The organism is Paraflavitalea devenefica (genome assembly GCF_011759375.1).
Classification (GTDB): domain Bacteria; phylum Bacteroidota; class Bacteroidia; order Chitinophagales; family Chitinophagaceae; genus Paraflavitalea; species Paraflavitalea devenefica.
This window is the reverse complement of record NZ_JAARML010000003.1, coordinates 692057-749727: the sequence shown is the minus strand read 5'-3', so window position 1 is coordinate 749727 and position 57671 is coordinate 692057. Positions and strand designations below refer to the sequence as shown.

Below are 57671 nucleotides of genomic sequence, written 5' to 3'. Positions count from 1 at the left end.
CTGACCCCAACGTTCCGGTTCGGGCATCAATGCCTTGCGGCCTTCAAAGAGTGTTTTGGCCTGCCCCATGAGCAGCTCCGGCGTATAATTAAACTTCTCCCTTTTCCTTTCTTTCGGCGTATCGGCAAAACCAATGGCCACCAGCTTCGAAACTACTTCCGGATGCAGGGCCGCCAGTTTATATCCGGTTGCTGCCCCATCACTGAAACCCAATACCATCACACTGTCTTTGGTAATGCTGCGGATCACTTTGTACGCATCTTCGGCCCTTTGCTGCCAGGAGAAAGGCGTATTGCCTATATACGATTTGCCGTGCCCACGGGTGGCAATGCAGATGACCTGGTTGGTTTGAGCCAGTTGGTAAATGAAGGATTCAAACTCATCTATATAGCCATATACCCCGCCATGCAATAACACAATGGGTTTGCCCTGGCCATATATTTCATAATACAATTGGGCATCACCTACATTAAAATACTTACCCACAGCAGCATTGTTGCCAAAAGGTACTTTGGCAGCCGGCGTAATGACCAGATTGGCAAAGCTGCCACGGGAGTTGCCCTGTACCCAAAAACCTATTTTGCCGGATGTATGCAGCGACAGGCTGTTGACTACGAGCGAGGGGGTTGGGTTGTTGTTGACGTATACTTTTATCTCCGGAGCGTTGATGGTGATTTTTACGTGAAACCATTGATCAGGATTAGGCGCCTGTATGACCCGGTTCTCATATTTGCCGGGATGTTCGTCCCTTAATTTGTTCCAGGGATAAGTAGGCAGCGACATGTACTGCACCGACCTGGACCGGCGCATGGTATCGGCATTGTAAAAATTGAATGGCCTGAAGTAGATGGTTTCAAAAGTCCGCTGGTCCTGCATGTTGAAAGCCAATCCTACAAAGTTGTCGCCCATTTTATTTTCCCCTTTCACATCAAATTCGATGGCACTAAGGCTCATTACTTCATTTTTTAATACCCATAACCCTATACTGTCGCTGGGCTTGAATCCCATGCTATCTTTGCTGATGAATTGCAGCTCCCTGTCATATATTTGCCAGAGGTTACGGTCACCAACATCTATTTTCCGTTGGCCTTGTACGTATAATGGGGAGCAGGCATAAACGACTAAGAGGGCGAAGAGCACGAAGCGAATTGTTTTTTGCATGGTATTCTTTTTCTGAAGTGTGATGATGGCTCAAATATGAATCAGGGAAACCTGATGAGCTGTTTCAAAGCCTGTTCAATCATGTTCATTTTTATTCACGAATTAAATAGCTCATTATCAGATGACAACAAATGATGAGCAAGTACATATCAAAGCTTGCCTGGAGGAGATAGAAGCCCAACTGAACTGGGGCAGCAGCGCCCGCTGGTCCAATTATGATTTCGAAAAGCTGGCCGACCTGATCGCTGCCAAAACCGGGGTGCAATTGAGCCTGTCCACGCTCAAAAGGATCTGGGGTAAAGTATCCTACAAAAATGCCCCCTCACTGACCACCTTACATACACTGGCACGTTTCCTGGGTTATGCAGACTGGCGGACTTACCAGCAACAATTCCGGGCGCCTGTTGCTGCACCTGTGGAAGCAGCCGGCCAACAGGTTGCCATTGCTCCTGCACCCGCTGAAAACGTCTCCTCTGCCGTCCCTGTTCAACGGCCTGGTTCGAAACGCAAGCGGATACTGTATATACTGACTGCTGCACTCGTGCTGCTGGTGCTCATTGGTTTCATGACTGTCCGGAGCAAAGTGAAACCAGCTGCTTCAAAATTTAGCTTTTCCCTCAATAAGGTTGTTTCAGAAGGCGTGCCCAATACAGTGGTATTTACCTACGATGCCACCGCGGCTGCTACCGATTCTGTTTATATTGTACAAACCTGGGATATCAGGCGCAAGACCCTGGTGCCAAAGAATAAACATGAACATTCGGCCATTTATTATTATCCCGGATTTTTCAGAACGCGGCTGATCGTGGATGGCGAAGTGGTACAGCGCCGTGACCTGCAGATCACTTCCGACGGCTGGCTTTGCCTGGCAGAAAATAATCCGGTCCCCTTGTATTTTAAGAGAACAGCATACATTAAAGAAGATCGTATAGAAGTAGACACAAACACTTTGCGTGCTTACCAGTTGTCGTTATACCCGCAGGCGCCGAAGATCCGTTTTTTTAATCAACGCGACCTGGGTTCCTTAGAGAGTGACCATTTCACATTTGAGACGAAACTGAAGAATGATTTTTCCGGGGGTAGCGGCGCCTGCCAGTTTGTAGAGGTGCTGATACAATGCAAAAATGATATTATTATCATCCCGCTGGCTGCTAAACCCTGTACGGGTGACCTGGTACTGTATGCCTGCGGTGCAAGAGCTGCCAGCCAGGATGCTGACCTCTCCCGCTTTGGCGCCGACCTGAGCCAGTGGACCACGCTACGGGTAGAAAGCCGCAACAAGCAAATGACATTCTTCGTCAATGGCGTACAGGCTTATTCCTTTACTATTCCCAATGAGTCTACCGGCATTGTTGGCCTGCAGTACCGCTTTTATGGCGTAGGAGCAGTGAAGGATACCTGGTTTAAAGGGGTGGATACGGTATATGATTTTACGCCCAACAAGGTTAACATTACAAACTAACCGCCACGGAAAACCAGGCGCTTCTTCCTACTCCATTAATACCTGAACCATGCGTTCGGTAATCTTCATTGAATAAGTTCTGCAGACCTATATTAAAATTCAGGTGTGCAAGCTGGTAGCCGGCATACAGGTTCAGGATATCCCAACCGGGTGTACCACCTTTGGGTATGCGATTATCATCCTTGTCACCCTGCGCCAGACGATCCTGTTTGGCGGCATAAAGCCATTCTGCAGTTGCAAACCACCTGTTTTTGTTATAGCGTGTCATTAGCTTCCCATTTACAGGAGGTATGCGCCGCAATGGTTCATGTTTAGTGAGGTTCTGCCCATAAGCGCCCGCTATATTGGCTGTAAACTGCCATCCTGTGAAGGGAGCAAAACCCAATTCTGCTTCGAGGCCTTTTACGTAAGCTTCCTCCACATTTTCTTTCCGGTATACAGGATATCCGTTCATTACCTGTCCCTCCGTTCTTACCCTGGTAATCAGGTTACTGATGTGCATATAATAAGCAGACAAACTACCCGACCATTTCCCGGCCTGCATTTTATACCCCAGCTCAATGTTACGCGATCTTTCAGGCTCCAGGTTAGAGGCCGGCACTTCATACCTGAAATCTACAATACCCAGGGTACCCATATCATCAATGTTGGGCGCACGATACCCGGTATTAAAGGTTACATAGAAGTGGTGCCTCTGCGACAGGTGGTACATAAGCGCCGCATTATACACAAAAGACGATGGCGTTATTTTAACCTTTCCAAGGGATGTATCTGAAATATTGATGGTAAAAGTATTAAAGCGCACACCCGTTTCCAGCAGCCATTTATTCAAGTTGATATGGTGCAATGAATACACGGAATAATTCCCATAGCGCGCATCATCGGGGTAAAGGCCTCTTGACCACACAGCAGCCTGGTTTTGTAAATTGATATCCTGCCTCGTACTGTTTACTTTGTCGAGGTACACTTCAACACCCGTATTGGCAGTCCATATCTTTGTGAACAAGGAACTGATATCTGCCGTTATGCCGATGGTATTGGTCTTGTCTTTTTCTTTACGCAGGCTGTTGCTGCCATTTTTCCGGCTGTTTCTGCCCTCCATGCTTTGTTGCCAGGAAGTTGTTAATTCTACCGCATGCAGCCATTTGCTGCGGGAAGTGTAATGCAGCCTCGCATAATTTAACAGACGCTGCTGAGGTTCAAATTCATTGACAGCAAAATTTTCCAGCTCCACTTTGTGGTAAACCGGCACATGCTGCTGCTGTAAAAACTGGCTGGCAAGCGTTACTGTAAGATCGGGTTGCAGTCTGAATTTCACCTTGGCATCAAAAGCATATTCTTTATACCCGGAAGGAGCTTGTTTGCCGGTGGTATCTCCACCTACCAGGTCGCCAAAATCGCGATAGGTAGCGCCCACCTGTACGGCCGCTTTTTCTCCCTGATAACCCGCTTCGGCCCTTGCCGTTTTTTCCATATTGTCCGTCATCATTTTCCCCAGCGCAGTAGCGGACCAGTAAGGCTTGCGGGCTGCCAATTCCGGATCTTTGGTAAATACCTGGATAACGCCGCCCAAAGCATCTGATCCATATTGAACAGCGCCTGTGCCCTTTACTACTTCCATTTTCTGCATGCTGTATGCATCAATGGTATTGAGGTATTGGTTAGGGCCATAGCGGAAGGTGGAATTATTCAACCGGATGCCATCCACGAGGATCAATACCTGGTTGCCCGTAAAACCCCTGATGAATGGCGAACCGCCACCATGATTTGTTTTTTGAATGAATACGCCGTTTACACCGGTAAGCGCTTCGGGGGCAGTACGCGGCTGGTAGTTTGTAAGTGACTGGCGCGATAATACCTGTGTGCTGTAAGGAACCAATAATTCCTTTTTCACGCTCCGCTGTGAGGTGATAATCACTTTTTCCAGCAAGGCGCTGCTGTCTTCCTGGCACAAGGCAACCAGCCCTGAAAGCAGTAATCCTGTTATAAAAATTGGTTGCTTCCCCATGACTGCGTTTACTTACGGCTTACTTTTTTTTCTTTTTCCTCTTCTTCTTCCTCTTCATCTTCTTTTGCAGTCTTCACAAATGAACTGCGGCGTGGCGCCGGCATCACACTCTCCTCGCCTTTTACAGCTTTCCAGATGATCTGACTGAACAACAGATCGGGTATCCTGTCTTCCTTCGTGAAATCCAATTGATCACTCAGGCGGGCAGTGGCATTATTGGCAGTATTCTTTTCATTGAGGTCTACATTGACCGGCACCGACCGGAAAGCCGTGTAGTCGGGTGTGGCCGTAAAGCTGCGCCACATGGGTGTAGCTGCTGCATCGTATTGGCTCATAGGCGGCAATCCGAGGATCAATTCCATAGTCCTGAGCATAGACGAAGTGGAATACATCGTGTGGTCTACAAAATTCCTTTTTACAAAAGGCCCTGCCACAAAAGCAATCGTACGGTGTGCGTCTACGTGATCAGGACCATTCTGCGCATCGTCTTCCACAATAAATACGGCCGACTCTTTCCAGATGGGGCTTTTAGACAGGTGCTCCAGGAATAAACCTACTGCCCAGTCATTATCGGCCACATGGGCAAAAGGACTAGGTCTGCCTGTTCGCAATCCTTCTGTATGGTTATTGCCAAAGCGCATGCTGTTGAACTGCGGCACTGCGCCGGCGGCAACGAGTGAATCAAACTCCCGGCGCCACTGGTAAAACCGGGTAGTATCTCTTACTGCCAAGTTATAATCGGTATAATAAGGACAAAAGTGTCCCTCCAATACAGGTATATTGGCTTTGCCATCATCGGCAAATTCACCATACGTACGGAAAGTGACACCTGCCCGCTGACAATAATCCCATATAAAGCCTCTTTTGGGGTTGGCAGCTTCCCGCTTCCCTTCACCGGGATATGTACCACCCCGGCCGCCATAACTGGTGGGCCAGTTCTTTTCGAGGAAGTCGGTAGCATGGGCTGAGGTACTCCAGTTATGGCCATCCGCACTTACTTCACCATCGGCATAAAAGTTATCGAGCAGCACAAATTCACCGGCCAGTTTGTGCTGGTTGGGCGTAATATGCTTTCCAAACAACAGCAGGCTGGTATCACCATTGCCGCCCGGCATATCGCTCAGCACCTGGTCGTATGTTCTGTTTTCCTTGATAATATAGAATACGTGTTTGATGGGTGAGGGATCGCCTACTTTCATAGGGATGGGATTCCCTTTTTCGCCCTGTGCTGTGAGCTCCCCTTCTTTTGAATAGGGCGTATTCCTGTACACTGCTTTTGAATATACTTCGAGGGCCGCTTCATTGGGTTCGGGAATAATGGAGAGCGTCCCTTTCATGAGGCCGCCAATATATTCCACTTCTTTGGCAGCCGTGCTATCGGCCTGGTGCCGGATCACTGATCCGCGCGGACGGATGGGGCTGGGCCCATTGGGATTGGCAAAGGAGGAGAAGCCTTTACCATTGGCCACAAATAGTTTTTTGCCTATCACTTTAATGTTGGTAGGATACCAGCCAACAGGAATAAACCCTTTGGAGCGTGTAGAGCCCGGCTCACTCACATCAAATACAGCGAGGCAATTGTTATCGGCATTAGCTACGTACAATGTTTTTTCATTGGCAGATAAAGCCAGCCCGTTGGAGGTAGTACCTGCAGGCGCTGCCGGATAAAGGGCAGCATTGAGTACTTCCAGTACCTTGCGCTGTTTGATATCAATTACCGACACGCTGTTGTCATTGGCATTGGCCACATACAGCCAGGTCCCTTTTTTGGTCAATAATAATTCGTTGGGATTATCGCCTACGGCAATCTCTGCCGTCATCTTTTGTTGTTTTGTATCCAATACCAGCACTTTATCGCCTCCCCACAGGGTAATGTAGAGTTCTTTTTTATCGGGTGATAATAAACAGGCGTAGGCTTCTTTACCCAGGTTAAGCTGCTGCACCACCTGTTTGGTAGCAAGGTTGATGATGTACAGCGCATTGTTTTCCTTGGTCACCACATACATCAGGCCGGCCGCATCATCTATCTCAATGCCCGCCGGGGATATTCTTACCGGCCAGGGCTTACCGAGTACAATGCTGTCCTGCAAAAGCAGCTTACCATTGCTAATGGCATATTTGAGGATACGGTTATCATTACCGCCCGATGCATACAGGAATTTTTCATCGGTACTGAATTTGAGACCGTACCAGGATTTGGGAATTACCACATTGTCGGCCACCTTTTCCTTCCTCACATCAATAAGCTGAATGCTTTGCACGCTTTGTCCGTTGTTGGTAACGGCCACCCATTTTTGTGAGCGGGAAAGCGCCAGGTTGAGGGGCAGGTCGCCCAGTGGCAGGGAAGTACCTGCGGGCAAAAGGTGCCAGCCATTGGGCAGGCGTACTCTTTTGCTGTTTAATGCGTTCTCAAGGTCAGTATTTTTTTGAGCGGCGGCCATCAGGGACAGAAAGCTGCAGAAACCCAACAGGAAGAGGTACTTCATAATGTGCAATTGATGCGGTAAAGATAGTTGAACACTGCTGCAAAAATCAAGTTTACAATTACTTAACCTGAGAGAGCAGTTAGCCTTTAGCTATTAGTTGTTTGCCAGGCAAAGGCGCTAACAGCTTATACCTGTTAGCTAAAACCTGTCGGTCCCACCACAGGCCAATATCCTTGCATAAAAAGCCAATCCACCATGCAAAAGGGAGATGTATTTTTTCGTACTTGTGCCATCAACAATTAAGATTGTTGCCATACTATGAAACAAATAAGCGCCTTACTATCCCTTTTGCTGCTGATGAGCGGAGGCAACCTGTTCGCCAAAACAATCCTTGTTAAATCACTGCCCGCCCTGCAAACAGCTATTGACCATGCCAAACCAGGCGACGTGATCATGGTAGCAGATGGCGTATATACCACTACTGCCAATATTACGATCCGCAACAGCGGAACGGCTTCCCAACCTATTACCATCATCGCACAAAAGACCGGCGCCGCCGAAGTTACAGGAGCAGGCGGCTTTGTGATAGAAGGCCCTTCCGCCTACATCGTGATACAGGGCTTTACTTTTACCCACGCTTCTGACAAAGCCGTCACACAGGCCGGCACCCGCTTTTGCCGGTGGACACGCAATGTTTTTCAAACCACCGGGGAAGGCAATTACCTCAGTCTGCTGGGCAGCGATCACCAGGTGGATTACAATACCTTCCGGCATAAGAATGCCCTGGGAAAATTCATTGGTATACGGGGAGAAGGCAACCAGATTGCTGAACGCCTTTGGATACACCACAATTATTTTTTCGATTTCAAACCGCAAAAAGGCAATGGCGCCGAAGCCCTGCAATTCGGTCTGAGCGGCTACAGCCTCTCTGCCAGTCATAGCCTGCTGGAATATAATCTCTTTGAACAATGTGCCGGAGAAAATGAGCTCATCTCTGTGAAAGCCTCTTTTGTAACGGTGCGCTACAATACCATCCGTGATTGCAAAGCCCAATTCACGTTGCGGCATGGCAATCACTGCGAGGTATACGGCAATTACTTTACCCTCACCCCAGGCCTCCGTATCTTCGGAGACGACCATATCATACACAGCAATTATTTTGAGAACTGTAAGCCCGCCATCAACATAGGTAATGGCGGTGCAGAAGTGGCAGATGGCGCCGACCTGCGCAGCCATGACCGACCCGACCGGATATTGATCGTGTTTAATACATTGGTCAATAACGAAGAGAACATTACCCGCACCGAACGTCCCAATGGCATCGGCTCTACTTTTATCACCATTGCTTATAATATCATCCAGGGTGGCGGCGAAGCCGTCAGCATTAAAGGGCCACTCTACGTCGGCCCGGTATGGAAAGGCAATATTATTTTTAATACCCGTGGTGCAGGCCAGTTGCCCGATTCCGCCTATATACAGGCTGACCCCTTATTGGTAAAAGATGCAGCCGGTGTTTATCACCTGCAAAAGGGAAGTCCGGCCATTGGCATAGCCAAGGACAACTACCGCGGCATTACCCGTGATAGGGATGGCCAGCTACGCAAAGCTCCGCTCGATGCAGGCGCCGATCAGTTTTCAGAACAACCGGTAAAAGTGCGGATGCTGTATCCTAAGGATGTGGGGTGTGATGCGCAATAGATAAAACACCCTTCGACAGGCTCAGGGTGACATTTTAACTCAACGATATTACATCAGTAAATTGTTAAATGAGAACTTTTAGTTCACTCGTTTAACCTTTTTACTATATTTGCATCGAAATACGAGCCTTCCTGTTTCATTGCTACGTATAAGAGTGACCTGCCGCATCAAAATGATCACCTGAAGCTCCTGTCTGATTATTTCCCATATGAATTTAATGAACTGATTGCCTGCTCTGATGAACAGGTTTTTTTATGCCTGCCAATGAATACCGTTGTGCAGCCCGGCTGTATTCAGCATAAATCAGTAATCTAAAAATACACTATGAAAAAGAAAGGATTTTTGATAGACATGGACGGCGTTATTTACAGAGGTTCCGAGCCCATACCCGGTGCAGTTGATTTTATCAATTCATTGCGCAAAAGAGGATACCCTTTTCTGTTCCTTACCAATAACAGCCAGCGCACCAACAGGGATGTATCATATAAGTTACGCAAGCTGGGATTTGAGGTAACTGATGAAGATATTTTTACGTGCGGCATGGCCACTGCCAGGTACCTGGCATCCCGCACACCTCACGGTACTGCCTACGTTATCGGTGAAGGCGGACTACTGGCGGAATTACACGATGCCGGATTTTCGATTGTGGATGATCACCCTGATTATGTTATTATTGGTGAAGGACGCACCATTATGCTTGAATCGGTAGATAAGGCCATTAATATGATCATGAATGGGGCCAAACTGATTGCCACGAATCTGGACCCCAATTGCCCCATAGGTAACGGTAAATACAGGGCTGGTTGTGGCGCTTTTGTGGCCATGCTTGAATTTGCGACCGGCAGACAGGCTTTCAGCGTAGGCAAACCGAGCCCTGTAATGATGCGGATGGCCAGGAAGCGGCTGGGTTTATCTACCGATGAAACGGTGATGATCGGAGATACGATGAGCACAGATATTCTGGGCGCCGGTTCTATGGGCTTTACTACGGTTCTGACATTATCCGGAGTGACGAAGGAAATCGATCTTGGCCAGTATGGTTATGCGCCGGATTTTATTGTTCCTTCTGTAAAGGACCTTCTTCATGATGATCTTTTTGAACAGATTTTGCAAAAGCAACGGGAATATGTTGAAGCGCTTGATTAATTCCGTCGATCATAAAAAAACCTCCCGGCATGCGGGAGGCTTTTTGTTTCTCTGTCTTTACAGACGTTCAGGCTATACTATCTTTTCTGCCGGACTTACCGGCTTAGTCTACAATTGTTTTTAACTGCACGTATTTCTGGAGGCTTTTAAGGTTATGTCCTTTTGCTTTCATGGATGCAATGAAGGCCGGTGTAGCCCCTGTGCTTTTGGCTGTTATGACCTCATTGATTGACACCTGCTCAAAGCCCAGGGCCGTATATTCTTTGATAAGTGCCGGTGTGATGTTCTGTGATTTGAGGGATACGGCCTGTCTCAGGCTGAAATCCTTATACCCCATTTCCAGGAAGCCCTTGACGAATTCAGGCGTTACGTCGAGAGACTTCAACGGAATCACCTGCCGGGGAGAAATATCTTTGTACCCGAGGGCTTCAAATGATTTTACATATTCGGGCGTAATCTGCTGTGATTTGATAGAGATAACATCGTTGGCCGAAAGGTTCTTAAACCCTGCTGCCTGCAGACTTTTGATATAATCTGCTGTGACGTTCTGTGATTTCAGGGAAATCAGCCTGTTGGGGGAGAGGTCGCCCAATCCGGATTCTTTCAGGGAACGGGCGTAGTCGGCATCTACTCCTAAAGATTTAAAGGCTATCACATTGCTGGCAGAAAGTTCTTTAAACCCTGCTGCCTGTAAGCTCTTGATATAATCGGCCGTAATGTGTTGCGATTTCAGGGCAATGAGCCGATTGGCCGACAGATCGCTCAACCCGGTCTCTTTGATGGAACGGGTGTATTCAGCATCTATATTCAAAGATTTAAACGCCACGATATTATTGGCCGACACCTCTACATCTGCGTTTGTGTTGACTTTTACGTTTACGTTCTTCTCACTATCAGCATTTGATTTATTCTCTTTGGAGGTGGAGGATGATTTTGCCGGTACGGCAGTAGAACTGCGTATGTCAGCAATATACTTTCCATCTATGCCCTGTGATTTGAAACTGATGAGCTGGTTGGCCGTTACATTCGGGTAACCGGCTTTGCGGATATCTGCTATGTAATCGCCATTAATACCAAGGGCTTTAAAGGGAATGAGGTTGCGCAGGGAAAGTTCTGCAATACCACTCTTCTTAATTGACTGGATGTAAGCTTCATCCACTTTCATAGCAGCAAGGGGAATCACATCATTCCGTTTCAGTTCTGTATAACCATTGGCCTTGAGCATTTTCACATAACCCTGGGTTACATTCACCAGGAAGAAGGTCATGATGTCTCTATCATGCCTGAGCTCAATGCCTTCCTTGCGTATGTTGTCGGCAAAGCTGGCATTGGGTGTAAATTTGTAACGGCCCATTCCCTGATCGCCTTCAAAGCGGCCGGAGAACTGCATGGAACCGGCTTCGCGGGTAACGGTGAACACACCGGCTTTGTCTTTCGGCAATTCTCCCAGTTCACTCAGGGTAAAGGTGGTGCTGTTGGTAGAGTGGTCATCGTCTTCGTTCCTAAACTGTATGGATACCTTGTCCTCTTTAATGGTAGCAAACCATACACCTTCGGTATCCATGTCCTCAGGCTGTATCCCATTCGTGTTGCCTTTCTTTTCCGTAACAGGCGTATGGGCATACACTACCGGCTTGTTCAGCAGGCATACGAGCAATACCAGCACCGGCAACAGGAAGCCGTACTTCCAGACGGTGTGTACATTTGATTTTTTGACGTTCATCATGGCTATTCTTTTTTTAAGGAGCGATTGATTATAATTCGTAGTAAGATGCAAAGGGAAATGCGGGGCCGATACCTTTAGCAGGCTCATCTGGTACGACTCTTTTTCTACCTGCTCATGATGGAGCAACTGATCATCGGTCAGGTATTCCAGGTTATTCTCCAGTTCCTTGCGGTATTGCCAGGCAAAGGGATTGAACCATTGGAAAATGATCACGATCTCGGCAATCAGCAGATCAAGGCTGTGCCGCTGTTCTATATGGGTTTTCTCGTGCAGCAGGATCTGGTTATACGTATCCCAATCATACTTTTCAGGATTGATAAAAATGCAGTTCCAGAAAGAGCAGGGCGCTTTATCGCCTGTTATCTCTACAATGCGGAAGCGGCCGTCCTGTATAAAGGGATTGGTATAGGCCCTGTACAATAAAGTGATCAGTTGTATCAGGAAATTGATACCGAAAATAATAACGCCTGCCCAGTACAACCTCCAGGCCCAGGTAGCAGCATCGTGCCCCGTAAAGGCCGGTGCATGATGGGCGGGCGTTGTAGCAGTGGTAGTGGCAGGCGCTGCAGTGGCAGGTTGCTCCGGTACAAAATTGGTTGCCTCATCGCCCGCTGGTGGTAATTCTTCCTGCCCCGTGGTGATAATAGTTGCCTGGCGGAATGACCATTGCTGCGGCACTTCAATAAGCGGCAGACTGAAAGAAAGCGCCAGACATGCCAGCAATACCCAACGGTTCGTGCGGAAGAACGTTTCTTTTTGCAGGAGCAGCTTATAAAAGATAAGGCATCCCGCCAGGATAAGACCCACATGGGCGATATAAGGCATCATTGTTTCTTTGTTTTAATGATGTGCAATATTTCATTCAGCTCTTCTTCGGAGAGGTTTTGCTCTTTGGCAAAATAGGCCAGCATGCGGGGGTAGGAATTATCGAAATACTGGCTCACAATATCCTTCATGGCATGACCCTGGTAATCTTCCCGGCTGATCACCGGAAAGTAGCGGTACATATTGCCTACAGATTCATGGCTCAGGAATCCTTTATCTTCCAGGATCTTCACCATCGTGGCTACACTATTATAATGAGGCTTGGGATCGGGCAGGTGAGGAATGATCTCTCTGATGAATGCTTTTTCAAGGTCCCAGAATACCTTCATGATCTGCTCTTCTCTTTTGGCGAGTTTTACCATTGTTATTGCTTTGTACAGCAATACTACTAATTAATTAGTAGATCAACTAATTAATTAGGACCTATTTGTTTGAAGGGCTGCCGGCAAGGCGGAAAGGTGGGAATAAAGCATTGAGCGGCAGGGAAAAAGGCAGCGAGGCAAAAAGGCATTGAGGCAACGAGGTGGTTGCCGGGATTACCAGGAAATGTTCAATTTCAATTAAGCAGTGGTGAAGATAGCCGGATAGGTTTTGGTTAAAACCGTGCGGATATGCCGGATGGTTTGGCAGGTTGCAATGGCGCCTACCATATACAATGTAAGTAAACTGCACATGATGAGCGACCCGGTCGCGCCGATACTTTGCAGCCAATCGGGTGATTGTTTTAGCAGCGGATTGATGATGTTGAAACAATTGACAGGCAGGAGCACGATATTGACAATGCCGGCCAGTTCAACCAGCAGGAATTTTTTGCCCGTTCTCTTCTGCAGGTTTCTCAACCTGATCACTGCCACCATCATCACCAGCGTCATGATCACCACGCCACTGACAGCCACTATCCGCGCCGGTGTTTTATTCTCCCACTGCAGCAGGGTGTACAAACCGGCGAATATGGTTAACGCCACCACGATCTTGGGCCAACGCCATTGCTCTTTAAAGATCTTCCACAGCAATTTCCTGTTGTAACGTTTCGCTGCCTGCTGTTTTTCTTTTACCAGCGGACCAAAGCCGGCGTAACCAAAACTTTTATATACCTGCTTTAATGCTTCTTCAAAACCAATAGCAGGCTGTGCTGCCATCTTGTCTTCTAAGGCATTGGCGAGGTGGTCTACCAATTCCACCTGTACATCGTAATAGTGTACACTGTGCTTGCGGCAAAATGCAAAAAGCTGATCGATCTGTTCTGCGGTAAGCATATTATGCCAGTTTGGGGTTTACAAGGGTTTGGAGTGTTTTCAGGAATACCTGCAATTCGGCCATGGCAGTGGTGGTTTGTTTTTTCCCTGCCCGGGTCAATGAATAATATTTACGCACCCGGTTGCCGATGTTTTCCATTTCTACTTCCAGTAAGCCTTCTGCTTCCAGCCGGTGCAGCAAAGGATATAAAGCGCCTTCCGTGATCTGCAGCTCGCCTTTGGTCATTTCCTTCACACGCTGGGTGATCTCATAGCCATACATGCGCCCGTTGTCTTTGAGCAACTGCATCACAATGGGTTCCAGGCAACCTTTATACAGGTTTGTTTTGTTCATAGGACAAATATACATAAGTTTCCGATACATAAAAATCTTAGGTATTGCCTTACTATGAAAAAAGGGCCTGACGGCCCTTATGTATATAGAGATTAAATTATTTACTCAGTTCCCTGCATTGATCCGCTTAGCTACCCGCATAAAATATTGCGTGCTCTCCTGTACGGCGGGCAGGTTGTTTTCCCACTGGTATTCATACTCCACTGAAAAATAACCTTTAAAGCCGGCCTGTTTCAGTTCATTCAATACGCCGGCAATATTGCTTACACCTGTGCCCCAGGGAACATCATGCGCCGTTTTCACGCCAAACGTATGCAGGTCTTTTACATGGAAGGCTAATAACTTTCCTTTGAGCGACTTGATACAGGTAACAGGATCGAGCCCTGAACGTACCCAGTGGCCTATATCACCGCATACACCTATTTTATCACTGCGGCCCTTCAATTGGTCCAGCACAATACTCGGATGCCAGTAGGTGGTTGGCAGCGGGTGGTTGTGCAGGGCAGCCCTGATGTTATATTCATTACAGAATTTATCGAGGGTTTCCAGTTGGTTCATGGGCGGCTCGGTAGTAATATGCTCAATACCGATATCCCTGGCAAATTCAAAAATGGCTCTCCACTCCTCTTCATTCTTTCCATTCACTACCCCATAACAAATAGCTTTAATGCCATTGTCTTTTAATAATTTTTTAATCAGCGCCCTGTCTTCCGCAGTCGCCGTAAAGGCAGTAGTAGCGGTACCTTGCTTCGTTATCTTCTGGCCGGGGAACAGCTCCACATATTTAAGACCAATGCTTTTCATCTTCGCCAATGCTTCTTCCAGGCTGAACAACCGGAAGGTATAAGCCTGGCTGCCTAACTTCCAGCCCAGTGAATCGGGCAGCAATAATTCAGTGGACGATTGTGCCAATGCAAAACAGCTTACAAAAAGGAACGGGATAATTAACAAACGTTTCATTCAAATGGGTTTAATTACAAGACCAGTATTTCAGGGGCCGAATATAATTAATTAAACTTATCATTGCAGGTGCATGGCAAGCGATTTACATTTTACACGTACCAGGATTGCCCCTACACCCAGTGGTTATCTGCACCTGGGCAATGTATTGTCGTTTGTGATCACCGCAGCCTGGGCACGCAAAACAGGCGCCGCCATCTTACTGCGCATTGATGACCTTGACCGGGAACGTTACCAGCCCTATTATGTACAGGACATCTTTGACACCCTGCACTTCCTTGACATTCCCTGGGATGAAGGTCCGCGCAATCTCACTGATTTTGAACAGCACCATAGCCAGGTACATCGCCTACCTCTGTACAAAGCAGCACTGCAGGCATTGCAGGAAAACGGACCCGTATATACCTGTACCTGTTCCCGCTCCACCTTACAACATACTGCTGCTAACAGTGTTTATCCCGGCACTTGCCGCAACAAATATTATCCACTGAATGCAGACAATGCAAACTGGCGCCTTTATACCGGTGAGCGCCCGGAAATGGTCATCAGGACCTTGTCGCAGGGAATGGTGACTACTACACTACCGGCTTCCATGCAGGATTTTGTAGTAAAAAAGAAAGATGGCTTTCCGGCCTATCAACTGACTTCGGTGGTGGATGACTTGCATTTCGGTATTGACCTTGTTGTACGCGGCGCCGACCTCTGGCCTTCTACCATTGCCCAGCATTACCTGGCCGGCTTGCTGCCTGCCAATCACTTTTCTGCCACCCGCTTCTTTCACCATGCCCTGCTTACCGGCACTGATGGAACTAAACTCTCCAAATCGGCCGGTGATACTTCCATTCAATCCCTCAGGAAGCAAGGCCACACGCCTGCTGCCATTTATACCTTACTCAGCAGCCTGCTGGGTTTACCTGAACCTGCTCATAACTGGCAAATGCTGGCAACACAGTTACCCGAACTGTTGTACCAGGAGGTCCATTCCACCTGATCTTTTCCTATAGGGGGTACATAATTATTAAAACTGTGAGGCAGAATTGAGCCTGCCCTTTTCTATCATTTAAGATGCGTTTTTATTAACAACTGTGTAGTAATTTCCCATCTCCCATGATATCAATTAAATTATCTACCAGTTTTGAAAAGGAATTGGGTTTTTCCATACAGAAAGAGGCGCCTCTTTCCAGGGCCTGTAACCGGGTTGTTTCATCAATGCTGTTGGAATAGAATACCACCGGAACATCCTGTATAGCCTTTATTTTCCTGATCTTTTCCAGGCAGGCAAGGCCATTCTCTTTGGGCATGTTGTAATCAACAAAAATATAATCAGGCAGTACCTCACACAATAATTGGGCAGCCCGTTCGGTCCCGCTGGCCCATACGCAGCTATGCGGCAAACCAGCTACCTGCAGGGCATGGTTTAGAATATGAAATTCTTCCTGGTCATCGTCAATCAGCAGGATCATTTTTTGCATGGGCATGGGTGTTTGATGGTTTGGAGTAATGATGACACAATCAATTAATAGTATCGGTAACAATAAGAACGCAAATGTGATTATTCAAAGAATATTGAATAATATTAGCAGGGATGCGTCATAAGGTTTATTTAAAAAAGGAGTAAGAAGCATCCCAGGATGGCCGGTGTTGTGTAGTAGATGTAATTTACAGACGATGTTTATTACCATCGTAAGCCATACTAAGCTATGTTTTTTAGGGCAGATACCCAAATTAAAATGGCAGGAGAGAGCGATAAAAGGAAGCTACAGCAGGCGAAAAATTTCGGGAAAGCATGTGCAACAGCTTTGTTACTCATAGCCGGTAAGGCGGGAAGACGGGAAGCCCAGAATGCTATTCCTACTTAACGCCTTCCCGCCTTTCTCCAAAGGAGTCCTATGGACCGGCAATTCTTAAATATTAATAGCGCCACGCCCGGAAGCGATCAGGTAAGCGTCTTTCAGCGTTTCTGAGAAGGTAGGGTGCGCGTAAGATATCTTACCCAGTTCATGAGCAGTGAGTTCAAACTGCATAGCCAGTACGGCCTGCGCGATCAGGTCGGCAGCCCGCGCGCCAATAATATGTACGCCCAATATTTCACCATACTTAGGATCACTCAGCACCTTTACAAATCCATCTATATCGTCTGAAGCCCTGGCACGTCCGCTCGCCAGGAAGGGGAACTTACCTTTGCGGTATTCTATCTTTTGTTCCTGCAACTGTTCTTCTGTATAACCTACGCCGGCTACTTCGGGCCAGGTATATACCACGCCCGGTATCCGCAGATAGTTAATGTGGTGTGGCTTACCGGCAATGGTGTCGGCAACAGCGACCCCTTCATCTTCTGCTTTGTGTGCCAGCATGGGTCCATGGATCACATCACCCAGCGCATAAATATTGGGCTCACCTGTTTGTAACTGTTCATTCACGACCACCCTTCCCTTTTCATCCAGCTTCACTTGCGTGTTTTCCAGTCCCAGTCCGGTAGTGTAAGGCCGCCTGCCCACTGCCACGAGACAATAAGGTGCTAACACTTCCTGCGCTGCATTATTGGCATCGGTATACCGAACCGTTACCGACTGTCCATCAGTGGTAGCCTCTTTCACCTTGCTGCTGAGCAGCACCTTTATACCCGACCGGGTCAATAATTTGTTCAGTTCCTTTCCCAGCTCACGGTCCATCGTGGGGATCAGGCTATCGCCGTATTCCACGATCGTTACCTTCGTGCCGATGCGGTGGTATACAGAAGCCAGCTCCACACCGATAATGCCACCGCCAATGATCACCATGCTTTCCGGTTGTTCTTTCAGGTACAAGGCTTCCGTGGAAGTAATAATACGTTGCTTATCTATTTCCACACCCGGAATAGTAGAAGGTTTGGAACCGGTAGCGATAATAAAATACTGACTACTCACCTGCTTTTCCTCCCCATTGCTGTTCTTCACCGTAATGGTAGTATTATTCACAAAACTACCGGTACCGCTCAGTACCTGTATCTTATTCTTCTTCATCAGGTAATTCAGGCCCTCAGTATTTTGTTTTACAACGTGCCTGTTCCTTTCTACCAGGCCTCCAAAGTTCAGGTGCACATTCCCCACTTCAATGCCCTGCTTGCCCACCTTGTGTTGGATCACCTCATAATTTTCGGTGCTGTCGAGCATAGCTTTGGAAGGGATACAGCCCACATTGGTACAGGTGCCACCCAATACCAGGTATTTCTCTACAATAGCGGTCCTGAATCCCAGTTGCGCCGATCTGATGGCGGCCACATAGCCGCCCGGCCCGGAGCCAATGACAACGATGTCAAAATCTGTATTCATTTGTATAGATTTTAATTAGCTGTATAAACCCGAATCCTTGCTGAACAACCAACAACAACTATTGTTTACCGTCGGAACATCGGCAAAGGATTCAACGGGTGCCGGAACAAATTCCTGACAATCTTCCTCACCAGGAACCAATGAAAACTACGGTTCGGCAGCATACGCCTGTTCGCACTGATCGTCTGCTTATCAACTCCGTAAGTAATCAACCCCAATGACACATCTATCCAGTCGGCCTTCCGGAAAGTTTCTACCGTTTGCGCATAAGGACCATTATACCTACTGGTCTTATGATGCCATTGGATCATCTCGCTGCATTCCTCCATCCATTCCTGCCTGCCTGTGGCAGTAAGATATTGGTTAAGCTGTGCGATAGAAGGATCCAGGTAATCAATTGTATGGTCCGTCCAGATGCCGATGTCATGGAATACCGCCACGACCGCATACTTTTCCTGGTGCTGATGGTCAGGGTCTATCAGCCCGCAGTTCAGGAATACCCGGTACACATGATTCCTGTACTTCGCAAAATCCTTGCCCATAACGGGTTGAAAAGACAACAACAAGGTTTCGATCACAGCATTGGTATACTCCATGTCGGGTGTTAAAGTAGTTGAATGTGAAATTAGCAGGCTTCTTCATTATTTCCTACGGCAGCCACGAAATGTACAAGAGAAGTGCGGATTTGTCAATCGGAAAGGGCACCGGGCTGGCATAGTTTTGTACACATAAACCACGGACATGAAAAAACAGGTAATACCAGCCCTGGCCATCTTATTAGCCATCGGCTGTTCAGACAACAAGACCGGCAACCATTCCGATCAATTAAAAGCATCAAATATGAAAAATGAAATCACAGTGGCCGATTATGCCACTGATCCGGCTATTGAAACACGCACCAAAGCATTTCTCAAAGCATTGAACAGTGGTGACGGCAAGCCATTGGAGCAACTGTCGCCTGCCGATGCCCGGAAAGTGCTGGAAGGTGCACAAACGTCTGTGCCCGTTGATCTGTCGGGCATTGACGTAAGCGAAAAAACCATTACAGAAGATGGCTTATCTGTGAAGCTGTTCATGGTACGTCCTGCAGGGCAAACAGGCGCCTTACCTGCCTTTATGTTCTTCCATGGCGGTGGCTGGGTATTGGGCGACTTCCCTACCCACCAGCGTTTTGTCCGCGACCTTGTGGTGTATTCAGGCGCTGTTGCTGTGTTTGTGGAATACAGCCGTTCGCCCGAAGTGAAATACCCTACCGCGCTCAATGAATGTTATGCGGCCACCAAATGGGTAGCTGCTAATGGGACACAAATCAATGTAGATCCCAAACGCTTAGCTGTTGTAGGGAATAGCGCGGGTGGCAACCTCACGGCAGCCGTGGCGCTCATGGCTAAAGAAAAGAAAGGACCGGCACTGAAATTCCAGTTACTCTTCTGGCCGGTAACAGATGCCAATTTTGAAACCGTATCTTATAACCAGTATGCTGATGCGCGGTTCCTCACCAAAAACATGATGATCTGGTTCTGGGACAGCTACATTCCACAGGCAAAGCGGAAAGATATCTATGCCTCTCCCTTACAGGCCAGCCCGGAACAACTGAAAGGACTGCCTCCCACCCTGGTGCAAACAGCAGAAAATGATGTACTGCGCGATGAAGGCGAAGCCTATGCCCGTAAAATGGATGAGGCCGGTGTGGATGTTACACTGTTACGTGTTGAGGGCATGATCCATGATTATGGTTTGCTCAATCCGCTGGCGAAGATCCCGGCCGTACAATCGGCCTTGCGCGGCGCCGCGGCTGAATTGAAAAATGCATTGAAATAACCTGAACCACTTCTTCTTTATTTTCTCCGCAGTGTCTCCCGCATCGCAAGCTAAAACTTCAGCGAGTTACCAGGGGACGCTGCGGCTTAAGAACTCGTCTCACTGGCGTGTATGCAGCCCGGCTATGGGCATAGCGTACTTGTGCCAGTCATAAAATTTATCACTCATTTTTAATCACCATCAACCTGCTTTGGCAGGTTTCTTGCTGCCTATAACTCAAGTGTCTACCTGCACTATTCTGTTTACTAAATCCACTTTATATACATCAACATCCAGCTAACCGGCCACCGGAAAGGGACGATTGATGCCTATAACAACCAGATATAATGACCAGTTATCATAACATATCATTTTTAGTCGCCTTTTATCCCACCTTACAGCGGCCTCACAGCGATCTTATACCGGTCTTTTAGCGGACTTACAGCGACCTTTTAGCGATGTTATAGCGACCTTATAGCGATATAAGTCGATAGTAAACCCCAGTTAACTCCCTGGTAACTCCCTATTTCCTCCCTATCAGGGCCATGGTAGCTCCCATCCAACGACAATCCCAACGGTAGGTAAATAGCAGCATCATGGTATCGGAATGGTAGTCGGGGTGCCTGAACATCCCACACGTATCCTACAGGTATTGCCTGCATACAGCATTGCAGACAAGGCGCTTCTTAGGCCATTCCCTGGCCATACGCAGGCAATACCCAGGCCATTACCCTACAGTAAACCTGCCATCTGACTCGTATAGAAGTGGAAAAACCGCTATTGACTGGCAGCGGTAGCCGGCAGTACTTTATTTACTTTTTGCTTTCAGCGCTTTAACCTGCGCCCTTTCCACATCCTCCTTCACTTTGAACTTTACGATCTTCTTGATCAGGGATACCGGCAGCGGCTGATCCACGGGGAACTGGATGGCTCCTTTGGAAGTTTTATAAGCCGTGAGCTCGTTCTTAAAATGCGCGATGGCGGAAGAGGGATAAAACCCAATATGGTTTTTGTAGGCAGCATACCATACCAGCACATAATGCTGTTTGAAGGCAGGCATATTATAGCTGATCACCTCTTCTGCCTTAGGTACTACGCTCTTTATTATTTCCCGCATCTCCTTGAGCAAGGACTTTTGCAGGGATGGCTGCTTTGAAATGTATGAATGCACGGTGGCCCACTTTGTTGCTTCCATGGTAGTTGGTTTTAAGCAGTTTGTAATGACTGGTTGTCCACACAAACTTAGGAATCACAACGCTGTCCGGGGCTACGCAAAAGCGACATTTCAAGGGGCTGGATACGACAGAGGCAGGCTGGTAGCAAAACGGTATTTGCCCGATCCTGCCTGTACCACCACATAACCTCCCTCCTGCCGGATTACGGTCAGCTCTTTTATCTCGTCCAATGGCATAAAGCCTTCTATGATCGCCGTGGCACTGCTGGCCGGGATATAAATGTCGGCGCTGGTATTGGCAGGGATCTCCACTTCCAGTGTGAGCCGGTTATTCTGCGTAGTCCAATGTGAACTGACAACGCCATATCCCGTTTGCAAACTGGCCTTTACATCCGTCAATCCCTTGCCGGGATAGGGCTTAATGCGGATATGCTTGTAACCCGGTCCGGCTGTATCGGTATCAATACCGGCTGCTACGCGGTACATCCAGTCGCCAATAGCGCCGTAAGCATAATGGTTAAAAGAATTCATCGTGGGCGTTTGAAAACTACCATCCGGCTTTTGCCCGTCCCATCTTTCCCAGATGGTGGTAGCGCCCATCTTAACCGGGTACAACCAGGAAGGATAACTTTCCTGCAACAATAACCGGTAGGCGATATCATTATACCCAAACCGGGTGAGCACATGACACAGGTAAGGCGTTCCCAGGAACCCGGTAGTGAGATGGTAACCGTAATCCTTGATATTCTCCACCAGCCTGCTGGCTGCCTGCGCGCGCAGGTTATCCGGCAGCATATCGAAATGAAGGGCCAATACATAGGCGGTTTGGGAACTGGATACCAGCCGGCCATTTGGCGTAAGGTATTCCTTCAGGAATGCCTGCTTCACTTTTTCCAGTACAGCCGCATATGTCTTTTCATCTGCTGTATTGTCCAGCACCTTAGCCGTGTTGATCAGCATCTGCAGGGAGTTGGCAAAAAAGCATTGGGCAATAAGGTGTTTATCGGTAATGGCAGAGCGGCCATCATTGTCATCATTGGGACGGTAAAACAACCAATCGCCAAAATGCCAGGTCGTGTTCCACAAATAGTCTTTGCTGGCTTGCTGCATAAAATCCACCCAGGCTTTCATGCTGGCATATTGCTGCCTTAGAATGGCTGTATCGCCATAAGCGAGGTACAGTTGCCAGGGAATGATGGTAGCCGCATCAGACCATCCTGCCGAGCCGGCGGCATCTCCTCTCAATACATCGGGTATCACGGCAGGCACCCTGCCATCTTTCAACTGGTCGGCTGCCAGATCGGCCATCCATTTGGCGAAGAAATTATACACCTGCCTGTTGAAAGATGCTGTGCGTGCAAATACCTGGGCATCGCCTGTCCAGCCAAGCCGTTCATCCCTTTGCGGGCAATCGGTGGGCACATCCAGGAAATTGCCTTTTTGTCCCCATTCAATATTATGCTGCAACTGGTTAATGAGCGGATGGGAAGTACTGAAGCTGCCGGTCAGCGGCATATCAGAATACAGGGCTGTAGCTGTAAGATGCTCAGGTTTCAATTCACCGGGAAATCCTTTCACCCGGATATACCGGAATCCCTGGAAAGTAAACACCGGTTCAAAACTTTCTTCCCCATTCCCTTTCAGCACATAAATATTCTCCTGCCTGGCAGCCCTTAAATTCTCCGTATAAAAATTGCCTTGTTTATCCAATATTTCTGCATGCTGGATAACAATAGAATCACCGGCCTTACCGCTGACCTTCACCGTTACCAGTCCTACGAGGTTCTGTCCAAAGTCGGCCACCAGGTCGCCCTGCGGTGTGCGGAATATTTTGATAGGCTTAAAGGTCTCGTGCTTCTTTACCGGTTCATTGTAGGTGGTAATAATATTGTCCTTACTGATAGCAGGTGTGGCCACGGAGGACCAGTCCTTATCATCGTATCCCGCCGTGAGCCAGCCTGTTTTGTCGAGGCGGGCATCATTGATCTCTCCATTGTATATCTCTGAATAACGGATGGCGCCGGTTGCAGAGCGCCAGCTTTCATCAGTGCTCAGGGTCTCTGTTTGTCCATCTGCATACGTGATCACCACCTGCGCCAGCAGGGCCAGTTTTTTTCCATAATAATCATGGTTATTGGCCCAGGCCAGGTATCCCCTGAACCAGCCGCTGCCCAGCATTACACCAATGGCATTATTGCCCTGGCTGAGCTGGCTGGTTACATCATACGTTTGGTATTGCAGCCGGTGCTTATAACTGGTCCACCCTGGTGTGAGGTAACTATCCCCCACCATCTTATCATTGATAAACGCCCGGTACAAACCCTGAGAAGTAATGTATAACCTGGCCGACTTTATTTTCTTCTTTACAGCAAATTGCTTTCTGAACAAGGGGCTGGGCCGCCTAATGGAATCTTCCACATAACCGGGCGTAATCCATTTGGCTTTCCAGTTGGCAGGTTGCAGCAAACCTGTTTCCCACCAGGCAGGCTGGCTCCAGGCAGATGCCTTGCCCTCCTGGTCCCATACCCTTACTTTCCAGTAATATCTTTTGCCGGCTTGCAGGGCAGTACCGTTATAGGGAATACGTATCGATTGGGAGGAGGCGACTTTACCACTACGCCAGGTAACAGCTATATTGTTGAGTGCCGGCGCTTCACCGGCTATGATCTCATAAGCAGTTTGCCGGCCATTGCGTTTGTCGCTCTTCAGTTGCCAGGAGAGGCGGGGGTGCTGCAGGTCCAGGCCAAGCGGATTGACAAGGTTTTCACACTGCAGGTGGTCAATCGTTAACTGGGCGGTAGCGATCGTAGTGAGCAGCACCAGGCTGCTCAAGAGTAAGGTCTTTTTCATGATGCACTAAGATAATACAATCCCGTGCACATAAAACAAGTGGGTAATTTACTTTCTCATATCGGCGGCCACACGGCCTATCACATCTTCTAATTTTTGAATAAGACCTTCCATACGGGTGCCATTCTTTCCTTCTTTGGCCATTTGTTCCAGGTCTCTGATCTCCTGCTTCAATGAACCAATGCACAGGTTATCGAGGGCTGGCTTGATCCGGTGCGCTACAGCCTGTACCTTCTTCAGGTCGTGACCGGTATAAGCCTGGCGGATACTCTGTACTGCCGCAGGCACTTCATCCAGGAACAACTGCAGCATCTTAGGGATGAACTCCTCGTTATCCATGCTTATCTGCTGCAACTTTTCAATACTGTACAAGGCTGCTGCAGGGACCTGCTTTCCGGGCACAGGAACGGTGGTCACTTCTGTACCCAACATGCCCGCCACGGTTTTGATCAGTTCCTCTTCTTCAAATGGCTTACTCACATAACCGTTCATGCCTGCCTGCATACATTTCTCATACTCGCCCTTGATCGCATTGGCGGTAAGCGCCAGCACCGGCAGGTGATGAAAGCCTTCCTGCCTGATGAGGCGGGTAGCTTCATAACCATCCATCACCGGCATTTGCACATCCATTAATATCAGGTCATAATGATTTTCTTTTACGGCTTTCACCGCTTCCCAGCCATCCACCACTTCGCTTACACAGGCGCCATAATTATTCAATACCGCTGTAGCCACCATCCTGTTCATCTCATTATCTTCCACCAGCAGGATCTTCTTTTGCCGCAGGACGTCCGGATCAGCTACCGTTTCTTTTTTCACCGGCAGATCGGATGGCCGGCCAGACAATAACGGAATACAGATCGTAACTGCTGTGCCTTCCCCTTTCGCGCTGTTTACAGTGATGCATCCGCCCATCAGCTCTACCAGTTGCTTGCTGATATTCATGCCCAGGCCCGTTCCTCCATACTTCCTGGCTACCGATATATCTTCCTGCTGGAACTTCTGGAACAGGCGTTGCTGAAATTCGGGGTCCATACCGATACCGGTATCTTTTACTTCAATACATATAGTCTTGCTGCCATCGGTTCCCTCACCGGGATAACACCGGATGGCCACTATGCCCCGCTCCGTGAATTTTACAGAATTGCTCACCAGGTTTAAGATCACCTGGTTCAGCCGGTAAGGATCACCGATCAGTACGGCAGGTATTCCTTCCTCTATCATAATGGAGAATTGCAGGCCCTTTTCTTCCACCTTGTGGATGATCACACGCGTGATCTTCGATAACAGGTCATTGATGCTGAAACCGATCTGTTCGATGATCAGCTTACCCGCTTCTATTTTCGACACATCCAATATATCATTGATGATCACCAGCAGGTTTTCGCCAGCCGCATTGATCGTATCCAGGAAAGATTGCTGTTTCGCATCGAGGGCTGTTTTCTTCAATTGCCGCCCCATACCCAGGATAGCGTTCATGGGTGTACGTATTTCATGGCTCATATTGGCCAGGAATGCTTCTTTCGACTGCGCCGATCCTTCAGCCAGGCGACGTGCATCTATCAATTCCAGTTGCATCTTCTTCTGCCCGGTAATGTCCAGGTGAATACCGATAGAGCCTACTATTTCACCCTGATCATTGTACTGGGGTGCGCCGCTGATCAGCCACCAGCGCCGTTCTCCTTTCCGGGTAGTGATCTCCATTTCATAGGCATCAGAAATGCCCTTTAAGCGCATCTGGTTTTTACCTTCGATAGAGGCCTGGTCATCCCACTTCATAAAAAGACGGGCTGCATTGCGGCCTATCAGTTCTTTATACCGGTAACCGCTCAGGTCGCAGAACGACTGGTTGGCAAACTGTATAATGCCGTCAAGGTCCACCTCCAGTAAGCCAAGGTTCATATTGGAGATAATGCCCCGGTACTTTTCTTCATTCTTACGCAGCAGTTCATCTGCATTCTTTTTATCGGTAATATCTTCGATCACCGCGAAATAATGCAGAATGACGCCGTTGTTATCCAGCACCGGCTGACCTTTCACACGGCCCCAGAAGGCGGCGCCGTTCTTCCGGTAGTGGATCACTTCTATATTGAATGTTTTGGCCTCCATGAATGCATCCACCATATTGCGCAGTACAGCTTTGTCGGTCAGGTCACCCTTGCAAAGCTCGATAGGAGTTTTACCAACAATCTCTTCCATGCTATAACCGGTCAGCTTCAGGAATCCATCATTGGCATAAAAAATAGCACCGCAGGGCCTGGTAAAAATCACACCATTCTCATTGAGACTGGCTACCAGGGATAACCTTTTCAGCTCTTCCTGGTTTTGCAATAAGGCTGCTTCTGTTCTTTTACGGTGCTCGATATGCCTGTTCAGGTAGGCCAGCGCACCGAAGAGATCGTCCTTTGGATCAGCATCAGCTTCTCCTATATCGTCCAGGCTCCTGATCACTTCTTTCAGGCTGTTCAGTCCTTTTTCTTTCAGGGCGATCTCTTCCCGGAGGCGGGCATTGATCTCCATATATTCCTGCTCACTGATGCGCGAGGCATGAGCAGAAAGCGTTTGATCACGCTCGTAAGACTGGTAGGAATTATTAACGGCATCGAGGAATGCCTGTACCCGTTCGTTATTCAGACAATCGGGCGTGAAATACTTCTTGATCTGTCTTTCCAATAGCTTATGCAGGGGAGCTTTCATCCTTTCTATTTTTCGGTAAACGTGGTGATCGTCATGGTTTGATTGTGTAAGGCACAGTGGGCGCCTTCCTTCGGGGGCGCTATCTCGCCGTAAGAATAAAAACCGGTCAGCAAAGTCTGGTTGCCCAGCGTATCACGCACAGCCTCCACTTCCTCGGCTATTCTTCCATTCAATATCATCTTTCTTCCCACACAACTAATAAGGAGGGCCAGCGCGGGTGTATGATCACCCGAAGCCTGAACAGCCGCCTCACCGGCAGCTTCTATCAACCGGTCGAAATTGGCTCTCATAAAACGCACCGGTGCATTCTCCGGCAGATCGCCGGCAAAGACCATACTGCCGGTTGAGGAGTCAATAGATAAAATGGTGCGGACAACTGTTTCGCCGGTAGACAGCTTTACAGAAAGCGGGAACAGGAGTGCCGATCCTGGTAATTCAGCGGCATAGGGACCCAGGTATTTCCTGTACAGATCAAGGGCCGGTTCGCCATTGATCTCATACAAACAATTGCCCGATGATTTGGAGATGGGTCTTTCCGGTCCGAACATTTCCCAACCGCCCACCGAACCATGCGATACAACAAGATGGTTACTATAAAAACCAATGGCGATGAGATTGCCCGGTGCAGGATCTTCATTGAGGCCTACGAGGGTAGAAACAAACCGGTCGCCATCACTGGCCATACCACCTGTTACAGGCACCTTGCACTGCGTGGCTGTATTGATGCCATTCACCAGTTCACTACCGTTAACGAGGGTGCCGTCGGAGATCACCATAATATAACACAGGTTGTCCACGGCCGGTAATCGTTTTACCAGGGCAATGCCGGCTTCATAACTATCAGCAAAGTCCATGATATTGGCCGATACCGCAGCAATAGCCGTGCGCTCAAACTGAACAGCCGTTATAGAAACGGTATCATCATATACTTCTTCATCAAAAATCTCTCCTGCAGTAGAACAAAGTACGATGCTGGCACGGGGGTATTGCCGGGAAAGCTGGTCATAGCATGCTCCTTTTTCCAGTAGTGTTTTGGCGCCAAAGCCCAAAACCCACTGTACTTTATCATTGTCGGGCCGGTCATTGCCGGGATGCTCTCTGAAGTGCGCTCCATTGTAGGAACTGATGGCTACTTTCACAGGTATTTGTTTTAGGATGTAAGGATCGGGTGAAAAGACAACATTTCACGGCAGTTAAGATACTTAGCGGCGTGCGCACCAATAACATAGATGGATGGTTTCTATTTATTTACAGTATTTCTGCTAAGGGGCACTACATGGAAATACGTAGTGTGTAGTTCTGCCGACATGCAACGGAATGTTTGTAATTTAGTGGACCAACATTAAAACAGGATCACCTTATCATGAAGATAGCTACCTATAATGTAAATGGCGTAAATGGACGGTTACCGGTATTGCTGCGCTGGCTTGGAGAAGCAAAGCCGGATGTAGTATGCCTGCAGGAGCTGAAAGCACCACAGGAGAAATTTCCGGAGCAGGCTGTGAAGGACGCCGGTTATCACGCCATCTGGCACGGACAGAAAAGCTGGAACGGCGTGGCCATCCTGGCGCGTAAGGAAGTACCCCAGGAAGTAAGGCGGGCATTGCCCGGTGATCCGGAAGACAGTCACAGCCGTTATATTGAAGCCACCGTAAATGGTATCGTGATCGGTTGTCTCTACCTGCCCAATGGCAATCCGGCCCCCGGTCCCAAGTTCGATTACAAACTAAGCTGGTTTGAACGATTGACCGTACATGCCAAAACACTCCTGGCGCAGGACAAGCCGGTAGTACTGGCCGGTGATTACAATGTAATGCCCACCGAACAGGATGTATACAAACCCGAGCGTTGGGTGGATGATGCCCTCTTCAGGCCCGAAACATGCGCGGCCTTTGCCAAACTGGCCGGGCAGGGATGGACGGATGCACTCCGCAAACTCTATCCCACCGAAAAGATCTACACCTTCTGGGATTACTTCCGCAATGCGTATGGGCGCGATGCCGGTTTACGCATTGATCATTTCCTGCTAAGTCCGCACGTAGCTGGCCGACTCAAAGCCGCCGGTGTAGACCGTCATGTGCGTGGCTGGGAGAAAACAAGCGATCATGCGCCGGTATGGATAGAGATCAAATAGTTGTTTCCTGATGCTTTATTTTAGCCTGACACGCATCACATAATCATCACAGGTCATATAGAGTGTTTTTTGGTCGGGCGAAAAGGCGCAGTTGGAAGTATGGTGACCGGTGTAAATACGGGCTACCGGCTTTCCCGAAGGATGGAAGATCCACACACCTTCGGGGCCACTGGCAAAGAGGTAACCATTTTTATTCACCTTCATGCCATCAGGTGCTCCTTTCTCCTTGCCCTCATATGCATGCACCGCATAAAACTCACGACCGCTTTTGATGAATCCTTTTTCATCGAGCTCATATTGCATCCAGATCATGTTCTGTGCATCGGAACTGGCCACATACAAATATTTATTATCAGGTGAGAGGGCAATACCATTGGGATATTTTAGTTCTTTAGTCAGGATATCCAACTTCCCATTTGGCTTCAACCGGTAAACACCCTGGAAGGGGAGCTCTTTGGCCGGATCATCCACCCTTTTATCCAGTCCATAGGGAGGGTCGGTGAAATAAAGGTCTCCATTGGAATGGTACACGCCATCATTGGGGCTATTCAAACGTTTTCCTTCGTATCGCTCTACCAATGGCGTAAACAGGGCTGCCGGTTGTTGTAAAGAGGCTGTCATTTTCACAATACGCCGGTCACCATGTTGCAGCAAAACCAATTCACCCTGCGGATTTAATAATAAAGCATTGGAACCCGGCTCTTTCATTCCCTGTACAGTACCTGAATAGCCCGAACGCTCCAGGAATAGGGTAACACTATCACCCTCCGTCCATTTGTAGACCCTGTTGTTGGGAATATCTGAAAAAAGGAGTGCTTCATTATTGCCCAATACCAACGGGCCTTCGGTCCAGCTAAAGCCGCCTGCAATGGTTTCGATAGCAGCCGATGAATCAAGGATGTTCAGCGCTTCACCATCTATGACCTCAATCCTGGTGGACTGCGTTGGTGATGTTGTAGCATCGCCGGCCGGTGCATCAGCAGCAGGCTTGCCTGCATCGGCACAGCCAATGAGTAACAGAGAAAGATATACCATTGCTTTTTTCATACCGCAAACTTTTAGGAATGGTCCCTGATGAATTGTTTATGGGTCGCCTGCCAGATGCGCCACTGTCCTTTCAACAAGGCAGCATCGGCATCTATACAGGTAGTCTTTTCCGCTAACCCCAGGATGGACAGGGCCTGCAGGTACTGATCTTTCAGCCCCTGCCCCGCCACCAGCACAATTTGACGGGCTGCCGTTTGCAGGTCTTTTAGTTCATGCCCGATCAATAGTCCGCTGAGGTACTGATAGTTTTCGGCAGGCGTACATTTTTTGAATAATACATTGGTACGTGCATGAAAAGCACTGTTGAGCAGGCTGGAACTTGTTCCGGCCAGGATGCCTTCTTGAAAGAAGGTACCGGCCCCGGCCCATTCACTTTTCTCTACCGAATTGGCCAGGATACTTTTAACGGTGAGCAGTTCAAAAAACTCACCGGTCATGAAGGTCTTAAAGTCTACAGCAGTGCTGTTTTGCACATAAACATGTTTGGAATGCGTACCGGGAAAGATGAATACAGCCTCCTCTCCTGCTGTATCTGCACCAGCGCCTGCCAGCAGGGTCTCTTCACCGCGTAACACATCATTGTTGGTGCAGGCGCCCGATAGGAGGAATAACGGATTGGTCATCCCGGCAGCAGGGGGTATATAATTTACAGCAAGATCGGAGCCATCTGTTTTAAAGGGTAATTCTTTATAAGGTAATTCTTTCATACCGATGGAAGAGGAAGCCATTCCACTAACGATCAATGGCAGGTGCTGCAGATCCATACCCTGTTTTTCTTCCAGTTTTTTTATTTGTGTGCCAAGCCAGGAACGGTAAAAGGAAAGGCGTTCGTTTGGGGTGCCGGGCTCATTTTTCCAACGTGTGAAGAGGGCAGCAATACCCTCCGGGCTGATTGCTTCTGCCAATACGGTGAGAGGGGAGGTATTGACCAGCCTTAACCGGAAAGTGGAAGTGCCCCAATCACAACTTAAAAAGGTATCCATCATGATGCATATTGTAATGGTCAGACGTTTATTGGGTGGCTATGGCTTGTACCAATCTTTGTGCCGTTCCGGTCAACTGCTGCAGGTAGCTTTCATCCACAACGGTGGTAGTCTTCACGAGTGAACTGGCAACGCCGAAGCTTACTGCCCCTGCCTGCTGGTATTGGTGAATATTCTCCGCGTTGATCCCTCCTACAGCCATCATTCTTATGTGGTCCAGCGGGCCCCGTAAGTTTTTAATGTAGGCGGGGTTGGGAGCGGGAAAGATCTTAATGATATCGCCCCCGCTGTTATGGGCCAGCAATACTTCTGTGGCCGTATAGGCGCCCGGGATGGATACGAGATCATGTTCCTTCGCGAAGCTGATCACTTTGGTATCTACCGTTGGCGATATCAGGAACCGGGCCCCTGCCTCCCTGGCCGCTTTGGCGCCTTCAAGGTCCAGCACAGTGCCTGCGCCTACCAGGAGTTTATTGCCCAGGGCCTGCTGTAGGGTTTCAATTTGTTGTAATGCCTGATGAGAATTTAATGTTACTTCCAGCGCCCTGATCCCTCCTTCATATAAGGCGCCGGCCACGGGCAGTACATTGTTGGCAGGAACGCCCCTGAGGATGGCTACAATCTTATGCTCAAGAAGCTGTTGCAGTGTTGACATAAAAGCTTTCATGCTATCCTTAAAACTACGGAAAAATACATCCTGCTGCCAATTTATATAAACCATCGGCACACCAGGTATCCATTGCGGAAACTACGCGAAGCAATAAGAAAAAATACTGAATACTTCATGCTGTTCACTACTTGATTCACAACTGCCTGCACCACTTCACAATTAATTAATGACCTTTCAATAAAATACCACTAATCGGGTATTGGTGTTCTAATTTGTTTTCTTGACATTTGATTTACCAATGTATTCCTTCGGATCCCTATCCCTGTCCTTTCCAAGCTCTGATTTATTAAGTAGTCATTTGTAACGAACGATCCTTTCCCCATGGAAAGGAAACACTTTGATTATTCGCCACCGGTAGCAAACAAAAGCACACATGGGTAAATAGCTAGCAGGCTATTGCTATGCCTGCAGCCATCATGTATTCAGTGAAAAAGATATAGAGGGGTAAAATCCAGTCTTGTAACACCTGTTATACGCAGGTGAACGGTTGTACTATTTCATTTCTGAAACGAATCAATACCATGGGGCCTTTCATTGCCTTTTTAAAAGATGATCTCAATGCCTTTATCTCCAATAAAATTGGCGCCAGCAGTGACTTTGTCATAAGCGCCAACCTCAACAACATTGTTGATAAAACAGATGGCACAATAGATAATAAGATTGTGATCAGCATTGTAAACATTGAAGAGGAAAAAATGCTGAAGTCGCCTGATAACTATGTTAAGGTCAATAATGAGATCAACTATCGCAAACCACCGGTATGGCTGAACGTCATCTGCCTGTTTACTTTTTACACCAAGAGCCTGGAGAATTACGACGGTATTGATATGCTGGAAAATGTAGTCCAGTACTTCCAGAGCAAGCCACGCATTGATAAAACAACGGCCGTAGTGCCTGCCAATTATCCGGCCAACCTGGAAGAAGTGAGAGCAGAATTTGTATCGCTGAACTATGAACAAACGAATTACCTGTGGGGACTTTTCGGCGGCAAGTACCACCCTTCTGTGGTATACAAGTTTAAAACCATCCCGGTTGACAATGCGGATATCACACCGGGTGGTCCGCCGATTGAAGAAACCATGGTCAATGCCTTACACAAAAAGAACTAATCACCTTGAAGAAACTCACGCAAATACTAACCTTATACTATACGGCCAACTTTATGGCGGAAGGCAACAGTACCGGTAAGGTCATCAACTTTACCAATGAGCGGATGTTCCAGCTCACCCCTGTTCCTGCACTCAGCGCTGCCATCAACAGCGTAAACGGCCATATCGTAACGGCTGATCACTTTACCCGGCTCTTCCTGCCTTTTGATTTCGGGATCAGTCCACCGGCCACGCCTGCGGCCCTGCTACCAGCACAACTGCTGTTCTACATCACGGCGGTTGATATGGAGAAGGCCCGGTTCAGCGGACTTGATTTTAACCGGCGTATTCTCTTTGTAAAGCCACTGCCTGGTGCTGCTGATTATGTTTTCAACAAGAAAACCATCGCCTGCAAGCCTTGTGGCAATGCGGCTGTCATGGCCGCCGGCGACCTGGTACCCCATATCCCGGCCGATGTGACACTGGCAGGCATACGGTCTCTACTACAAACGCCATTGGGTGATGCTACTCACCTGCTGGACCTGAAAGTGACCGTGGATGCCACTGTTATTCCCATCACCAAAGACGAAGACCTGGCAACGCTGCACAAAGCACTCCGGGAAGTACTCAACAAAACAGCAGCGCTTTCCTTCAACAAGAACTCCGACAACAGCCTGCTGAAAAGCTTTCCCCAAATACTGGTTACAGATACTTCCCTGCCCACCTCCGTGATTGGCCTGGTGAGCATCCCTGTCAGCGCGCTCACGGTGAATGACACAAACCCTGCGAAGTATGCCGACCTGAACAACTTCATTGTGCACTTCCCTTCCTTCCAGGCAACGGTGGCACTGACCGTTAACACGCCCCAGTTTGACGCTTCAGCCAAGCTGCTTCTCGACGGGGTAGAGGTGCCCGGTGCGGTAGCAGGTCCTCATCCGCAAATGCCGAATTATAAGAAGGTAACAGGAACGGTCAACAACTACCAGGTGTACCTCAACAAACTGAAACAGGTAACCATACAGAACGGCGCCAAGAAGAACCATACAACGGTAAACCCTATGAACAACTACAACCCAACCACCAATACAGCAACTATTATTATCACTAAATAATTTTTTTTAAGTTAAAAAAATCAAACATGGCATTTAGTTATAAAACTCCCGGTGTGTACCTGGAAGAAATCGTAAAGCTGCCACCCTCTGTGGCCTCGGTAGAAACCGCCATTCCCTGCTTCTTCGGCGTTACCCAAAAAGCAACGGAACTAAAAGATGCAGACCTGACCGGCGTAGCCAAAAAGATCAACTCGCTCGCTGATTATGAGTTTTATTATGGCTTTGCCGATGTGGTAAAGGCGGAAGTGCTGGTGAAGCTGAACCTGCCCGCAGAAGCAAAAATAGTAGCGGCCTCCCCTTACGTGAACAACATGTACTATGCCGTGAAGCATTACTTCGACAATGGCGGCGGCCCCTGCTACATTCACTCCATCGGCGGCTTTGCCCGCACCGGTGTAGATGTGAATACCTATAAGAATGAGCTACTGAAGCTGGACCTGGTAGATGAGGTAACCCTGATCATACTGCCCGACCTGGCGGGACTGGCCAACAAAGACCATTTCTACGATGTGTACAACAGCGCCCTGCAAAAAGTGGCCGCCCTGCAGGACAAGTTTGTGGTGATTGATGTAAACAGGGAGCTTACAGGCAGCAAAGTATCGGCAGAGAAATCTAAAACGGAATTCAGGAATACCATCTCCAACAATGTTGATTCCATTAAATACGGCGCGGCTTACTTCCCGCACCTGGAGACCACCTATAGCTACGATTTCAATACCGCGGATATCAAGATGACCTTTGCGGCCGATGTGATCAGTTCCAATGCAGCCGCCAACCTGCTCAACAACATCAACTACAAGGCAGCCAAAGAATTATTCAATGTGAACAATGTCATTGCCGCCTTCAATGACGATTACTTTAAGAACATCAGTACGGAAGCCTATACCAATAAGATCAGTGATATCAACAGCAAGAAGAACGCCATCCTGCCTTATTTCGTTCCGGCCGCCCAGCAAACCTTAACAGACAATACCAAGAAGCTGACCGACCAGATCAAGGTACAGGCGGATGCCGCTATTGCCGGCGCCCTCACCAAGTTTAACTATGTCGATACAGCAGCCAATGAAAAGGCCACCCTGCTGGCCCAGTTGCAGGCCAAAGTGATGGCTTCTTATGGCGCCCTCGATGCAGCCATCAGGACCGACCTGGAGACGAACAAAGGTGTTGACGAAACCAACTATGGCACCTTGAATACAACCCTCCTGTCGAAGATCATACCGTTCTTTAACTCTGTATTTGAGAGCAGGCTGAAAGAAGCCTTCCTGGGTATACCGCTCTTACTGCCTCCTTCTCCTGCCATCGCCGGTGTATATGCCGCTGTAGACAGGACCCGCGGGGTATGGAAAGCGCCGGCCAATATATCCCTCAACGCTGTTAAGAAACCGGAAGTGGCGTTGAGCGACCTGGACCAGGAAGACTTTAACGTGGATGCGGAGAATGGCAAGTCCATCAACTGCGTCCGCCAGTTTGTAGGCAGGGGCAACCTGGTATGGGGTGCACGCACACTGGCCGGCAACAACAACGAATGGCGCTATGTGAATGTGCGCAGGTTCTTCAACATGGTGGAAGAAAGCTGCCAGAATGCTTCCCGTCAGTTTGTGTTTGAGCCCAATGATGCCAATACCTGGGTGCGGGTGAAAGGGATGATTGATAACTACCTCACCAACCTGTGGAGAGCAGGGGCTTTACAGGGCGCTAAACCGGAGCATGCTTTTTACACAGCGGTGGGCCTTAACCAAACCATGACGCAGGATGATATACTTAATGGACTGCTCATCGTAGAGATCGGACTGGCCGTGGTGCGCCCTGCTGAGTTCATCATCTTACGCTTCTCTCATAAACTGGCTGTTTCGTAATTAAATATTGTAAAACACTTGTCAGCATAACATAAAAAATCATTTACTATGGCAAATTATCCACTCCCAAAATTCCACTTCCGGGTGGAATGGGGCGGTTCAAAAATTGGTTTTACAGAAGTTACCGGTCTCAACATCGAAAATGAAATGATCGAATACCGCGATGGCTCCAGCCCGGAATACCACAAAATAAAAATGCCGGGATTGCAGAAGTATGGCAACGTGACCCTGAAACGCGGCATGTTCAACAGCGACAATGAATTCTTTCAATGGCTCAATACTGTATCGCTGAGCAAGATAGAACGGCGCGACATCACCATCTCCCTGCTCAATGAAAACCATGAGCCGGTATACATCTGGCGCCTGAAAAATGCCTGGCCCACGAAAGTGACAGCGCCCGACCTGAAGAGCGACGCCAATGAAGTAGCTGTTGAAACCATTGAGATGGCCCATGAAGGGCTGGTGATTGAAGCCGTTTAAACCATCATTATGAGCCGTTATCCGCCAGTAGGATTTTCCTTTTGGGTAAGTTTTGAGATCAGCAATGAACCCATTGACATTGCCTTCCAGGATGTGGCAGGCATCGGCATGGAGCTGCAAACAGAAGATGTGGTGGAAGGCGGCGAGAACAGGTTTACCCAGAAACTGCCCACCCGCGCCAACTATACGCCGCTCGTGCTGAAGCGCGGGCTGGCCGTACAGTCTACCTTAACCAACTGGTGCAGGGACGCAGTCGAGAACCTGTCAATACAACCGGCCACCATCATCGTTGCACTGCTCAATGAAAAAAAGGAACCCCTCATGGCCTACCGGTTCCTCAATGCTTACCCTTTAAAGTGGAGCATTTCCAATTTCAATGCAGAAAGCAGCTCGCTGGTCATCGAATCGCTGGAACTGTATTACCAGTATTTCAAAATAATCAACTCATAAGATGCCCATTATCATTCATGAGATCGTGATCACCACCAACATTGAAAAGAATACCGCCGCTACCAATGCCGCGACGCAAGCAGGTAATCTACCAGTGGAAGAAGTGGTGAAGCAAGCAGTGGAAAAAGTAATGGAGATCCTCGAAGAGAAAAAACAACGCTGATCCTGTATGTCTTTAATGAAAATGACCATACTGTCCTTTAAGAGTTTTGACAATCCGGCGGACCTGTTGAAACCAAGGATCTTTTTAGCCATGTTCAACCCATCGAGCTATAAAGTGGAATACAGTTTCACGAAGGACCAAAAGGAAGCCAGCGGTACCGATGCGCCCAAAACGCCTGTCACTTCGGTGAGTCCCAAGAAAATGTCATTCGACTTCCTGGTGGATGGCACCGGCGCCAATGGCGACCAAAGGATTGTGCTGCTGGAGACTACCAAATTCGGGTCGGTGGTGATGCCGGAGAAAAAAGACCTGCTGGCCATCAACCAGAAGGATGGACACCTGAAGCTGCCCAAATTGCTATTGGTATGGGGTACGTTCATGTTTACCTGCGAAATAGAAAGCTATTCCGTGAACTATACCCTGTTCAGCCAGTTCGGCATCCCGCTGAGGGCTACCATATCAGCCACCTTTAATGAATTTGTGCCCGATCCTAAAACGGATGTGCTGAACTCATTCGAGGTGCCGGAGGCGTTGGATACCATATCCAATGTAGCCAGTTTCCTGAGCACCGCCTTCACCGTCACCAACAGTGTAGTGCAGGCTGTTGACATGGCAAGGACAGAAGACCTGAACAGCTTACGTGAACACATAACCATTAAATAATGGCGTTAACAGACCTTTTACCAGCTATTGATTACAGTAAATACGCCTGCAATGTGTTTATTAACAATCAACCATTGCCGGCCGATTTCCAGGTCATATCCATACAGGTAAAACAGGGTTATCAGTACATCTCATCCGCCCAGATCGTTTTCAAGCAATCTCCCGGCCTGGGCGAATCCATCATACCCAATCCGCTTGGCGGCAACTTGCCAGTGGCAGGCGCGCCCATTGCCATCAAGGCCAAGCTGGACTTTGACGAGATCGTATTATTTGAAGGCCATATTGTACGGCATAAATACAAGAACTCCACCAGCGGCACCCGCTTCCAGGTAACGGCCAAGAACAAACTGGTGAACATGGCGCTGAGCACAGCGACGGAAGTATTTGCCAAGCAATCGGACAAGGACATCATTAACGCTATCGTATCCAAGCATGGAGGCAGCCTGGCTACCAGCCACCTCACCAGCCAGTTCATGGTAAAGCATACCCAACTGGTGAAGAACGGGTTGAACGACTGGGACTTTATCAATATCCGCGCAGAGGCCAATGGTTGTTTTATCTATACAGAAAAAGATACGGTGACGATTGACAAACCCACGCAGGAGTTTGACCCTACGAAGATCATCACCGCCCAATACGGACAGAATGTATATGAGCTGGAGATGGAGCAGGATGAGAGAAAATACCAGGTGGAGAAAGAGCTGATCAGCTTTAGCCTCAGCTCGCTGGAGAATGAAACCACCAGTGAAGAAGAGGCGCCGGCTGCAACACCGGCCACCGTAAAAGGCAAGCATTCGGGCATCAATTACCGTACGTTCAACGAAATGGAATGTACCGACCTGGTGGGCGCCGCCACACAATTGAAAGCGCTTTCCCGGCAGAATGGGCTGGTGCACCTGCGAGCCAACCTGACCGCTAAACCCGGTGGCACCATCGAAGTAAAGGGATTTAATGCCCTCGCCGATGGGAAGTTCATCATCACCTCTGTGATGCACGACTACAGCGATGGTGGCTTCAGCACCTACCTGCAGTTTGGCCTCAACCATGAATCCTATAGCTGTAAATACAACCTGCATCCTGCCAATAGCCGGCCGGTAATACTGAGCGGTCTGGTAACGCAGCTACAGGAAGACCCGGACAACTTAAACCGCATCAAAGTGAAGATCGCCGGCTGGAAAGATGCGCAGGAAGAAATATGGGCGCGGGTGTCCACTTCCTATGCAGGTGATCAATACGGCATGGTGCTGTTGCCGGAGATAGGCGATGAAGTGATCGTGGCATTCATGGGTAATGATTTCGATGTACCCATTGTAATAGGTTCTGCTTTCAGTCCCAAGTTCCCGCCGCATACAGAGTTTAAAGATGATAACTACGATAAAGTATTTATCACTAAAAAAGGTATGAAGTGGGCCTGGAACGATGAGAAATGTATACATGAGATATCGACAAAGAATGGGAATAAGATCGTGATCTCGGAAGACGAGAAGTCCATTACCATCCAGGATGAGAACTCCAACAAGATCGTGATGAACGACAGTGAGATCAACCTGACGGGCACCAAGGACATCGTGATCAAGGCCAATGCCAATGTAAAAATAGATGGCGCAGCGGTGGAGATCACTGCCTCAGGCAATTTGAAACTAAAAGGTTCCATGGTATTTATTAATTAACGCTTATGCCGGCAGCAGGAAGAATAACAGATGTGACCTCAGATGGTGTTGTTACGGGTGCAGGCACGCCCACGGTATTGATCGGCAGCCTGCCCGCCGCCGTGGCAGGCGATATCAGTACTCCGTCGTCCGGTAATGTACCGGGCCCCTTTACCATGGGCAGCACCACTGTACTGATCGGCGGAAAACCCGCCATAAGAGTTGGCGACGTTCCCGGAAATGGTTCCGGTATCACCGTGGGGTTACCCACTGTTCAAATAGGATAACTATGAGCACAGAAAACGAAATTATTGGCACAGGCTGGGCATTTCCCCCGCACTTCGATCCCGACAGCAATACAACAGCAATGGCCGACGGCGTGGAGGATATTAACCAAAGCCTCTACATACTGTTCACCACCGAACTCGGTGAAAGGGTGATGCAACCTAACTATGGCAGTGCCCTCAAATCCATGTTGTTTGAAAGCATCAACGAGCATTTCAAAACCTACATGCGGATGGTGCTGGTAAGAAGCATCGCCCTCTATGAAGCAAGGATAAGGCCGCTGAACATAGATTTCGTTGCAGATGAAACGCTGGAAGGAAGATACCTGATGCTTCTCGATTACATCGTGGTCTCTACCAGGAAGCGGAACAATTTCATTTTTCCTTTTTATCTAAACGCGTAATGCTGTGGGCAAACTAATATCAAATATCTCCAACTACCCGCTTTCAGAAGGGGCGGTGGCCTATAGCAATAAGCTGTTGCTGCAGGATGGGCTTTCCATCCGGACAGACTCGCTGAAAGACTACCTCAAGATCATCTTTGAGCTGTCGAAAGACGTTCATTTCTTTAATGATACCGGCGCCAGCTCCCATAGCTGGAACGACCTGCTGAAGAAAGACATCATCTTCCAGTTATCGAGGTTTGTCACCATCTCCGCCACCGAACTGCATGATTACTTTACTGCCTTGCCGCAAATCAATGGTTTTACCAGCGATGTGCTGCTGACTGCAGATGAGTATAAAAAATTGGCCTGGCAGCGCTTCCAGGTGCTCCAGTACCTGTTTTGGTTCTACAAAACAATGGGCGAGTCCATTAACGGCGACAGCCTGCCCCAGGTGCTTTCCATCCTGAAAAGCGATACGGTAAGCAACCTCTTTATAAGGTATAACTCCCTGTTGCAGGAATGCCTGGTAGGCCCGCCTGTGCTCATACAGAATGCGCACAAAGTAGATGCACCTGCTTTTAATGGCATTGTTTTCCCGCCGGTTGATGACGGGCTCACCACCTCTTTAGCGGCTTATTACAATCCGGCCAACGGGCCGGGCAGCCCGGTGCTCACCATCTACGCCAATGATTACGACAAAATAAAAGCGGCCAATGAATATGCGTACACCTTCTTCAGGGCACTGATGCAGGTGCAGCAAATGTTCAACTATTGGGCCACCAATAAACTGCAGGAGCTTTCCACCACTACCAACACCCATGAACCGCATATTGTTTTACTGATCGTTTTTGGCAAACTGGTCATGCTGTACGACGCACAGTACAACCAGTTGATCCATAAAAACACAGCCTTTGTTTTCAGCGACATCCTGCAGCTAAAGAAACAACCCATACTGGCCGACACCGCTTATGTGAGCCTGGAGCTGGCCAAAAATGTGAACCAGTACTTCCTGGCGCGGAATACCCTGTTCAAAGCAGGGAAGAACAGCGCCGGCAAAACGCTCTACTACCAGTCGACCAAAGACATGGTATTGAACAGCGCAAAGATCGCTGCCATCAAATCATCTGTACGCGTAAAAAAGCAGAACGAACTCTTTACCGTAATGGCCGCAGAAGATGCCGCCAATGTGGAATGGCAGGCCAACAGTGCCTGGATACCCTTCAATGACCTGAGTGAATCCTACACGGGTATGGGCATAGAAAGCAAGATGCTGACCAATATCCAGAAAAAAGATACGGTCATTGATGTGGAGTTTGAGTTTGACAATGACCCGCCCGCCTGCGACGATATCGTAAATAACGCACAGGTATCCCTGTTGCTGAGTGATGGCACCGAAACAGCCCTGGCCATTACCGCTGCCACGATCAATGGTGCGGTACTGAAGTTCAGCGCGAAGATTGAAAAGGACCTGAAAGTGCCGGTGAAAACAGGCGTGAATATACGGTTGAAGCTGGCCTCCCCGGCAACAGACAGTGACCCGGCAGATGATTACGGGCTGCTGTATAAATTCCTGCTGAAGCAACAGATCGCAAAGATCAGGGTGAAGCTGAACCAGCAAACCTTCGCACCGTCGCAAATACAAACTTCCTTTGGCCTCATTGACGGAGCTACCAGCTTTGCGGCATTCGGCGCGCAATCCCTGGCGGGCGCCGCCTTCCGCATTGATCACCCCTTTATCAAATACGCCAAAACCATTGATATTACGCTCAACTGGGCAGAGAAGGTAAAAGTGAATGTGCCCGTTACCATCAATGGCGCTAATGCCAGCATACCCCAGGGCAACGAGAGCAGCACGATCAACGATTTCAATAACAACAACAGCAGCAGCTTACGGGTAAGACTGGAAACCGACCATATCTATACGGCCTTGTCTACCCTCAGCAGGGGCAACATTGTAACGCTCATTTCAACCCCACTCCCCAGGGTATTACTCATCAAATCCATTGAGCTCAGCGGCACGCTGGAAGAGCTCGTATATGAAAAAGAAAACACAGGTCCCCTGTTATTTATAGAAGAGTTCCTGAACCGGAAAAGGTTTATGACCTCCCTGTTCGTACCCTTTGCCAATAAGTACAAGCAAAAGCAGGCCCTGCTCACCCGGCACCTGTTTTACAGGATCAGGCTCTTCGACTTTTATTACAATAACCTCACCACCCATCTATATCCCTTTGGTGAGAAGAAGGTCAATAAATCAACCGGCCTCACCTTCTTACCGGATTATTCCATACTGGGCTTCAATGATTTTGCAGGTGATCTCTACATCGGCCTTACCAATATTACGCCGGGGCAAAGCATCAGCCTCCTGTTTGATATAGCGGAGGAAACCGCCGAGCAATCGGAGCAGGAAGCGAAAATAACCTGGCATTTCATTACCGATGAAAAAATAGAAGCCCTCGATCCCTCCCGGATCATTGACACCACCAACAACTTCCTGCAGCCGGGCATTGTGCAACTCACCCTTCCAACAACCGCCACGCATACCAATAACCTGGTGTACGGCGCCAATACCTACTGGCTGATTGCCCGTTGCGATAAAAACTATGATGTAGTAGCCAACATACGCAGTATTAAAACCAATGGGGTAGCCATTGAGCGCGTATTCGACGCCAATAACCAGGAAGCTAAAAAATCGGTAGCGCCCGCCACCATCGAAAATATTTATCCCAAGACCGCCAATGTAAAATCGGTAACCCAGGATACGCCTTCCTTGAATGGCCGTGAAACAGAGACCGACCAGCATTACTTCTGGCGCAGCAGTCAGCGGTTGCGGCATAAAAACCGGGGCATTAACCAATGGGATGTAGAGCAACTCATATTGGAACAGTTCAGCAACATCTACAAAGTAAAATGCCTGAACCATGCCTTCTATGATGATGCGAGTGTAAGCATTGTAGCCAGACCGGCCCATACGCTGATCTCGCTGATCCCTTATTACCTGGTGAATGCGCAGAATCCTAATTTCCAGCCGGCCATCCCCATGTCAAAACTATCGGCGGTGAAGTCCTATATAGAATCCAAGACTTCTGCCTTCCTGCAATTCCAGGTATTGAATGCCCGGTGGGATGTGGTCACTGTGGAGCTAGAGGCGGTGGCGAACAAGGACATACAGGACCTGCTGTTTTACCGCGACCAGTTGAACAGGGACATCATGAAATTCTTTTCGCCCTGGGCCTTTGAGGCCAGCAGCGCCCCTGCCCTCTCGCAAAAGATCTTCGCCGCTACCTTAATTGATTTCATTGATGAGCTGCCCTACGTGCACCACATCAAAACCATGAAGATCTTACGGAACGGCCTGGAGGTATTTGATGAGATCGAATCATCCAGCGCTATCCATCTATTAACCTCAGCCAACGAACACACGATAACGGTTCTTCCTTATGGTAGTTAATAATGAACATATAGACGAAAAGGCCCTGCCTGCCCTGCTGGAGAACTTCTCCCTGCTGCGGGAAAAGGCATTGACCTATGTACAGCAAACCTCATCGGCCGGTTGGACAGACCATAATATCCATGATCCCGGTATTACGATCATGGAAGCCCTCTGCTATGCGCTGGCCGATGTAGGCTACCGGATGAATTTCCCGATGCAGGACCTGATCACCAACGATTCCGGTAACTTCCCTGCGCATGCCTTTTATTATCCGCAGGATATATTGCCCTGCCATCCCGTTACCATCAATGATTTCAGGAAGATATTGATTGACCTGCCGCTGATCAGGAATGCCTGGATCACACCGGTCACCGATCCCAATACCAGCATCAAACTGGATTACGAACCCATGTATGTGTATGAAGAAGGTGGAAAGCTGGTGCTGAAGAAAGACGTGAAGGATCCTCCCATTCCCGTGGCCCATCATGCCGGCATATTAAACAGCGCGCCGGTATTTATCATTGGGCTGTACGCCATCCATATTGAATTTGAAGCGCAGCCTATATTGGGGAATATTGACAGTGGTGAAGCCTTTGAGGGCGTGTATGAAAAGGACTTCTTTGGCGATATATTCTATGATATCAGCAACTGGAATGAGCTGATCAACAACAAACACGTGCTGCAGAAAATAGCCAACGTGTATACCGCCAACCCCAATAACGTTACGCTGAATATACTGCCCTCGCCCAAGAACAAGTACAACAACAACGACGGCAAGCTGGATGAGCGCGTATTGAAGGAATGGTATTACAACATAGAAGTACTGTGCAATGGCCTACTCACTTTTACCTTTAAAGATGTATTGTTTGAGCCCTTCCTGGAAACGAAAAAAGGCATTGCCGGCAAGGACCTGAAGGTGCTGCTTACCCAAAACAATTTTGCCTTCTTTACCACCTGTTTCAAAAAAATACAGGCCCTGGCAAAGGCGTATGCCGACATACAAACCGTATTGCACCAAAACAGGAACCTGGCCGAAGATTACCTGCCGCAGTTGTCGGCCATCCCTACCATGGACTTCCGTATCTGCGCCGATATTGATGTAGACAGCAAAGTGGATATAGAACAGGTGCAGGCCACCATCTTCCATAAGATCATTGAATACATATCGCCCTCTATTCCTTTTTACACCTTCGAGGAACTCAAAGCCAAAGGAAAGGCGATGGAAGAAATACTGGAAGGTCCCAAACTCGCCCATGGATTCATCCTCGAAGAAGAAATGGGAGAAAACTCCTTCCAGAACTTCACGATTAACTTATCAGATATCATCAATGCCATTTATGAAACGGAAGGATTGATCAATGTCCGTAATGTGGAGCTGTTCCTGACAGATGATGACGGCAATACGATCACCAATACCAACAAATGGGTGATCACGGTACCACCGGGTTTCAAACCGGTATTGAATAAAAGAAAGAGCAAGCTCACCTTCTATAAAAATGAGCTGCCGCTGCTGGCCAACTTCAAGGAAAGCATCATAAAGCTGACCTTCCTGCAAACGAACAGCGTAAAATACAGCCATTCCAATGTACCGTTCCCCGTATTGAACCCTACCTACCGCAACCTCGCCCTGCATTATTCGCTGGCCGATGAATTCCCGGCCACGTATAAAATAGGTAAGAACTTGCCGGATGCTTACCTGGATAAGCCAGAATTGTTCAAGTCAAAACAACTGGAAGGATACCTCCTGTTGTTTGAGCAACTGATCGCCAACTTCCTGAAAGACCTGCATCAACTGAAAGAAAGCCTGTCGTGGGATACCGTGCAGCATATCCAATACAAGAGCACAGACAATGCGTGGCGGAGAAACTACCTGTTGACGGCCAGTGGCGACAGCAAGTGGCAGGACATCATTGAGCCTGCCAGTGAATTTGTAAAAAGGCGCAATGCAAGCCTGGACTACTTACTATCCCGGTTTGCCGAGAACCTGCAGGAGATTGATAACTATTTCTACCTGTCTACCGATAACCTCGGTATCAATGAAGCAGACTATTACAATTACCTGATTGAACTGAAACAAAAGTTCCTGCTCAATTATATTGCCATCAGTGCCAACCGGGGCGCCGCCATCAATTTACTGGCCGACCTGGATTATTTTAAAACACCCATTGCCGGTTATGAAAACAGGCTGAGCCGCTTACTGGGTTGTGAGCTGGTGAAAAACAATAAACGGAAGACCGTAGCCGACATTAACGTGGCAGATAAAAATGAAAGGGGTTACTTCCATGTGCTGGAACATATTTTATTAAGGATACCTACCCTCACCAATGAGTTCCTCATTTACGTGCAGGCCAATAATATCACGCTCAATACAGAACTCCTGGGCATTTGTACCGACGATGATTGCACCGCCTGCGGCGGATTTGATCCCTACTCTTTCACGGCATCTGTTGTACTGCCTTCCTGGATACCGGTATATGCCGATGTGCACTACCGCGACTTTATTGAAAAGCTGATCAGGAAAGAAACGCAGGTGGGGGTATTGCTCAGGATCTGCTGGATCAACCAGGAAAGCATGACGAATTATGAAATCGCCGTTGCCGCCTGGTGGAAAGCAAAGTATGAATTACAACAAAGCGATGCCAACACCTACTTCCCCAAGCTGGCAGAATACCTGCAAAAGCAAAGCGAACTGGTGCTGGTGCTGAAGGCGCAACGTAGCGACTACTTCCCCGCTACCCTGCATGGCTGCGAAGACGAAGGGGAAGAGAACAACACCCGGGTGTTTTTGGACAAGACTATTTTAGGATAACTCATAAATAAATGGACTATGATTAATATATTCCCGGAATTCGAATCCAGACAAGTGCTGACAAGTGACGAGCTCAACTGGATGGCTTGTTACCTGGATACGCAAACCCGCCAGTCGAGAAGGTTTTTAGCAGGCTGCGGGCTGATCGGAGGACTGCAGGTACGGCTGCTGAATAATTCCGTACAGGTAACCAATGGCATCGGCGTAACAAGTGCAGGACACATTGTAACGCTGTTCAGCAACGACGTGGCCTTCACCACCTATACGAAAGCGAAGCCCTACACCCAGAAAGCCAAGGAAAAGCTGGCCTATCATTATTTGCCCGACCTGGACCCCACGGCGGAGAACTACACGAAGTCAGTGGACGTGCCATCGCTCTACTTTCCGGGCTTTAAAGGCGAGGTGCTGGAGTTGTTTGAAGACACCTACAACGATGCACCACTCATTGATGGCAACGCCCTCAATGGTAAAGTAGCCGTGCTGTTTGCCGAGATCATACAAAAGGAACTGAAGGATTGCGAAGACGATAACTGCCAGGAACGGGGGAAGAAATACCTTTTTACCACCAAGGTGCTGGTGATCAGTAAAGAAGATGCCCTCTTGTTGCTGAATGCAGAATACAATATTCAAACCCAGTCGGAAGATGCCATCAGTAAACTGGCTTTCCCCTGGCTGCATTTGCCCAATATCAATATCCTGAAGCCGGTATTCTCCAACAAATCGGTGAATACTCCTTTTGATGAGCAGCTACTGGTACAGGAATATGCGCGTTGCATCAAGGACTTCAGGGATATGCTGGTCCTCCATAAAACCATTATTGAACCGGCGTTGACCAACCTGAAAAATTACTGTTCGGTGGTGAATGGCACTGTTAGCATCGTTGACCAACTGGTGGCAAAGATCAATAGCACCAACGTATTGAGCAATAACAACCAATCGCCCAGCCTGTCCGAAGTCGTATATGATTACCTGTGGTGTTTTGTAAAGGCTTACCAGGAATTGCAGGCTGAGGCGCAACTCCTGAAGGCGAAGTGTTTTACCCATGAGGCAGCTTTCCCCAACCATATCTTACTGGGCGTTATCGCCAGCCAGAATACAGAATTTGACGCGCCTGTTTCCAGTGGCTATTCCATTTACCGGCATTACTTTCAATCGAGGCTGGTGCAAACCCAGCAGGCTGATGTATGTAAAAAGATCACGGTTTACCTGAACAGGCTGGTGGCGCTGGCAGCTAATTTTGATGATGCAGCATTGCCCAACAAAAAGGACATCCGGATCACTACCGGCGGAGATCTATACGATCCTCTCTCTGTACAGGCCATTCCTTATTACCTGAAGCAACCTGTCGCCCCGGTATGGAATGCCCAGGCCGGTCACGTGAACCTGAACAAGTACAATACCATATATGGCAGCGTGAATGAGAACCAGGTGCCTTCTGCCAAGCTGCCGTACAACACCCTGCCTTCTTCCCTACAGGGCAACCATTCCTTCTTCCGCGTTGAAGGCGTGTATGGCCAGCCGGCGGTGAATGCCCTGAATACCGTTTTCCAGTTGCGCAAGAAACATGGACTGGCTTTCGAGGTATTGATGTTGCGTCTCAATGAAAAAGCGCCCTTCAGCCATTCCTTTAACTTCACGATCAATGAAGACATCGCGAGCATGTACCAGGTAGTGCGCGCCGAAGTGATGAAGCAGATCAGCCTGAATATAAGTTACCTCGGGGGACTGCAATTCAAAAGCGGCAAGTTTACCGGCATACAAAATATCCTGACCGCCGCGCTGGAGAAATCGTACCTCTTCTTCCTGGGCAATCTAAACATCAGCATACTGGCGCAGCCGCTGGAACTGGAATTGAACGATGCCATCATGGCCAGCAATATTACGACCAATTACAAAGCGCAGCCGGTGACCATGGAAGCCAAGTATGCCGAGCTGGAAACTTATGCTGCGCAGAACAAGGCGGTGGCCAGCTCCTATATGAAACAGGAGAACGCCGGCATTAATTATATGAACGTGAGCGCCACCTGGGGCATCTACCAACCCGTTTACAGCATCATTGGCATCCTGTTCTTTAATACGCTGGGCAACCTGGTGTACACCATTAAAAACAGTAATAAGTTTAAGAATACTTCCAACATCAGCTTTTATACACACCTGCTGGCCATAGCGAAAGAAATGCAAAAGAACGAGCAGGAAAAGCTGTTGTTCCTGTATGCCCTGCGCCTCTATTGCGCCCTTAAGCTGCAGGAAGAATACCTCGCTGAGAACTTCCTGGAACTGGACATCACCAAATACCGGAATAACCTCGAAGATGAACTGCTGCCTGCCAGCGACGCGCTTGTTGATTACCTGAGGACCATCTATGTCACTACCATCACGACTGATGAAATATTGTACCAGGTAACCAAAAACGAGATGCTGGAATATGCCGGCAGGATACAATTTGATGATGACTGGATCAAGATCATTCAACTGGATGCAGAGAACAAGAAAAGGAATGGCGGTCTGGGCGTGGAGAACCTGCTGGAGAAGTTTGTAAAACTGCATCCCGGCGTGGCACATGGTTGCGGTGTGCCCAAAGGCGGCACTTACATCATGGTGTACGACGCCGCTAACCAGGTGACGGCCGACTTCTACCTGCCCTATATTATTTCTTCACACTTACGCCCCATCCAGTTTACCCTGATAGAGAATAAGACCTTAACGCTGAGCGGCACTGTGAAGGACAATACCGGAAAGCCCATTGAAACCAGCTTGCTGGTGGGCAACGCTACGGTACTTACCGATAAAGAAGGATTTTACAATGCGCTGGTAACCGAGAACACCACGGTGAAGATCGTGTGTAAGGTACAGGGATTTACGCCTTTTGAGAAGGATGTGCCGGTGGCCGATAAACCGCTAACGGTAGATATTGTACTGGCCCCTGTACAGGCGGCTAAGTTCACTACCACGCTCAACTTCCGCAACCAGTTGCAACAGCCCGTTACCAAAGACATCACCCTGCAGAATATTGATACCAAGGAAACCCTCACTGCCGTGAAAGGTGTGCTGGCGATCAACGACGAGCCTAAGAAGAGCTACAAATTTGAAGTGACAGACAACCGGTTTGAAGACAAACAGTTTGAAGTGATCATTGGTGATAAAGACCAGCAGATCGTGATACAATTAACAGAGGTGGACTTCTTCCGGATACAGATCGTCGGCGACCCCTCCTATATTCCTTCCCTGTTTAATGCCATCAAGGTAACGGATCCTGATATGGAGGTAGATACTTCCAACCTGGCCAAAGGGTTGTTTATAACAAAAGAAAGAATGGATATTACCAAGCCCGCTACGGTGACGGTAGTGTATAACCAAAAGACAGTGACGCAGCAGATCAAACCGGGCGAGGAAGTGAACAAAGTATTTGTAGACGGTACAGTGAATGATAAAGAAAGGCCGTTGAATACCGTGGCAGGATTCACCTACCCGGCAGAAGGAGGCATCGGCAAGATCAAGACCGTGCTCATCAATGGCAAAGAGATCGCGCTGAACCAGGAAACAGATATTGGCGAAGGCATTGTTACATCGGAAGGGCAGTTTGACCTGAGGAAACTGTTTAGCAAGGTGAAGCCCTTCACCATTCCCAACTTCGCCACCGTGAAAGCCGCTATACTGGTAGTAGACACCACCTTGCTGAAACAACCGGATGCCATCACTGATAAGGAGTTCGTCACCGCTACGCTGGCATTGACCGCGGCGCAAATGAAGAGCCTGATCGCGAAGCGGAAGGAATTTACAGCCATAGCAAGGCTCACAGAGTTGCGGGTGGAAAATTATTATTGCCTGCTGCTACCCCAGGCCGATGCAGAAGCAGTAAGTAAAATATTCAAACTTTGAGTGATCACGTAGTACATACAGTAAGCCTGGTACTGCCTGCCACCGATTATACGGAGGCAGGCAGGCACCAGGCCACTGCCAAACATTGGGCAAAGCATAGTTTGCCGGATTTACTCAATAACCACCTGGAACAATTACACCCCGGAGATGATATCCTGTACATCGAAAAAGTGATGATCGAGATTGCGGACTTTCCCTGGAACCTGACCGATGCGGAATGGCAGTCAACAATAGCAGCCGCCATCCAAAAGGAGCAACCAGCTCCCGATACGCTGGCACTGCTCGTACAGCAATGGTTATTCTATTTACAGCATGGCTGTTTTGAAAAAGCCGCCCTCCTTACCGACAGAAAGGCTATTGAGGCCTACCTGTTATCACATGCAGCACAATTACCGGCCATACTATTACGGGTTATCAACAAGGAGATTTCACTGCCTGTATGGCAAAGATTATTTAACCAGCATACCGCAGCACTGGCCACCCTTTTTATAGAAGTCTTATTGGATCTGCCTGCCGCCGATGCTGTACAGGCTTATGGGATTATATTACAACAATTAAAAACAACCCCGGCTGCCACTTACACCTTGCTGTCAAAGATAGCCGTAACCAACCAGGCCCTGCCTGCCAAAGAGAAAGCCAGACTGCTGGAAACATTATTGCGCCCGGAAAGCAGCACGCCCGCCGACGCTTTGCCGCCCCATAAGGATAAGCCGGAACAAACAATACCCGACCGCAAAGAAGGTCCTGTAACGGATATTTTCATTGAGTGCCCCTGCGCCGGACTGGTATTGTTATTCCCCTATATTAAACGCTTCTTTGAGAATGGCCAGCTCATAAAAGATGATGCCTTTGTGGAGGAGGCCGCACAGATAAGAGCGGTACAGGCTTTGTACTTCCTGGCAACCGGCGCCTCTACCGGCGACGAAGCAGCCCTGGTGCTTCCCAAACTATTGTGCGGCGTGGAACTATCTACCTATATTGAATGGGAAGAGGAACTGCCCGCTTCCTTACAAACAGAAGGTAATGAACTATTGCAGGCGGTGATTGACCACTGGAAGGTATTGCAGCATACTTCGGTAGAAGGCTTCCGCGAAACCTTCCTGCAGCGGCAGGGCAAACTGATCAAAAAAGGAGACACTTATACCTTGCAGGTAGAAGAATCGGGCGTGGATATTTTACTCAACAGCATTCCCTGGGGCTTCAGGAATTACCGGCTTCCCTGGATGCCTTACCACCTTATCACGGAATGGTATTGACCCATGAAAACAGCCGCTACCATACCAGCTACTACCAAAGCAAAGAAGCCCTTCCTGCAGCGGGGCAAAAAAGATACATTTATTAAGAGCAATGGCACTCCTGCCAACGCTGCCAAACGCGTCAATAAGGAAGAAAGCAAAGCAGGCGATTTTGCACAGCGGGCAGTCAGCACGCCCGCTATCGTTCAGGCCTACCAGCAAGCCAGCACCGCTCTGAAGCGCCCGCCCAAACCAAAGAAAGCCAATAAGGCCCGGGAGGTAAACGGGCTGGACAGTTTTCCGGTACCTGCTACACTCATAGCCGCCTTTAAATTACACCTGGGAGAGGATTTCACAGAGGTACGGCTCTATGCCGATCCCCTCAGCACAAAGATTGCCAAAGAGCACAATGCCGCCGCCCTTACCAGCGGTGATCAGATCTTCTTTAATACTGATGTATTCCAGCCAGGCACGCCGGAAGGATTGTCGCTGCTGGCCCATGAGCTTTTCCATACCATAGAGCCCGGCGAGCAATATGACAATATTGAAGTGCAACTGAAACCGCTCACCGAAATGAATGACCGCACGCCTTACCAGCAAATGGCTTTGGAACGGGCCGCCAAGATTGCCGTGGGTGAACAAGGAAAGGTGAACTCCAATGCACTGAATGATGATAAAACGCGTGTGGGCTGGCAGTTCCTGGTAGAGTACTTCCGCACAACATTTGGCGACGACAGGATCGTAAAAAACAAGTCGGAACTGAAGCCGGGGTTATTCTGGGAAGATGTGATCAAGTTTGTAGTGAAAGGAGCAGCAACGAAGGTGAAGGTGAATGAAAAAGGAGAGCATGTAACGAAGGTAGAACGTGAGGTGGACCTGTTGCCCAGTTGGTGCGGTATTTTCGCATTCTGGGCCTTGCACAAAAGCGGTATTCATCCACCGCCCTGGGAAGTGGGCAAGCCCAATTTCACCGCTGCTAACGCCTACAAGAAAGGTTACTACCTGCCCCGCCCCGGTGATATTGTGATCAAGAACGGCTATAACCACCATGCGCTGGTGGTAAGAACGATACCGGATAAGGTAACGGATGACAAAGAACTGGCCAGTGTAAAGGTGGTAACCATCAATGGTAATACAGCCGGCAGCAACCACACGGGTGGACAGATACAGGTAAAAACAGACCCCTATGGTTACTGGGATTTTTATATAAATCCTTTCTTCAAAGGCGTTGAGCTGACAGATGAGAAGGATTTTAAGCTGGATGAACGGTTAAAAGAGAACCTGGGAGAAACTCCTGCCGCCTCGTCTGCTTCCACTGGTATAGCCCCTGCCGATACTTCGGTCAATCAATACGACACTTCGCTCAAACCGCTTACGCTGGATATACCCAAGGCGGAGGGCGAAGAAAAGAAAGAAGGAGAAGAGCCGGTAGAAGAAAGCCCCCTGAACCCCAAAGAGATCATGGCGCAGGATGTAGCCTACGGTGAGTTGCAGGGTTCGCTCGAAAGGAATGCCGAAAAAGAGAAGACGCACGACCCTGCCGAACAAAAAGCCGCCGAAGCACGATCTAGCGCCCTATCGCCGGAGAATGAACAACTAAGCCAGGCCCAGGCACTTAAAGTACAGGCACTGCCCGCCCCTGCCAAATTCAATGCAGAGGAGCTGAAGAAAAGCATCCTCGATGAAGTAGAGCGCATCCTGAAAGAAAAGGGCGACAATGCCACACCTGACGACCCGCCCTCCGTAGGCGATGGAGACGTAAAGAAGATAAAAAAAGAAAGCAGAGACAACATCGATCAAAAGAAACAGGAATCAGTAGGCTCTATTACTGAGGCCCATAAAACACCACCTGATAAAAGCAGTGCACCGGCCCGCGAATCAACCGAAGTCATTGTAGAAGATGCAGGACCGGATAAAAAGATACCAGATACGGATAAGTCGGTCGCCAAACCTGTTGCCGATGAAAGGATTACCCTCGAAGAAGACTCGGACAAGATCGACAAAAAGATGGCAGAGAACGACGTGGATGAACAACAGCTCGAAGAATCGAATGAAGAGAAGTTTACCACTGCCCTGGATGAAAAAAAAGGCAGCCAGTCCCAGGCCGCCAACCTCAAAGAAGATTACCGCGCTATTGAAAACGCAAAACTGGAAAAGGATAAAAAGAATGCCCGTGCCCTGATCAATTCGCGGGTAGACAAGATACATGATGTGCGGGAAGGTGAATTTGGCAATGTAAATACGGTAAAAGGCGCTACCAAAAACACTGAAGAAGAAAAACGCAAAGAGATTGCCAACAAGATAGAAAAGATGTACACCGATGCCGAGACATCGGTCAATACCAAGCTGGAAGCCCTGGACAAGAGTGTGAACCAAGAGTTTGACGCCATTATGCTCAAGGCCAATGAAGACTTCAAGGAAAGTGTAAACCAGGCGCTGGATGATGAGTTTGTTAGTGAATTCCTTTCCAAAACGTTTGACAATGCCAATTATAAAAAGCGGGTAAGGAAAGTATTCAAGGATGAAACGGATAAGTACACGCGGGGATTATCCAACGCCTTAAACCCGCTGACCACGAAAATAGCCAATACCCTCAATGGCATTACAGCAGAAATAGAGGAAGCTAAAAAAGCCGTACTGGTGTTTGTACAGGGGCTGGAACCCGCCTTGCAAGATATGGGTACGCAAGCTGCCCAGGCGGTATTGGATAAATTCACCACCCTGCAGGAAAGTGTCAATGAAAAACAACAGGCCCTCACGAATGGTCTTGCCAAGAAATACGCCGATGGGGTGATGGCGCGGGAAGAAGAGTTCAAAAAGATCATGGACTCCCGCAAGAGCTGGCTGGAGAAAGCCCTGGATGCTATTGTAGATGCTATTAAGGAGATCATCCAATTACTGGCTGATCTGAAAAAGGCATTGGAGCGGGCCGCTGAGTATGGCAAGCGTATTATTAAAGCACCACTTAAGTTCTTCGACAACCTGGTAAAGGGGGCTACCGAAGGCTTTAATAATTTTGTAAAGAACATTGGCAAGCACTTGTTACAGGGCGCCCTGGAATGGATCACCGGTGAAATGGGAGAAGCAGGGATCGTGCTGCCCGATAAGTTTGACTTTAAAGGCATCCTGAGCATTATCCTGCAGATATTGGGCCTGACCGTTACTAATATCAAAGAGATCGCGAAAAAGGTAATCGGTGAAAAGTATGTGACGATGCTGGAAAAGGGGGCCGACCTGGGCGTAAAAGCGGGCGATAAGATACTGCAGGTGTTCACTATTATTAAAAAGGATGGCGTAGCCGGACTGTGGGAGTTTATCAAGGAGCAGTTCAACGACCTGAAGGAAAAACTGCTGGAAGAGGCCAAATCCTTTATTATCGTAACCATCGTGGAAGTGGCGGTGATCAAGGTGGTATCCATGCTGATACCCGGCGCCGGGTTTATCTCGGCCGTTAAATCACTGATCGATTTCCTGCGGACGCTTTTTGCCAAGGCCCGCCAGATCGTGAATATCATCACCGGCATTATTGATACCTTCGGGGAGATATTGGCCGGCAATGTATCCAAAGTAAGTTCCATGATCGAGAACATACTGGCGAAGTTCTTAGGACTGGCTATCACTTTCCTGGCAGCCATCCTGGGCCTGGGTAAGATCGGCAAGAAGATCAATGATATTATCCAGAAGAAGATCAAAGACCCCATTAATAAAGCCATCACGAAGATGATGGAGAAGCTGAAAGGGGTGATGACCAAGCTGGGTATTTTTAAATTCCTCGATAAAGTAGACGACAAAATAAAGAAGGGCAAGAAATGGGTAGATGATAAGAAGGAGAAGATCAAAGAGAAAGCGAAAGATGTATTGGGTAAAATAAAAGGTTTCCTGGGCGGCCTGTTTAATAAATATACTGATGAAAGCGGTGAAACGCACACTCTGAAATTTAAAGGCACGGAGTTATACAGAGAGAGTGTGAGTAAGACCCTCGGCAATTATCTGACAGAAGTGCGTGGTGAGATTAAAGCACTACCAACTGCAGAGGAAAGGAAAAAACATGGCGATTCGGTAGATAACGCCTTTACCCTGCACGGAGCGATCGTAACCCTGATAGGTAAAACCGTAAAAGAAAGCGGCGGAAAATACACCGGCGCCGATGAAGGGTTTAGCCCAAAAGATGGAGCAGTATTAAAAGATCATTTGCAGAAGATAGCTTCTATTTTACGCACGCTGCCATTAAAAGGCAATAAGAATATTATTCCCAAGACCAAGATCACTTATCAGCCAGGTATACCCGACGGCATAAAAGCCGAGGCAACATTTATATCACTGGATTCGGATGAGGTTGGAAGTCAGCCTACCGAAAGCGCCAATTCCCCGCTTTCAAAAAGCATCGCAGCTATTGTGCGTGCGAAGAAAGGCGACCATAAACTTGTACGCGGGCATTTGATCAATCATGAGTTATTTGGCACCGGTGATCACACTAAGAACCTGGCCCCTATTCCCAAAAAGGCCAATGCGCAGATGCTGACCGGATTTGAAAAGGAAGGCAAAAGGCTGGTACATTCCAATAATGTAATTGAATTGATCGTAACGGTAACGTATGGTGCTCCTAATGATACCCAGGATAACGGTCAATCTTTACTGAAAAATAAGTTGCCGCCAAGTACACAGTTACCAACCAATGTATCTTATAAAATGAATCAACTGAATTTTTCCGGCATTTCCAATCCAACGCCCAATGATGTCAATAACCGGCAAAAATGGGGTACGGCAGGCATATCATTGACTGGTGATATTTCTATTAAGCATAATGAATTCTTTTAACCAATATGAGTGAGCAGTCTATATTTGAAGCTTTTCAACAAAAGATGCTGGCCCGCTTCCCGGGCCTGTTTACCGAAGCCAATGAATTTGAGGCCATCGGCATTACCCTCTGCCTGATCCCTATTGTACAATCTGATCTGTTAGATACGATTATCAAACAGGAATTCGGCGCCGAGGGTGATTTTCCATTGGTGGGTGGTGTACGCGGCACCCAGCACCGGGGCATTATGCCTACCGGTGAAACCTGGATGTACTTTTGTTGCGGCAATGATACCGATAAACGGATCCACTTTATTCAAAGCATCCCGCAATACTTATCGGCCCCCTCCGCCCTGCTCAATATTGAAGCAGCCCTGCCGGGCGAACCCTTTTTATCGGGCCGGCTGGTATTCAGCTCCTACTTCAGGAAGCATGCCCAGGATTATGCACTGGTATATGAACAACGGTTCAGCAACCTGATGCTGGGCGGCTTTATTGAATCGCAGTTATCATTGGATGACCTGGTGCTGACAGAGCCCGTCACCCGGAGTATTGAAGAAATAAAGCACTGGGAATATTTTAATGAGCATGCCAATGGTAGTGTGGCCTTTACCAAACGCATTAAGCAGGGACTGAAGGTGATTTTCTTTGGGAAGAGTGGCACGGGTAAAACACAAACAGCGGCAATCATCGCCCGGGAACTGGGCAAGCCCATTTACCGGATTGACCTCTCGCAGATCGTATCCAAATACATTGGTGAAACGGAGAAGAACCTGTCAAAGATCTTTGAAGCCGCCGAGCATAAGCATTGGATACTGTTTTTTGATGAAGGGGACGCCTTGTTTGGCAAAAGGACTTCCGTCAACTCTTCCAATGACCGTTATGCCAACCAGGAAGTGGCTTATCTATTACAGCGGATAGAAGATTATCCCGGCATTATCATCATCTCTACCAACCTCAAAGAAAATATAGATACCGCCTTTTTACGCCGGTTCCACATCATTGCCGAGTTCCCTATGCCCGACCGGCAACAGCGCCGCGCCATCTGGGAAAAGCTGTTCTCCGAACTGCCCGGCCATGCCGTCCATATCAACAGCACTGAATGGGACGAGATCACGAAAACAGAGTTAAGCGGCGGCGGCATTACAAACATTGTACACTATGCCCTCTTAAAAGCCAACTACCAGAAAACGCCCATTGCATTCCCCCTGATCAAAGAAGGCATCATCCGGGAGCTCCGCAAGGAAAACAGGTTGACGAGTTTGTAACGTTTCCGGCGTTATACCGTACTTTACAGCATGAAATTATTCCAGCAAATAGTAGCCTTACGGGAAAGACCGAGAGGATTTCATTTGATTACGAATGAGGTGGAGAGGGCGTTACCGCAGATAGCACAACTGAAAACAGGCATGTGCCAGGTATTTATTCAGCATACCTCCGCCTCGCTGACGATCAATGAAAATGCCGACCCTACGGTGCGGAAAGATTTTGAGACCTGGTTCAATAAGGCCGTACCGGAAAATGACCCGGATTATGTGCATAACGATGAAGGTCCGGATGATATGCCTGCTCATTTAAAAGCCGCTTTACTGGGCAGTTCGGTGTTGATACCCATTCATAGTGGGGAACTTGCCTTAGGCACCTGGCAGGGCATTTATTTGTGTGAGCACCGCAATCATGGCGGCAACAGAAGACTGGTGATCACCGCCTGGGGCGAATAAC

The 57671-nt window shown here is 48.4% G+C and carries 41 protein-coding genes (1 of these 41 cut by a window edge); 23 read left to right on the top strand and 18 right to left on the bottom strand.

Annotated elements, in window-relative coordinates; translation table 11 throughout:
• Positions 1 to 1161, bottom strand: partial view of an alpha/beta fold hydrolase gene (locus HB364_RS21340; RefSeq protein ID WP_167290347.1) — the 5' portion only. 252 nt of this gene lie to the left of the window's left edge; only the first 1161 of its 1413 coding nucleotides appear in the window; it begins with the start codon at positions 1159 to 1161; its stop codon lies off the left edge, out of view.
• Between the two features lie 121 nt (positions 1162 to 1282).
• On the opposite strand from HB364_RS21340, the gene HB364_RS21335 reads away from it, so the two are divergent.
• Positions 1283 to 2623 carry a hypothetical protein gene (locus tag HB364_RS21335; protein ID WP_167290346.1) on the top strand — a complete coding sequence of 447 codons (1341 nt, stop codon included), beginning with the start codon at positions 1283 to 1285 and terminating at the stop codon, positions 2621 to 2623.
• Here the strand turns inward: HB364_RS21335 and HB364_RS21330 are convergent.
• Both HB364_RS21330 and HB364_RS21325 read right to left on the bottom strand, forming a co-directional pair.
• Positions 2613 to 4631 carry a TonB-dependent receptor plug domain-containing protein gene (locus HB364_RS21330; RefSeq protein ID WP_167290345.1) on the bottom strand — a complete coding sequence of 673 codons (2019 nt, stop codon included), beginning with the start codon at positions 4629 to 4631 and terminating at the stop codon, positions 2613 to 2615. The two genes, HB364_RS21335 and HB364_RS21330, sit on opposite strands and share 11 nt — an antisense overlap.
• An 8-nt stretch (positions 4632 to 4639) precedes the next feature.
• Positions 4640 to 7117 (bottom strand): bifunctional YncE family protein/alkaline phosphatase family protein, encoded by a 2478-nt coding sequence (locus HB364_RS21325; protein WP_167290344.1) that lies wholly within the window; start codon positions 7115 to 7117, stop codon positions 4640 to 4642.
• Between the two features lie 258 nt (positions 7118 to 7375).
• Here HB364_RS21325 and HB364_RS21320 point away from each other — a divergent pair, with 258 nt between their 5' ends.
• Positions 7376 to 8755: a polysaccharide lyase 6 family protein gene (locus tag HB364_RS21320; protein ID WP_167290343.1), complete on the top strand. Its 1380-nt coding sequence runs from the start codon at positions 7376 to 7378 to the stop codon at positions 8753 to 8755.
• A 324-nt stretch (positions 8756 to 9079) separates the two neighbouring features.
• Positions 9080 to 9901, top strand: coding sequence for an HAD-IIA family hydrolase (locus HB364_RS21315; RefSeq protein WP_167290342.1), 822 nt, complete (start codon positions 9080 to 9082; stop codon positions 9899 to 9901).
• Between the two features lie 103 nt (positions 9902 to 10004).
• On the opposite strand, the gene HB364_RS21310 is transcribed toward HB364_RS21315, so the two are convergent.
• From HB364_RS21310 to HB364_RS21290, 5 genes are all read right to left on the bottom strand, one after another.
• Positions 10005 to 12455: a M56 family metallopeptidase gene (locus HB364_RS21310; RefSeq protein WP_167290341.1), complete on the bottom strand. Its 2451-nt coding sequence runs from the start codon at positions 12453 to 12455 to the stop codon at positions 10005 to 10007.
• The gene (locus tag HB364_RS21305; RefSeq protein WP_167290340.1) at positions 12452 to 12814 is read right to left on the bottom strand and encodes a BlaI/MecI/CopY family transcriptional regulator; all 363 of its coding nucleotides are present in this window, start codon (positions 12812 to 12814) and stop codon (positions 12452 to 12454) included. The genes HB364_RS21310 and HB364_RS21305 overlap by 4 nt, the downstream gene beginning before the upstream one ends.
• A gap of 198 nt (positions 12815 to 13012) precedes the next feature.
• Positions 13013 to 13708 carry a hypothetical protein gene (locus HB364_RS21300; protein ID WP_167290339.1) on the bottom strand — a complete coding sequence of 232 codons (696 nt, stop codon included), beginning with the start codon at positions 13706 to 13708 and terminating at the stop codon, positions 13013 to 13015.
• Position 13709: 1 nt separating this feature from the next.
• The gene (locus tag HB364_RS21295) at positions 13710 to 14042 is read right to left on the bottom strand and encodes a PadR family transcriptional regulator (protein WP_167290338.1); all 333 of its coding nucleotides are present in this window, start codon (positions 14040 to 14042) and stop codon (positions 13710 to 13712) included.
• 105 nt (positions 14043 to 14147) lie between these two features.
• On the bottom strand, positions 14148 to 15002 hold the full coding sequence (locus tag HB364_RS21290) for a sugar phosphate isomerase/epimerase family protein (protein ID WP_167290337.1): 855 nt from the start codon (positions 15000 to 15002) through the stop codon (positions 14148 to 14150).
• Between the two features lie 73 nt (positions 15003 to 15075).
• Here HB364_RS21290 and HB364_RS21285 point away from each other — a divergent pair, with 73 nt between their 5' ends.
• Positions 15076 to 15993, top strand: coding sequence for a glutamate--tRNA ligase family protein (locus HB364_RS21285; RefSeq protein ID WP_167290336.1), 918 nt, complete (start codon positions 15076 to 15078; stop codon positions 15991 to 15993).
• A gap of 85 nt (positions 15994 to 16078) precedes the next feature.
• On the opposite strand, the gene HB364_RS21280 is transcribed toward HB364_RS21285, so the two are convergent.
• The 3 genes from HB364_RS21280 to HB364_RS21270 all read right to left on the bottom strand — a co-directional run bounded on the left by HB364_RS21280 (position 16079) and on the right by HB364_RS21270 (position 18909).
• Entirely contained in the window at positions 16079 to 16474 is a 396-nt protein-coding gene (locus HB364_RS21280; RefSeq protein WP_167290335.1) for a response regulator, read from the bottom strand.
• Positions 16475 to 16906: 432 nt separating this feature from the next.
• Entirely contained in the window at positions 16907 to 18313 is a 1407-nt protein-coding gene (lpdA, locus tag HB364_RS21275) for a dihydrolipoyl dehydrogenase (RefSeq protein WP_167290334.1), read from the bottom strand.
• A gap of 65 nt (positions 18314 to 18378) precedes the next feature.
• Entirely contained in the window at positions 18379 to 18909 is a 531-nt protein-coding gene (locus HB364_RS21270) for a phosphohydrolase (protein ID WP_167290333.1), read from the bottom strand.
• Positions 18910 to 19054: 145 nt separating this feature from the next.
• Here HB364_RS21270 and HB364_RS21265 point away from each other — a divergent pair, with 145 nt between their 5' ends.
• A complete protein-coding gene (locus tag HB364_RS21265; protein WP_246228560.1) occupies positions 19055 to 20134 on the top strand; it encodes an alpha/beta hydrolase in 1080 nt (359 codons plus the stop codon).
• 787 nt (positions 20135 to 20921) lie between these two features.
• Here HB364_RS21265 and HB364_RS21260 read toward each other — a convergent pair.
• The 4 genes from HB364_RS21260 to HB364_RS21245 all read right to left on the bottom strand — a co-directional run bounded on the left by HB364_RS21260 (position 20922) and on the right by HB364_RS21245 (position 27973).
• Positions 20922 to 21308 carry an iron chaperone gene (locus HB364_RS21260; protein ID WP_167290332.1) on the bottom strand — a complete coding sequence of 129 codons (387 nt, stop codon included), beginning with the start codon at positions 21306 to 21308 and terminating at the stop codon, positions 20922 to 20924.
• A gap of 90 nt (positions 21309 to 21398) precedes the next feature.
• Complete coding sequence (locus HB364_RS21255; protein ID WP_167290331.1) at positions 21399 to 24137, bottom strand: alpha-L-rhamnosidase; 2739 nt, start codon at positions 24135 to 24137, stop codon at positions 21399 to 21401.
• Positions 24138 to 24185: 48 nt separating this feature from the next.
• On the bottom strand, positions 24186 to 26834 hold the full coding sequence (locus tag HB364_RS21250) for a PAS domain-containing hybrid sensor histidine kinase/response regulator (protein ID WP_167290330.1): 2649 nt from the start codon (positions 26832 to 26834) through the stop codon (positions 24186 to 24188).
• A gap of 5 nt (positions 26835 to 26839) precedes the next feature.
• Entirely contained in the window at positions 26840 to 27973 is a 1134-nt protein-coding gene (locus tag HB364_RS21245) for an FIST signal transduction protein (protein ID WP_317170718.1), read from the bottom strand.
• Between the two features lie 224 nt (positions 27974 to 28197).
• Between HB364_RS21245 and xth the strand changes: the two genes are divergently transcribed.
• Entirely contained in the window at positions 28198 to 28968 is a 771-nt protein-coding gene (gene xth / locus HB364_RS21240; RefSeq protein WP_167290329.1) for an exodeoxyribonuclease III, read from the top strand.
• Positions 28969 to 28983: 15 nt separating this feature from the next.
• Here the strand turns inward: xth and HB364_RS21235 are convergent, their stop codons facing one another.
• From HB364_RS21235 to HB364_RS21225, 3 genes are read right to left on the bottom strand one after another with little or no spacing between them, the layout of a single operon-like run.
• Entirely contained in the window at positions 28984 to 30015 is a 1032-nt protein-coding gene (locus HB364_RS21235; RefSeq protein ID WP_167290328.1) for an SMP-30/gluconolactonase/LRE family protein, read from the bottom strand.
• Between the two features lie 11 nt (positions 30016 to 30026).
• The gene (locus HB364_RS21230; RefSeq protein ID WP_167290327.1) at positions 30027 to 30998 is read right to left on the bottom strand and encodes a 2-dehydro-3-deoxygalactonokinase; all 972 of its coding nucleotides are present in this window, start codon (positions 30996 to 30998) and stop codon (positions 30027 to 30029) included.
• Between the two features lie 28 nt (positions 30999 to 31026).
• A complete protein-coding gene (locus tag HB364_RS21225; RefSeq protein ID WP_167290326.1) occupies positions 31027 to 31653 on the bottom strand; it encodes a bifunctional 4-hydroxy-2-oxoglutarate aldolase/2-dehydro-3-deoxy-phosphogluconate aldolase in 627 nt (208 codons plus the stop codon).
• 536 nt (positions 31654 to 32189) lie between these two features.
• On the opposite strand from HB364_RS21225, the gene HB364_RS21220 reads away from it, so the two are divergent.
• Genes HB364_RS21220 through HB364_RS21140 form a run of 17 tightly spaced genes read left to right on the top strand, consistent with a single transcriptional unit; the run spans position 32190 to position 57670 of the window.
• Positions 32190 to 32777, top strand: coding sequence for a DUF4255 domain-containing protein (locus HB364_RS21220; RefSeq protein WP_167290325.1), 588 nt, complete (start codon positions 32190 to 32192; stop codon positions 32775 to 32777).
• A 5-nt stretch (positions 32778 to 32782) separates the two neighbouring features.
• Entirely contained in the window at positions 32783 to 33868 is a 1086-nt protein-coding gene (locus HB364_RS21215; protein WP_167290324.1) for a hypothetical protein, read from the top strand.
• 26 nt (positions 33869 to 33894) lie between these two features.
• Positions 33895 to 35724 (top strand): phage tail sheath family protein, encoded by a 1830-nt coding sequence (locus HB364_RS21210; RefSeq protein ID WP_167290323.1) that lies wholly within the window; start codon positions 33895 to 33897, stop codon positions 35722 to 35724.
• A 48-nt stretch (positions 35725 to 35772) separates the two neighbouring features.
• Positions 35773 to 36204 (top strand): phage tail protein, encoded by a 432-nt coding sequence (locus HB364_RS21205; protein ID WP_167290322.1) that lies wholly within the window; start codon positions 35773 to 35775, stop codon positions 36202 to 36204.
• Between the two features lie 9 nt (positions 36205 to 36213).
• Positions 36214 to 36654, top strand: a complete 441-nt coding sequence (locus HB364_RS21200; RefSeq protein ID WP_167290321.1) for a phage tail protein — start codon at positions 36214 to 36216, stop codon at positions 36652 to 36654.
• A gap of 1 nt (position 36655) precedes the next feature.
• Complete coding sequence (locus HB364_RS21195; RefSeq protein ID WP_167290320.1) at positions 36656 to 36817, top strand: DUF5908 family protein; 162 nt, start codon at positions 36656 to 36658, stop codon at positions 36815 to 36817.
• Positions 36818 to 36823: 6 nt separating this feature from the next.
• A complete protein-coding gene (locus tag HB364_RS21190; protein ID WP_167290319.1) occupies positions 36824 to 37480 on the top strand; it encodes a CIS tube protein in 657 nt (218 codons plus the stop codon).
• A complete protein-coding gene (gene vgrG / locus HB364_RS21185; RefSeq protein ID WP_167290318.1) occupies positions 37480 to 39150 on the top strand; it encodes a type VI secretion system tip protein VgrG in 1671 nt (556 codons plus the stop codon). Before HB364_RS21190 ends, vgrG begins: the two co-directional genes overlap by 1 nt.
• Positions 39151 to 39155: 5 nt before the next feature.
• Positions 39156 to 39416 (top strand): PAAR domain-containing protein, encoded by a 261-nt coding sequence (locus HB364_RS21180; RefSeq protein WP_167290317.1) that lies wholly within the window; start codon positions 39156 to 39158, stop codon positions 39414 to 39416.
• 2 nt (positions 39417 to 39418) lie between these two features.
• Positions 39419 to 39817 (top strand): GPW/gp25 family protein, encoded by a 399-nt coding sequence (locus HB364_RS21175; protein ID WP_167290316.1) that lies wholly within the window; start codon positions 39419 to 39421, stop codon positions 39815 to 39817.
• A gap of 4 nt (positions 39818 to 39821) precedes the next feature.
• Positions 39822 to 43247 (top strand): hypothetical protein, encoded by a 3426-nt coding sequence (locus HB364_RS21170; protein WP_167290315.1) that lies wholly within the window; start codon positions 39822 to 39824, stop codon positions 43245 to 43247.
• The gene (locus HB364_RS21165) at positions 43237 to 46038 is read left to right on the top strand and encodes a hypothetical protein (protein WP_167290314.1); all 2802 of its coding nucleotides are present in this window, start codon (positions 43237 to 43239) and stop codon (positions 46036 to 46038) included. The genes HB364_RS21170 and HB364_RS21165 overlap by 11 nt, the downstream gene beginning before the upstream one ends.
• 18 nt (positions 46039 to 46056) lie before the next feature.
• Positions 46057 to 49917, top strand: coding sequence for a carboxypeptidase-like regulatory domain-containing protein (locus HB364_RS21160; protein ID WP_167290313.1), 3861 nt, complete (start codon positions 46057 to 46059; stop codon positions 49915 to 49917).
• The gene (locus HB364_RS21155; RefSeq protein ID WP_167290312.1) at positions 49914 to 51173 is read left to right on the top strand and encodes a contractile injection system tape measure protein; all 1260 of its coding nucleotides are present in this window, start codon (positions 49914 to 49916) and stop codon (positions 51171 to 51173) included. The genes HB364_RS21160 and HB364_RS21155 overlap by 4 nt, the downstream gene beginning before the upstream one ends.
• 3 nt (positions 51174 to 51176) lie before the next feature.
• Entirely contained in the window at positions 51177 to 55970 is a 4794-nt protein-coding gene (locus tag HB364_RS21150; RefSeq protein ID WP_167290311.1) for an eCIS core domain-containing protein, read from the top strand.
• Between the two features lie 5 nt (positions 55971 to 55975).
• Positions 55976 to 57217 (top strand): ATP-binding protein, encoded by a 1242-nt coding sequence (locus HB364_RS21145; RefSeq protein ID WP_167290310.1) that lies wholly within the window; start codon positions 55976 to 55978, stop codon positions 57215 to 57217.
• A gap of 30 nt (positions 57218 to 57247) precedes the next feature.
• A complete protein-coding gene (locus HB364_RS21140; protein ID WP_167290309.1) occupies positions 57248 to 57670 on the top strand; it encodes a secondary thiamine-phosphate synthase enzyme YjbQ in 423 nt (140 codons plus the stop codon).
• The last annotated feature ends 1 nt before the right edge of the window (position 57671 follow it).

Coding starts and splice junctions, on each gene's coding strand:
- HB364_RS21265 (WP_246228560.1), top strand. CDS start 19,055: ATGAAAAAACAGGTAATACCAGCCCTGGCCATCTTATTAGCCATCGGC.
- HB364_RS21310 (WP_167290341.1), bottom strand. CDS start 12,455: ATGATGCCTTATATCGCCCATGTGGGTCTTATCCTGGCGGGATGCCTT.
- HB364_RS21300 (WP_167290339.1), bottom strand. CDS start 13,708: ATGCTTACCGCAGAACAGATCGATCAGCTTTTTGCATTTTGCCGCAAG.
- HB364_RS21280 (WP_167290335.1), bottom strand. CDS start 16,474: ATGCAAAAAATGATCCTGCTGATTGACGATGACCAGGAAGAATTTCAT.
- HB364_RS21315 (WP_167290342.1), top strand. CDS start 9,080: ATGAAAAAGAAAGGATTTTTGATAGACATGGACGGCGTTATTTACAGA.
- HB364_RS21160 (WP_167290313.1), top strand. CDS start 46,057: ATGATTAATATATTCCCGGAATTCGAATCCAGACAAGTGCTGACAAGT.
- HB364_RS21255 (WP_167290331.1), bottom strand. CDS start 24,137: ATGAAAAAGACCTTACTCTTGAGCAGCCTGGTGCTGCTCACTACGATC.
- HB364_RS21190 (WP_167290319.1), top strand. CDS start 36,824: ATGTCTTTAATGAAAATGACCATACTGTCCTTTAAGAGTTTTGACAAT.
- HB364_RS21140 (WP_167290309.1), top strand. CDS start 57,248: ATGAAATTATTCCAGCAAATAGTAGCCTTACGGGAAAGACCGAGAGGA.
- HB364_RS21260 (WP_167290332.1), bottom strand. CDS start 21,308: ATGGAAGCAACAAAGTGGGCCACCGTGCATTCATACATTTCAAAGCAG.
- HB364_RS21290 (WP_167290337.1), bottom strand. CDS start 15,002: ATGAAACGTTTGTTAATTATCCCGTTCCTTTTTGTAAGCTGTTTTGCA.
- HB364_RS21220 (WP_167290325.1), top strand. CDS start 32,190: ATGGGGCCTTTCATTGCCTTTTTAAAAGATGATCTCAATGCCTTTATC.
- HB364_RS21295 (WP_167290338.1), bottom strand. CDS start 14,042: ATGAACAAAACAAACCTGTATAAAGGTTGCCTGGAACCCATTGTGATG.
- HB364_RS21225 (WP_167290326.1), bottom strand. CDS start 31,653: ATGTCAACACTGCAACAGCTTCTTGAGCATAAGATTGTAGCCATCCTC.
- HB364_RS21335 (WP_167290346.1), top strand. CDS start 1,283: ATGACAACAAATGATGAGCAAGTACATATCAAAGCTTGCCTGGAGGAG.
- HB364_RS21325 (WP_167290344.1), bottom strand. CDS start 7,117: ATGAAGTACCTCTTCCTGTTGGGTTTCTGCAGCTTTCTGTCCCTGATG.
- HB364_RS21195 (WP_167290320.1), top strand. CDS start 36,656: ATGCCCATTATCATTCATGAGATCGTGATCACCACCAACATTGAAAAG.
- HB364_RS21270 (WP_167290333.1), bottom strand. CDS start 18,909: ATGGAGTATACCAATGCTGTGATCGAAACCTTGTTGTTGTCTTTTCAA.
- HB364_RS21305 (WP_167290340.1), bottom strand. CDS start 12,814: ATGGTAAAACTCGCCAAAAGAGAAGAGCAGATCATGAAGGTATTCTGG.
- HB364_RS21235 (WP_167290328.1), bottom strand. CDS start 30,015: ATGAAAAAAGCAATGGTATATCTTTCTCTGTTACTCATTGGCTGTGCC.
- HB364_RS21320 (WP_167290343.1), top strand. CDS start 7,376: ATGAAACAAATAAGCGCCTTACTATCCCTTTTGCTGCTGATGAGCGGA.
- HB364_RS21230 (WP_167290327.1), bottom strand. CDS start 30,998: ATGGATACCTTTTTAAGTTGTGATTGGGGCACTTCCACTTTCCGGTTA.
- HB364_RS21145 (WP_167290310.1), top strand. CDS start 55,976: ATGAGTGAGCAGTCTATATTTGAAGCTTTTCAACAAAAGATGCTGGCC.
- HB364_RS21250 (WP_167290330.1), bottom strand. CDS start 26,834: ATGAAAGCTCCCCTGCATAAGCTATTGGAAAGACAGATCAAGAAGTAT.
- HB364_RS21150 (WP_167290311.1), top strand. CDS start 51,177: ATGAAAACAGCCGCTACCATACCAGCTACTACCAAAGCAAAGAAGCCC.
- vgrG (WP_167290318.1), top strand. CDS start 37,480: ATGGCGTTAACAGACCTTTTACCAGCTATTGATTACAGTAAATACGCC.
- HB364_RS21200 (WP_167290321.1), top strand. CDS start 36,214: ATGAGCCGTTATCCGCCAGTAGGATTTTCCTTTTGGGTAAGTTTTGAG.
- HB364_RS21175 (WP_167290316.1), top strand. CDS start 39,419: ATGAGCACAGAAAACGAAATTATTGGCACAGGCTGGGCATTTCCCCCG.
- HB364_RS21180 (WP_167290317.1), top strand. CDS start 39,156: ATGCCGGCAGCAGGAAGAATAACAGATGTGACCTCAGATGGTGTTGTT.
- HB364_RS21285 (WP_167290336.1), top strand. CDS start 15,076: ATGGCAAGCGATTTACATTTTACACGTACCAGGATTGCCCCTACACCC.
- HB364_RS21205 (WP_167290322.1), top strand. CDS start 35,773: ATGGCAAATTATCCACTCCCAAAATTCCACTTCCGGGTGGAATGGGGC.
- HB364_RS21210 (WP_167290323.1), top strand. CDS start 33,895: ATGGCATTTAGTTATAAAACTCCCGGTGTGTACCTGGAAGAAATCGTA.
- HB364_RS21165 (WP_167290314.1), top strand. CDS start 43,237: ATGGTAGTTAATAATGAACATATAGACGAAAAGGCCCTGCCTGCCCTG.
- lpdA (WP_167290334.1), bottom strand. CDS start 18,313: ATGAATACAGATTTTGACATCGTTGTCATTGGCTCCGGGCCGGGCGGC.
- xth (WP_167290329.1), top strand. CDS start 28,198: ATGAAGATAGCTACCTATAATGTAAATGGCGTAAATGGACGGTTACCG.
- HB364_RS21330 (WP_167290345.1), bottom strand. CDS start 4,631: ATGGGGAAGCAACCAATTTTTATAACAGGATTACTGCTTTCAGGGCTG.